General features: G+C 72.4%; 45 protein-coding genes and 1 tRNA gene (1 of these 46 cut by a window edge). 37 read left to right on the forward strand and 9 right to left on the reverse strand.

Annotated features, from left to right (window positions below; all coding sequences use genetic code 11):
- From ABD671_RS02525 to ABD671_RS02615, 19 genes are all read left to right on the forward strand, one after another.
- A protein-coding gene (locus tag ABD671_RS02525) for an NAD(P)H-hydrate epimerase (protein ID WP_344731633.1) crosses the window boundary here: on the forward strand, window positions 1–631 show its final stretch. The gene continues 779 nt to the left of window position 1, outside the view; 631 of the gene's 1,410 nt are visible here — the last part of the coding sequence; its start codon lies off the left edge, out of view; the stop codon is at window positions 629–631.
- Between the two features lie 151 nt (window positions 632–782).
- Window positions 783–1,964: an alanine racemase gene (gene alr / locus ABD671_RS02530; RefSeq protein ID WP_344731634.1), complete on the forward strand. Its 1,182-nt coding sequence runs from the start codon at window positions 783–785 to the stop codon at window positions 1,962–1,964.
- A complete protein-coding gene (locus ABD671_RS02535) occupies window positions 1,961–3,037 on the forward strand; it encodes an alpha/beta fold hydrolase (protein WP_344731635.1) in 1,077 nt (358 codons plus the stop codon). Before alr ends, ABD671_RS02535 begins: the two co-directional genes overlap by 4 nt.
- Window positions 3,034–4,032, forward strand: a complete 999-nt coding sequence (gene tsaE, locus ABD671_RS02540; RefSeq protein ID WP_344731636.1) for a tRNA (adenosine(37)-N6)-threonylcarbamoyltransferase complex ATPase subunit type 1 TsaE — start codon at window positions 3,034–3,036, stop codon at window positions 4,030–4,032. Before ABD671_RS02535 ends, tsaE begins: the two co-directional genes overlap by 4 nt.
- A 20-nt stretch (window positions 4,033–4,052) precedes the next feature.
- Window positions 4,053–5,336, forward strand: a complete 1,284-nt coding sequence (locus ABD671_RS02545) for a TetR/AcrR family transcriptional regulator (protein ID WP_344731637.1) — start codon at window positions 4,053–4,055, stop codon at window positions 5,334–5,336.
- Between the two features lie 414 nt (window positions 5,337–5,750).
- Window positions 5,751–9,320 (forward strand): transcription-repair coupling factor, encoded by a 3,570-nt coding sequence (gene mfd, locus ABD671_RS02550; protein ID WP_344731638.1) that lies wholly within the window; start codon window positions 5,751–5,753, stop codon window positions 9,318–9,320.
- A 73-nt stretch (window positions 9,321–9,393) separates the two neighbouring features.
- Complete coding sequence (locus tag ABD671_RS02555) at window positions 9,394–10,107, forward strand: hypothetical protein (protein ID WP_344731639.1); 714 nt, start codon at window positions 9,394–9,396, stop codon at window positions 10,105–10,107.
- 25 nt (window positions 10,108–10,132) lie between these two features.
- The gene (locus ABD671_RS02560) at window positions 10,133–10,534 is read left to right on the forward strand and encodes a MazG nucleotide pyrophosphohydrolase domain-containing protein (RefSeq protein ID WP_344731640.1); all 402 of its coding nucleotides are present in this window, start codon (window positions 10,133–10,135) and stop codon (window positions 10,532–10,534) included.
- Window positions 10,535–10,601: 67 nt separating this feature from the next.
- Window positions 10,602–11,162 carry a phage tail protein gene (locus ABD671_RS02565; RefSeq protein WP_344731641.1) on the forward strand — a complete coding sequence of 187 codons (561 nt, stop codon included), beginning with the start codon at window positions 10,602–10,604 and terminating at the stop codon, window positions 11,160–11,162.
- 119 nt (window positions 11,163–11,281) lie between these two features.
- Window positions 11,282–12,559: a phosphopyruvate hydratase gene (gene eno / locus ABD671_RS02570; RefSeq protein WP_344731642.1), complete on the forward strand. Its 1,278-nt coding sequence runs from the start codon at window positions 11,282–11,284 to the stop codon at window positions 12,557–12,559.
- Window positions 12,560–12,573: 14 nt separating this feature from the next.
- On the forward strand, window positions 12,574–13,212 hold the full coding sequence (locus ABD671_RS02575) for an FtsB family cell division protein (protein WP_344731644.1): 639 nt from the start codon (window positions 12,574–12,576) through the stop codon (window positions 13,210–13,212).
- Between the two features lie 7 nt (window positions 13,213–13,219).
- On the forward strand, window positions 13,220–13,705 hold the full coding sequence (locus ABD671_RS02580; protein ID WP_344731645.1) for a DUF501 domain-containing protein: 486 nt from the start codon (window positions 13,220–13,222) through the stop codon (window positions 13,703–13,705).
- Window positions 13,690–14,589 (forward strand): Ppx/GppA phosphatase family protein, encoded by a 900-nt coding sequence (locus ABD671_RS02585; protein WP_344731646.1) that lies wholly within the window; start codon window positions 13,690–13,692, stop codon window positions 14,587–14,589. Before ABD671_RS02580 ends, ABD671_RS02585 begins: the two co-directional genes overlap by 16 nt.
- A 141-nt stretch (window positions 14,590–14,730) precedes the next feature.
- Entirely contained in the window at window positions 14,731–15,249 is a 519-nt protein-coding gene (locus ABD671_RS02590; protein ID WP_344731647.1) for a glycine cleavage system transcriptional repressor, read from the forward strand.
- Window positions 15,246–15,824 carry a peptide deformylase gene (gene def / locus ABD671_RS02595; protein ID WP_344731648.1) on the forward strand — a complete coding sequence of 193 codons (579 nt, stop codon included), beginning with the start codon at window positions 15,246–15,248 and terminating at the stop codon, window positions 15,822–15,824. Before ABD671_RS02590 ends, def begins: the two co-directional genes overlap by 4 nt.
- Window positions 15,825–15,842: 18 nt before the next feature.
- A tRNA-Leu gene (locus tag ABD671_RS02600) sits at window positions 15,843–15,916 on the forward strand.
- Window positions 15,917–15,969: 53 nt separating this feature from the next.
- Entirely contained in the window at window positions 15,970–16,683 is a 714-nt protein-coding gene (locus ABD671_RS02605) for a hypothetical protein (protein WP_344731649.1), read from the forward strand.
- A gap of 287 nt (window positions 16,684–16,970) precedes the next feature.
- Window positions 16,971–17,630: a class I SAM-dependent methyltransferase gene (locus ABD671_RS02610; RefSeq protein ID WP_344731650.1), complete on the forward strand. Its 660-nt coding sequence runs from the start codon at window positions 16,971–16,973 to the stop codon at window positions 17,628–17,630.
- A 149-nt stretch (window positions 17,631–17,779) separates the two neighbouring features.
- Window positions 17,780–18,667 (forward strand): Bax inhibitor-1/YccA family protein, encoded by an 888-nt coding sequence (locus ABD671_RS02615; RefSeq protein WP_344731651.1) that lies wholly within the window; start codon window positions 17,780–17,782, stop codon window positions 18,665–18,667.
- A gap of 130 nt (window positions 18,668–18,797) precedes the next feature.
- Here the strand turns inward: ABD671_RS02615 and ABD671_RS02620 are convergent, their stop codons facing one another.
- Window positions 18,798–19,907: an SGNH/GDSL hydrolase family protein gene (locus ABD671_RS02620; protein ID WP_344731652.1), complete on the reverse strand. Its 1,110-nt coding sequence runs from the start codon at window positions 19,905–19,907 to the stop codon at window positions 18,798–18,800.
- A gap of 73 nt (window positions 19,908–19,980) precedes the next feature.
- Here ABD671_RS02620 and ABD671_RS02625 point away from each other — a divergent pair, with 73 nt between their 5' ends.
- The 3 genes from ABD671_RS02625 (at window position 19,981) to ABD671_RS02635 (ending at window position 23,239) form a co-directional block, all read left to right on the forward strand.
- Window positions 19,981–21,387 carry a cystathionine beta-synthase gene (locus ABD671_RS02625; protein WP_344731653.1) on the forward strand — a complete coding sequence of 469 codons (1,407 nt, stop codon included), beginning with the start codon at window positions 19,981–19,983 and terminating at the stop codon, window positions 21,385–21,387.
- Window positions 21,388–21,575: 188 nt separating this feature from the next.
- Complete coding sequence (locus tag ABD671_RS02630) at window positions 21,576–22,055, forward strand: Zn-ribbon domain-containing OB-fold protein (RefSeq protein ID WP_344731654.1); 480 nt, start codon at window positions 21,576–21,578, stop codon at window positions 22,053–22,055.
- Window positions 22,052–23,239 carry a lipid-transfer protein gene (locus tag ABD671_RS02635; protein WP_344731655.1) on the forward strand — a complete coding sequence of 396 codons (1,188 nt, stop codon included), beginning with the start codon at window positions 22,052–22,054 and terminating at the stop codon, window positions 23,237–23,239. The genes ABD671_RS02630 and ABD671_RS02635 overlap by 4 nt, the downstream gene beginning before the upstream one ends.
- Window positions 23,240–23,325: 86 nt before the next feature.
- Here ABD671_RS02635 and ABD671_RS02640 read toward each other — a convergent pair whose 3' ends face one another.
- A complete protein-coding gene (locus tag ABD671_RS02640) occupies window positions 23,326–24,189 on the reverse strand; it encodes an adenylate/guanylate cyclase domain-containing protein (RefSeq protein WP_344731656.1) in 864 nt (287 codons plus the stop codon).
- A gap of 108 nt (window positions 24,190–24,297) precedes the next feature.
- Between ABD671_RS02640 and ABD671_RS02645 the strand changes: the two genes are divergently transcribed.
- From ABD671_RS02645 to ABD671_RS02670, 6 genes are all read left to right on the forward strand, one after another.
- Window positions 24,298–25,287 carry a universal stress protein gene (locus ABD671_RS02645; protein WP_344731657.1) on the forward strand — a complete coding sequence of 330 codons (990 nt, stop codon included), beginning with the start codon at window positions 24,298–24,300 and terminating at the stop codon, window positions 25,285–25,287.
- A 69-nt stretch (window positions 25,288–25,356) separates the two neighbouring features.
- Window positions 25,357–26,775 carry a magnesium chelatase ATPase subunit I gene (locus tag ABD671_RS02650; protein WP_344731658.1) on the forward strand — a complete coding sequence of 473 codons (1,419 nt, stop codon included), beginning with the start codon at window positions 25,357–25,359 and terminating at the stop codon, window positions 26,773–26,775.
- A gap of 4 nt (window positions 26,776–26,779) precedes the next feature.
- Entirely contained in the window at window positions 26,780–27,241 is a 462-nt protein-coding gene (locus tag ABD671_RS02655) for a GNAT family N-acetyltransferase (protein ID WP_344731659.1), read from the forward strand.
- On the forward strand, window positions 27,241–29,304 hold the full coding sequence (locus ABD671_RS02660; protein WP_344731660.1) for a VWA domain-containing protein: 2,064 nt from the start codon (window positions 27,241–27,243) through the stop codon (window positions 29,302–29,304). The genes ABD671_RS02655 and ABD671_RS02660 overlap by 1 nt, the downstream gene beginning before the upstream one ends.
- A 209-nt stretch (window positions 29,305–29,513) precedes the next feature.
- Window positions 29,514–29,822: a hypothetical protein gene (locus ABD671_RS02665; RefSeq protein WP_344731661.1), complete on the forward strand. Its 309-nt coding sequence runs from the start codon at window positions 29,514–29,516 to the stop codon at window positions 29,820–29,822.
- The gene (locus tag ABD671_RS02670; RefSeq protein ID WP_344731662.1) at window positions 29,819–31,126 is read left to right on the forward strand and encodes a WD40 repeat domain-containing protein; all 1,308 of its coding nucleotides are present in this window, start codon (window positions 29,819–29,821) and stop codon (window positions 31,124–31,126) included. Before ABD671_RS02665 ends, ABD671_RS02670 begins: the two co-directional genes overlap by 4 nt.
- On the opposite strand, the gene ABD671_RS02675 is transcribed toward ABD671_RS02670, so the two are convergent.
- On the reverse strand, window positions 31,105–31,983 hold the full coding sequence (locus ABD671_RS02675; protein WP_344731663.1) for a cobalamin-binding protein: 879 nt from the start codon (window positions 31,981–31,983) through the stop codon (window positions 31,105–31,107). The two genes, ABD671_RS02670 and ABD671_RS02675, sit on opposite strands and share 22 nt — an antisense overlap.
- Before the next feature lie 37 nt (window positions 31,984–32,020).
- Here ABD671_RS02675 and ABD671_RS02680 point away from each other — a divergent pair, with 37 nt between their 5' ends.
- The 6 genes from ABD671_RS02680 (at window position 32,021) to ABD671_RS02705 (ending at window position 35,626) form a co-directional block, all read left to right on the forward strand.
- Window positions 32,021–32,800 (forward strand): sulfite exporter TauE/SafE family protein, encoded by a 780-nt coding sequence (locus ABD671_RS02680; RefSeq protein WP_344731664.1) that lies wholly within the window; start codon window positions 32,021–32,023, stop codon window positions 32,798–32,800.
- A complete protein-coding gene (locus tag ABD671_RS02685; protein WP_344731665.1) occupies window positions 32,797–33,423 on the forward strand; it encodes a YigZ family protein in 627 nt (208 codons plus the stop codon). Before ABD671_RS02680 ends, ABD671_RS02685 begins: the two co-directional genes overlap by 4 nt.
- A gap of 55 nt (window positions 33,424–33,478) precedes the next feature.
- Window positions 33,479–34,231 (forward strand): VOC family protein, encoded by a 753-nt coding sequence (locus ABD671_RS02690; protein ID WP_344731666.1) that lies wholly within the window; start codon window positions 33,479–33,481, stop codon window positions 34,229–34,231.
- Entirely contained in the window at window positions 34,228–34,740 is a 513-nt protein-coding gene (locus ABD671_RS02695) for a DinB family protein (protein ID WP_344731667.1), read from the forward strand. The genes ABD671_RS02690 and ABD671_RS02695 overlap by 4 nt, the downstream gene beginning before the upstream one ends.
- Window positions 34,737–35,228 (forward strand): GNAT family N-acetyltransferase, encoded by a 492-nt coding sequence (locus ABD671_RS02700; RefSeq protein ID WP_344731668.1) that lies wholly within the window; start codon window positions 34,737–34,739, stop codon window positions 35,226–35,228. The genes ABD671_RS02695 and ABD671_RS02700 overlap by 4 nt, the downstream gene beginning before the upstream one ends.
- Window positions 35,229–35,365: 137 nt before the next feature.
- Entirely contained in the window at window positions 35,366–35,626 is a 261-nt protein-coding gene (locus ABD671_RS02705) for a hypothetical protein (protein ID WP_344731669.1), read from the forward strand.
- A 9-nt stretch (window positions 35,627–35,635) separates the two neighbouring features.
- Here the strand turns inward: ABD671_RS02705 and ABD671_RS02710 are convergent, their stop codons facing one another.
- From ABD671_RS02710 to ABD671_RS02730, 5 genes are all read right to left on the reverse strand, one after another.
- The gene (locus ABD671_RS02710) at window positions 35,636–36,973 is read right to left on the reverse strand and encodes an ABC1 kinase family protein (RefSeq protein WP_344731671.1); all 1,338 of its coding nucleotides are present in this window, start codon (window positions 36,971–36,973) and stop codon (window positions 35,636–35,638) included.
- Between the two features lie 86 nt (window positions 36,974–37,059).
- Window positions 37,060–37,662, reverse strand: a complete 603-nt coding sequence (locus ABD671_RS02715) for a hypothetical protein (protein WP_344731672.1) — start codon at window positions 37,660–37,662, stop codon at window positions 37,060–37,062.
- A gap of 83 nt (window positions 37,663–37,745) precedes the next feature.
- Complete coding sequence (locus tag ABD671_RS02720) at window positions 37,746–38,819, reverse strand: ABC transporter permease (RefSeq protein ID WP_344731673.1); 1,074 nt, start codon at window positions 38,817–38,819, stop codon at window positions 37,746–37,748.
- Window positions 38,816–39,727, reverse strand: a complete 912-nt coding sequence (locus ABD671_RS02725; protein ID WP_344731674.1) for an ABC transporter ATP-binding protein — start codon at window positions 39,725–39,727, stop codon at window positions 38,816–38,818. Before ABD671_RS02725 ends, ABD671_RS02720 begins: the two co-directional genes overlap by 4 nt.
- Before the next feature lie 29 nt (window positions 39,728–39,756).
- Window positions 39,757–40,842, reverse strand: a complete 1,086-nt coding sequence (locus tag ABD671_RS02730; protein WP_344731675.1) for an RDD family protein — start codon at window positions 40,840–40,842, stop codon at window positions 39,757–39,759.
- Window positions 40,843–40,876: 34 nt separating this feature from the next.
- Between ABD671_RS02730 and ABD671_RS02735 the strand changes: the two genes are divergently transcribed.
- A complete protein-coding gene (locus ABD671_RS02735; RefSeq protein WP_344731676.1) occupies window positions 40,877–42,232 on the forward strand; it encodes a lipase family protein in 1,356 nt (451 codons plus the stop codon).
- Between the two features lie 3 nt (window positions 42,233–42,235).
- On the opposite strand, the gene ABD671_RS02740 is transcribed toward ABD671_RS02735, so the two are convergent.
- A complete protein-coding gene (locus ABD671_RS02740; protein WP_344731677.1) occupies window positions 42,236–42,601 on the reverse strand; it encodes a DUF1330 domain-containing protein in 366 nt (121 codons plus the stop codon).
- 110 nt (window positions 42,602–42,711) lie between these two features.
- On the opposite strand from ABD671_RS02740, the gene ABD671_RS02745 reads away from it, so the two are divergent.
- Window positions 42,712–43,437, forward strand: a complete 726-nt coding sequence (locus ABD671_RS02745) for a hypothetical protein (RefSeq protein ID WP_344731678.1) — start codon at window positions 42,712–42,714, stop codon at window positions 43,435–43,437.
- 526 nt (window positions 43,438–43,963) lie between these two features.
- On the forward strand, window positions 43,964–51,410 hold a 7,447-nt coding region (locus ABD671_RS02750), incomplete at its 3' end, for an InlB B-repeat-containing protein (RefSeq protein WP_344731679.1).

The raw sequence follows: 51,410 nt of genomic DNA on the forward strand, positions 1-51,410 counted from the left end.
CCTGGCCGGCATGGTGCGCTACGTCGGCGACTCCGCCGTCGCCGACCGCGTGCGCGAGGCGCACCCCGAGATCGTCGGCGCCGGACGCGTGCAGGCCTGGGTGGTCGGCTCCGGGGGCGGCGACACCGCGGCCGACGAGCTGGCGGCGGCTCGGGCCGACGGCGTCCCGCTCGTGGTCGACGCCGATGCCCTTGCCCACGTGAGCGGCGCCCTCGGCGTCCCGGCGGTGCTGACGCCACATGCCGGCGAGCTCGCCGCGATGACCGGCGCCGATCGCACCGACATCGAGGCCCGCATGCTCCACCACGCTCGGGCCGCCGCCGAGCGGTACGACGCCGTCGTGCTGCTCAAGGGACGGCACACGCTCATCGCCGCCCCCGACGGCCGCGTGCGTGTCACCACCACCGGCACCCCGTGGCTGGCCACGGCCGGTGCCGGCGACGTGCTCGGCGGGGTCATCGGAGCCCTGCTCGCCGCCGGACTCGACCCGTTCGACGCCGCCGGCGTCGGCTCCTGGGTGCACGGGGCCGCCGCCACCCGGGCCGCCGCCGGCGGACCCATCGTCGCTGGGGACGTCGCCCGCGCGCTGCCGGTCGTGCTGCGCGAGCTGCTGGGCGAGAGCGCGGCATGAGGGGGCGTGGCATGAGGGGGCGTGGGGTGGCGTCGGCGGGTACGTCGCCGGGTCTCGCGGCTCGGCGCCAGGGCGCCTCGCACCTCGACCACCGGGCGGCGCCGCATCTCGACCACCGGATGGCGCTGCATCTCGACCGCCGGAGGATCGCATGAGCGTCGAGCGCGCCGAGATCCTGGTCGACCTCGCAGCGGTGCGGCACAACGTGCGGCGCCTCGCCGAGGTCACCGCCACCCCGGTGATGGTGGTCGTCAAGGCCGACGCCTACGGCCACGGCATGGTGGCCTGCGCCCGCGCCGCCCGCGAGGCCGGGGCCGCCTGGTTGGGCGTCTCCAGCCTGCGCGAGGCCGAGCAGCTGCGCGCGGCCGGCGACACCGGGCGGATCCTCGCCTGGCTCACCGTGCCCGGCGAGGACTGGACGCCGGCCGTGGCCGCCGGCGTCGACGTCACTGCCTACACCCGTGCCGACCTGGACGCCGTGGGCGCGGCCGTCGCCGCGGCCGGCGTCCCCGCGCGGCTCCAGCTCAAGGTCGACACCGGTCTCTCGCGTGGGGGAGCAGCACTCGCCGACTGGCCCGACCTCGTGGCGGCGGCCCGCGCCGGCGAGGCCGACGGGCGGTGGCGCGTCACCGGCATCTGGTCGCACCTGGCCTGCGCCGACGAGCCCGAGCACCCGGCCAACGCCGCGCAGGAGGCGGCGTTCCGTCACGCGCTCGCGGTCGCCGAGGCGGCCGGGCTCGAGCCCGAGGTGCGCCACCTAGCGAACTCCGCCGGCGCCCTGCTGCGGCCCTCGGCCCGCTTCGACCTGGTGCGCTGCGGCCTGGCCAGCTACGGACTCGACCCGGCACCCGGCCACCTCGACCCTGCGCTCGGGCTGCGTCCCGCGATGACGGTGCAGGCGCGGCTGGCGATGGTGAAGCCGCTCGGCGCCGGCGAGGCCGTCTCCTACGGCCACACGTGGCGGGCGTCGTCCGCCACGACCGTCGGGCTGGTGCCGGTCGGCTATGCGGAGGGCATCCCGCGTGCCGCGGGCAACCGCGCCGAGGTCGAGGTCGGCGGCGTCCGGGCCCCGATCCGCGGCGTGGTGTGCATGGACCAGTTCGTCGTCGACCTCGGCGCGGCCGGTGCCGGCAGCGCGACCGCCCCGGGCGACCGGGTCGTGCTGATCGGCCCCGCGCCCGCGCCGTCGGCCCAGGAGTGGGCCGAGGCCTGCGGCACCATCAGCTACGAGATCGTCACCCGGCTCGGCGGTCGCTTCGCCCGTCACCACATCGATGAGCCCGACGAGCCCGATGAGCTCGACGAGCCCGATGGGGAGGAGACGACCGCATGAGCAGAGTGCGTACCGCGCTCGTCCGCGCAGCGGGTGCCGCGGCCGGTCTGGCCGTGGCCGGGACGGCGGTCGGCGTCGCCCGCCGCCATCGGGTCATCCACCGCCGCGGGGCCGGCGACCTCACGCCGTTCGGCTCGTTGCGGACGCCGCCGCTCACCGTGGTCGCCGACGACGGCGTCCCGCTGCACGTGGAGATCGAGGAGTACGCCGCTCCGCCCGACCAGCCGCGCCGGCCCGCCCCGCCGCTCTCGATCGTCTTCGTGCACGGGTACGCCCTCAACCTCGACTGCTGGCACTTCCAGCGCGCCGGCTACCGGGGCCTGGTGCGCTCGGTGTTCTACGACCAGCGCTCCCATGGCCGGTCGGGTCGCTCCGATCGCCACCACGCGACGATCGACCAGCTCGGCGCCGACCTCGCCCGGGTGCTCGAGGAGACCGTGCCCGAGGGACCGGTCGTGGTCGTCGGCCACTCGATGGGCGGCATGACGATCGTGGCGCTGGCCGAGCAGCGGCCCGAGCTGTTCGGCGAGCGCATCGTCGGCGTCGGCCTGATCTCCACGACCGCGGGTGGTCTCGACCCCAGTCGCATCCTGCTGCCGATGGTGCCCTCGCGGCTGGGCGGCCGCGGCCTGCACACCGGCGTACGCGCCCTCGCGCACGGGCACCGCTCGGTCGACCGCCTGCGCCGCGTCGGGCGCGCCGTCGCGACGGTGGCCACCGACCGGTTCGCCTTCGGCGACGAGGTGCCGCGCAGCTACCTCGACTTCGTCGACGAGATGCTGGCCGCGACCCCGTTCGAGGTGGTCGCAGAGTTCTTCCCGAACTTCCGGCGCCTGGACAAGTTCGACGCCGTCGAGGTGCTGGGCCAGGTGCCGACGTCGGTCATATGCGGCACCGCCGACAAGCTCACCGCGGTCGGCCACAGCCGCAAGCTGCACAGCCGCATCGCCGGCTCGCGACTCCTGGAGTGCGAGGGCGCGGGCCACATGGTCATCATGGAGCGGCACGAACAGGTCAACGCCGAGCTCGATCAGCTGATCGCCGCGGCGACGGAGAGGGTGGGACGACGGTGAGTCAGGAGCAGGTCGAGGTCGAGCAGCCGAGCCCGGTCGGCAGCCCGGTCGGCGGCCCGGTCGGCGGCCCGGTGATCAGCCGGGTCGGTGCGGAGGCCGCGGCAGCGGTGCTCGGCGTCGTCCGTGCGGCCTTCGAGGCGCGAGCGCCGATGGACCCGCCCGCCGACGCGCTGGCCGAGACCGAGGAGTCGATCGCGGCCAAGCTCGCCGCCGGCGGCGGGCTGCTGGCCACCCTCGACGGCGTGCCGGTCGGCACGCTCCTGTTCGACCGCGTCGGCGCCACGGTCTACCTGCGCCGCTTCGGGGTGCTGCCCGGGCATCAGGGCCACGGCCTCGCCGGCGCCCTCGTCGACGCCGCCGTCGCGGCCGTCCTCGAGGCCGAGGACGGCGCCGAGGACCTCACCGTCGTCGCCCGCGAGGAGCTGCCCCGCACGATCCGGTTCTGGGAGCGGCAGGGTTTCCGCGAGATCGCACGGCGCACCCCGCTGGTGGAGATGCGCCGTCCGCTGCGCACCGCCGTCGTCGCGGCGCCGACGGCCGAGTCGATGCGCGAGATCGGCCGCTCGCTGGCCGGCCAGCTCACCCGCGGCGACCTCGTCGTGCTCACCGGCGACCTCGGCGCCGGCAAGACCACCTTCACCCAGGGGCTCGGCGCCGGTCTCGGGGTGCGCGGCGGGGTCACCTCGCCGACCTTCGTCATCGCCCGGGTGCACCCCTCCGAGGTCGGCGGCCCGGCGCTGGTGCACGTCGACGCCTACCGGCTCGGCGGCTTCGCCGAACTCGACGACCTCGACCTCGACGCCTCCCTCGACGACGCCGTCACGGTCGTCGAATGGGGCGAGGGGCTGGCCGAGGGCCTGGCGGACTCGCGGCTGGAGGTGCGCATCGTGCGCGAGGCCGACACCCCCGACGACGCCGAGGTCGACCCCCGCCGGGTCGAGATCACCCCGGTCGGTCCCCGCTGGCACGCGCTCGACTTCCGCGCGCTGGGCTGAGGCGTGAGGAGGCGGCCTCGGTGACCAGCGACCCGGCGACGCCGCAGCACGAGCCGCTGCGCGAGCGCATCCTGGCGGCCACCCTCGCAGCGCTGCTCGACCTCGACACGCCCGCGCTGGTGAGCGCCGTCGGCCTCCGCGAGATCGCCCGGCGCGCCGGTGCCAGCCCGGCCAGCGTCGTCTACCACTTCGGCTCGGTGGAGGGGCTCGCCGAGGCCGTCCTCGACCACGTGTTCGGCGGCGTCGAGGCCCGTGCGGAGGAGGTCGCGGCCGGCATCCTGTCCGTCGTCCGGTCCCAGCTGCCGGTCCAGGCCGCCCTCTCCCTGCACACCGCGGAGTTCCAGCGCATCACCGGCGACCCGGAGCTGTCGTTGCGCATGGGGCTGTGGGCCTTCGGTGGGCAGCAGGGGGCCGATCGCTACCACGCCTACCTGCGCGGGGTCGACGACCAGGCGCGCCTCGTGCTCGAGGCGTTGGTCGAGCACTGGGGCCGGGAGGTGCGGCCGCCCTTCGACGTCGACACCGTCCTCGCCGCCCACACCGCGCTGGTCAACGGGCACTGCATCCGGGCCGGGATGGCGCCCGACCTCATCGACGCCCGCAGGCACGCGCTGGCGGCGACGGCGCTGAGCATGACCATCCTGCGCGTGCGCGGCGACTCGCGCGACATGGACGACCGCCTCGCCGAGGTGAACTACTACCCGCTGGAGAACGCGCGCACGGGCGCGCCGGTCACCGGTCGCGCCGAGACCACGCGGGCGCGGCTGCTGGCAGCGGCGGCGGAGCTCTTCGCCGTCCGCGGCTTCGACGACACCTCGATCGCGCAGATCGCGCGGGTGGCCGGGGTCGGCACCTCGACCCTGCATCAGCACTTCGCCACCAAGCAGCGCCTCGCGATCGCTCTCTTCCGCAAGCAGGCCGAGGACGCCCTGCTGCGCGCCCGCCGCACGGACGCCGCGCCGAGCGACCCGCTGCGTGCCCACCTGGGCGCCATCGTCGACTTCGCCCGCACCCACCTCGACATCACCGAGCCCTACCTGGCCGATCTGGCCTGCCACGGGCCGGTCGCGCCGGGGGAGGACCTCGTCCGCGAACGGCTGGCCGACCTGGTGGCGACCGCGGGCCCCTCCGCGGCGGCGGCCGCGGACGGCGTCCCCTCGCTCGATCGGGCCCATCTCGCGCTCGTCGTCCTGCTCACCCAGCTGCTGGGGGCGCCCGCGACGCCGACGGAGGCGATCGTGGAGCAGGTGTGGTCGGCATTCTTCGCCGACCGTCCCGCCGGCACGGGGCAGGTATCGGTCTAGACCTGACGCTCCTCGATCTGAACGATCGTTCAGGCGTGGGCCCGGATCCACGCGGGGTGGAGCGTCGCGAAGATCCGGACTTCCTCCGGAAAGTGTGTTTCTCCGCGGTTACGGCTCCTCCGGGGCGCCGGGCGCGGCCACACTCGTGATGTCCGACGAGCCCCCCGGGTCGGACACCGCCGGATGCGATGCCACCGCCCCCCTCCAGGTGCCGTCGCAGACCGGCACGTCGTCGCGGGCGGCGGAACGGATCATGGGGTCGTTCCGCCGCCGTCGCGGCGCCTGCGCGCGCCCCTGCCCGCGCCTCCGCCCGCGCCTCCGAGGTTGTCGGCGGTGCCGTCTAGGCTGGGAGCACACCCCCTCTCCGTTTCGTGAGCGGGGGCTTTCGTGCTGCTCGTCCCGGAGGTTCCCCACGTGTCCACGACCGGTCTCGCGCCGTCGTCCGGCTTCACCGCGGCCGTGTTGGCGCAGCCCTCCCTCGCCGGTGTGCTCGCCGACGCCGCCGAGGGTCGCCTCACCTCCCTCGACCTCACCGGCCCCGAGGCGCTGCGCCCGTTCCTGGCCGCCGGGCTCGTCGGCGCCGGCCGCGTCGTCCTGGTCGTCACCGCCACCAGCCGAGAGGCCGAAGACCTTGTCGCCGCGCTGGCCGACCCCGCCTTCGCCGGGCTCGTCGACCCCGCCGCCGTCGCCCTCTACCCGAGTTGGGAGACGCTGCCGCACGAACGGCTGAGCCCGCGCAGCGACACCGTCGGCCGTCGCCTCGCGGTGCTGCGCCGGCTCCAGAACCCCGGCCCGGACGCCGGCACCGGACCGCTCCAGGTCGTCGTCGCTCCCGTCCGCTCGGTGCTCCAGCCGCAGGTGAAGGGGCTGGGCGACCTCGAGCCGGTCGAGCTCCATGTCGGCGACAGCGTCGACATCGACGACGTCGTCCGCTCGCTCGCCGACGCCGCCTACGCCCGCGTCGACCTCGTCGAGAAGCGCGGCGAGTTCGCGGTGCGCGGCGGCATCGTCGACGTCTTCCCGCCCACCGAGGAGCACCCGCTGCGCGTGGAGTTCTTCGGCGACGACGTCGAGGAGATCCGCAGCTTCTCCGTCGCCGACCAGCGCACCCTGGAGAAGACCGACCGGCTCTGGGCGCCGCCGTGCCGCGAACTGCTGCTCACCGACGAGGTGCGGGCCCGTGCCGCCGCGCTCGGCCAGGCCCACCCGCAGCTGGTCGAGCTCACCGACAAGATCGCCGCCGGCATCGCCGTGGAGGGCATGGAGTCCCTCGCCCCCGTGCTCGTCGACGAGCTCGAGCTGCTGCTCGACGTCATGCCGGGCGGCACCCACGTCGTCGTCCTCGACCCCGAGCGGGTGCGTCGTCGCGCCCACGACCTCGTGGCCACCTCCGAGGAGTTCCTCGGGGCCAGCTGGGCGGCCGCCGCCTCGGGCGGCAGCGCGCCGATCGACCTCGGGGCGGCGTCCTACCGCACCCTCGCCGAGGTGCGCGAGCACGCGATCGCGCTCGGGCAGCCCTGGTGGACCATGAGCCCCTTCGGCATCGAGGTCGACGAGGCGCTCCTCGACGCCGCCGACGTCGGCGTCCCCACCCGCACCCTCTCCGCGCAGCCGGCCGAGGCCTATCGCGGCGAGATCGACCGCGCGGTCGCCGATATCGCACGCTGGCGCGAGGCCGGCTACCGGGTGCTCGTGGTGCAGCCCGCCCACGGCCCGGCCAACCGCACCCTCGAGGTGCTCGGCGAGGCGGGGGTGCCGGCCCGCCTCGACGAGACCGCCGGTGCCGACCCGGCCGTGGTCACCGTCAGCTGCGGCAGCCTCACCCACGGCTTCGTCGACGACGACGCCCGGCTCGCGCTGCTCACCGGCGAGGACATCACCGGCCAGAAGTCCTCGACCCGCGACATGCGGCGCATGCCCGCCCGGCGCAAGCGGCAGATCGATCCGCTCGAGTTGAAGACCGGCGACTACGTCGTCCACGAGCAGCACGGCGTGGGCCGGTTCGTGGAGATGAAGCAGCGTGAGGTGCAGGGCGCGGTGCGCGAGTACCTCGTGCTCGAGTACGGCGCCAGCAAGCGCGGCGCCCCGCCCGACCGGCTCTACGTGCCCGCCGACGCCCTCGACCAGGTCACCCGCTACGTCGGCGGCGAGCAGCCCAGCCTCGACCGGCTCGGCGGCGCCGACTGGGCCAAGCGCAAGAGCCGCGCCCGCAAGGCCGTGCGCGAGATCGCGGCCGAGCTCATCAAGCTCTACGCCGCGCGGCAGGCCACGAAGGGCCACGCCTTCGGCGCCGACAGCCCCTGGCAGCGCGAGCTCGAGGACGCCTTCCCCTTCACCGAGACCGTCGACCAGCTGGTCACGGTCGACGAGGTGAAGCGCGACATGGAGCGCACCATGCCGATGGACCGCCTCATCTGCGGCGACGTCGGCTACGGCAAGACCGAGATCGCCGTCCGGGCGGCGTTCAAGGCCGTGCAGGACGGCAAGCAGGTCGCCGTCCTGGTGCCCACCACGCTGCTGGTCACCCAGCATCTCTCGACCTTCACCGAGCGCATGAGCGGCTTCCCGGTGGTGCTCAAGGCGCTCTCGCGCTTCCAGTCCGACAAGGAGGCCGCCGAGGTGATGGCAGGGCTCGCCGACGGCACCGTCGACGTCGTCGTGGGCACCCACCGGCTGCTCAACCCCGACATCCGCTTCAAGGACCTCGGCCTGATCATCGTCGACGAGGAGCAGCGCTTCGGCGTGGAGCACAAGGAGCAGATGAAGCGGCTGCGCACCAGCGTCGACGTCCTCTCCATGAGCGCCACCCCGATCCCGCGCACCCTGGAGATGGCGATCACCGGCATCCGTGAGATGTCGACCATCACCACCCCGCCTGAGGAGCGGCACCCGGTGCTCACCTACGTCGGCGCCTACGAGGACCGCCAGGTGATCGCCGCTATCCGCCGCGAGCTGCTGCGCGACGGACAGGTGTTCTACATCCACAACCGGGTCAACTCGATCGAGAAGGCCGCAGCCCGGCTCGGCGAGCTGGTGCCCGAGGCGAGAGTCGCCACCGCGCACGGCCAGATGAACGAGCGCCAGCTCGAGCAGGTGATGCTCGACTTCTGGGAGAAGCGCTTCGACGTGCTCGTGTGCACCACCCTGGTGGAGTCCGGCCTCGACGTCTCCAACGCCAACACGATGATCATCGAGCGCGCCGACACCCTCGGCCTCTCCCAGCTGCACCAGCTGCGCGGCCGCGTCGGTCGCTCCCGCGAGCGCGCCTACGCCTACTTCCTCTACCCGGGGGAGAAGCCGCTCACCGAGACCGCGCACGAGCGCCTGGCCACCCTCGCCCAGCACTCCGATCTGGGCGGTGGCATGGCGATCGCGATGAAGGACCTCGAGATCCGCGGCGCCGGCAACCTGCTCGGCGGCGAGCAGTCGGGCCACATCGCCGACGTCGGCTTCGACCTCTACGTGCGTCTGGTCGGCGAGGCGGTGCAGGACTTCAAGGGCGAGGGCGAGCAGGAGCTCGCCGAGGTGCGCATCGAGCTCCCCGTCGAGGCCCACCTGCCGCACGACTACATCCCCTCCGAGCGGCTGCGCCTGGAGATGTACAAGCGACTGGCCGAGGTGCGCTCCGACGACGACGTCGACGCCATCAACGAGGAGCTCCTCGACCGGTACGGCGAGCCGCCCATCCCGGTCATCAGCCTCCTGCTGGTGGCCCGGTTCCGCGCCCGTGCCCGCGCGGCGGGCATCGGCGAGGTCACCATCGCCGGGCGCAACGTGCGCTTCGCGCCGGTCTCGCTGCCCGAGTCGCGCGTCGTCCGGCTCCAGCGGCTCTACCCGAAGTCGCTGGTCAAGCCGGCGGTCGACACGATCCTGGTGCCGCGGCCCCAGACCGCCGTCATCGGGGGCCGTCCGCTCGACGGCATCGCCCTGCTGGAGTGGGCCCGCGGCGTCATCGACGCCGTCATCGACCCTCCCGCGTCGTGAGCCGTGCCGGGTGCTTGAATGGTGTGCGTCACATCAATCGGGTGCCCGGCACCCGTCCGGTGAAGGAGCCGTCGTGCGACTGCGTCCCGTTCTCGCCCTGGCCTCGGCCGCTGTGTCCCTCTCCGTGCTCGTCTCGGGCTGCGGCGTCTCCGACGCCACCTTCGAGCCCGGCGTGGCCGCGAAGATCGGCGACCGCACGATCTCGGTGCAGCGCGTGGACGACGCCGTCACCCCCACCTGCGAGGCGCTCCAGGCGAACCCGCAGCTGATCGGCCAGGGCTTCAGCGGCGCCCAGCTGCGCAACATCGTGCTCGCCCAGCTCGCGCTCAAGGACATCGCCGACGCGCTCGCGACCGAGAACGGTCTCGACGCCGAGCAGATCTACACCCGCAACGAGGAGACGGCGCGCGGCTCGATCACCGGCGTCAGCGACGCCACCGCGGCCAAGGCGCTGCCGGTGTTCGCCGCGAGCGCCTACCTCAACGACGTCCTCGACCAGGTCATCACCGCCAAGCTCGGCGCCACCACCGACAACCAGGTGCGCCAGGCCGCCGCCAACCAGCTCATCGCCGACTACCAGCAGAAGGCGGGCATCGAGACCAACCCGCTCTTCGACCCGCTCGACTTCACCGCCACCGGCGACGAGGGCACCCCGCAGAGCCTCTCGGTGGCGCTGAGCGCCACCGCCAAGGCCGCCGACGCCGCCACGCCCGCCCCCGCCGCCGTGGGCGCGCTGCCGGCGAACCAGCGCTGCCTGCCGGTCGCGGGCGCCGCGCCGGCGTCCTGATCCCCACCCCGACGCCCGGCCACGCATGAGCGACGAACCCCTCCTGGAGTTCCGGGAGATGATGCGCCGGCTGCGTGCCGAGTGCGCCTGGAAGCGCGAGCAGACCCACCTCTCGCTGCTGCCCTACCTGCGCGAGGAGGCCGAGGAGGTCGCCGAGGCGATCCTCGAAGGCGACTCCGAGCACCTGCGCGAGGAGCTCGGCGACCTGCTCCTCCAGGTCTACTTCCACGCCGCCATCGCCGAGGAGGAGGGCCGGTTCACCCTCGACGACGTCGTGGCCGGGCTCGCCGACAAGATGCGCCGCCGCAACCCGCACGTCTTCGGGACGCCGGAGCAGCGCGCGGCCGCCGCGGGGCTCAGCGCCGACGAGGTCACCGCACGGTGGGAGGAGATCAAGGCGGGGGAGAGGGCCGACCAGGATCGGTGAGGCCGTTCGGCGTCCCGCGGTCGGCACCCGACGCTAGCGTCGGCGCCACCCGACCTCAGGAGGCCCCGTGTCCGACCACCCCGCCCCCGGTTCCGCCGTCCCGTCCGGCTCCTCCGGTTCCTCGCATCGCGCCGGTCTGCGCACCGCGACCATCGCCTTCCTCGCGGCCGCGGCCGGTGCCGCTCTCGCCGTGCCGCTGACGGCCGTGGCCGGCGTCGGGGGAAGCGCCGAGCGTGGCACGGTCACGACCCCCGCCGTCCTGTGCGTGGCCCGCGACGGTGCGGTCCGGGTGCTGCCCGCCACCGGCTCCTGCAAGGCCAAGGAGAAGGCGGTCGTCGTCCCGGCGGCGGGCCCGTTCGGGAACGACACCTCGGTGGCGTTCGCGGGCAACGGGTCGGAGTGCACGGTCGCTGAGATCCGCCTGACCGCGGGCAGCATCGGCAACGGACTGCCGGCGGCGGGTCAGGAACTGCGGATCGCCGACTACCAGGCGCTCTACAGCCTCATCGGCAACCGGTTCGGCGGCGACGGGCAGACGACGTTCCGGCTCCCCGATCTGCGGTCGGCCGCGCCCGACGGCACGACGTACACGATCTGCGACCTCGGCGTGTACCCGGGGCAGCGCTGATCGGTCCGACCGGACCGCAGGCCCTGAGACGCCCGCGCCGGGCGGTGCCCTGAGTGCCACTAGGCTGCTGCGCGGCCGATCGGCCCACCGTCACCCGTAGCGACCCAGGAGCACCCACCGTGGCATCCATCGAAGCAGTCGGCGCCCGCGAGATCCTCGACTCCCGCGGCAACCCCACCGTCGAGGTCGAGGTCGTCCTCGACGACGGCACCTTCGCGCGCGCCGCCGTGCCGAGCGGTGCCTCCACCGGCGCCTTCGAGGCCGTCGAGCTGCGCGACGGCGGCGAGCGCTACCTCGGCAAGGGCGTGCAGAAGGCCGTCGACGCCGTCAACCTCGCCATCGGCCCTGCGGTCGAGGGCCTCGACGCCGACGACCAGCGCGTGCTCGACCAGACGATGCTCGACCTCGACGGCACCCCGAACAAGGCGCAGCTCGGCGCCAACGCGATCCTCGGCGTCTCGCTGGCCGTCGCCCGCGCCGCCGCCGACTCCGCCGGCCTCCCGCTCTTCCGCTACGTCGGCGGGCCCAACGCGCACGTGCTGCCCGTGCCGATGATGAACATCCTCAACGGCGGCGCCCACGCCGACACCAACGTCGACATCCAGGAGTTCATGATCGCTCCGGTCGGCGCCCCCACCTTCAAAGAGGCCCTGCGCAGCGGCGCCGAGGTCTACCACGCCCTGAAGTCGGTGCTGAAGAGCCGCGGTCTGGCCACCGGCGTCGGCGACGAGGGCGGCTTCGCCCCCGACCTGCCGAGCAACCGCGCCGCGCTCGACCTCATCGCCGAGGCGATCGAGAAGACCGGCCAGAAGCTGGGCACCGACGTCGTCCTCGCCCTCGACGTCGCCGCCACCGAGTTCTGCTCCGAGGGCCGCTACACCTTCGAGGGTGCGCAGAAGAGCGCCGACGAGATGACCGCGTACTACGCCGAGCTCGTCGCCTCCTACCCGATCGTCTCCATCGAGGACCCCCTCGACGAGGACGACTGGGAGGGCTGGAAGGCCATCACCGACCAGCTCGGCTCGAAGACCCAGCTCGTCGGCGACGACCTGTTCGTCACCAACGTCGAGCGCCTCGCCCGCGGCATCGCCGGCGGCCAGGCCAACGCGCTGCTGGTGAAGGTCAACCAGATCGGCTCGCTCACCGAGACCCTCGACTCCGTCGACCTGGCCCACCGCAACGGCTACCGCTGCATGATGAGCCACCGGTCCGGCGAGACCGAGGACACCACCATCGCCGACCTCGCCGTGGCCACCAACTGCGGCCAGATCAAGACCGGCGCCCCCGCACGCTCCGAGCGGGTCGCGAAGTACAACCAGCTGCTGCGCATCGAGGACCTTCTCGGGGATGCCGCGCGCTACGCCGGTGTGTCGGCGTTCCCGCGCTACACCTCCTGAGTCACGCTAGGGCGGTGAGTCCCGACCCTCGACGCAAGCCGCGGGGTTCGGGTCCCCGCGGACGCACCGGACCCGGCCGCTCGGGGGCTCGTTCCCCCGAGCGACCGGAGCGGCCCGCCGATCGGCCGGCCGCCCCCGGTGCCGCGCGCGCGGCTCGGGAGCGGGCGGCGTCCCCGGTCGCGACGGCGAAGCGACCGCGGCCCCGGCTCACCGGCCGGGCCGCGATCCTGGTGGTCGTGCTGGCGGTGCTCGCCGTCAGCTACGCCTCCTCGGCCAAGGCCTACCTCCAGCAGCGCAGCGAGCTCGACGACCTGCACAGCGAGATCGCCCGTCGCCAGGCGGCGATCGACGACCTCGAGCGGGAGAAGCGGCGCTGGGAGGACCCCGAGTACGTCAAGCAGGTGGCTCGCGAGCGGTTCGGCTACGTCGGCCGCGGTGAGACCTCCTACGTCGTCCTCGGCGAGGACGGCGAGCCGCTGCAGAGCGAGTCCGAGCTCGGCGACCCGAGCAGCGTCGGTGAACCGACCAGCCCGAAGCCGTGGTGGGATGACGCCTGGGCCTCGGTGCAGACCGCCGGCGACCCGCCCAAGAACCCCGGAACCCCGCCCCTGACCGAGATCGACGGCTCGGGGGAGAAGCAGGAAGGACAGTGATCGACCCGTGATCGACCCCGTGGACGAAGCGGCCATCGGAGCCCAGCTCGGTCGGACGCCCCGCGGGATCCACGAGGTCGGCCACCGCTGCCCCTGCGGCAACCCCGACGTCGTCACCACCGAGCCGCGCCTGCCCGACGGCACGCCGTTCCCGACGACCTACTACCTCACCTGCCCGCGCGCGGCCTCGCGCATCGGCTCCCTCGAGGGCGGCGGGCTGATGAAGGAGATGGAGGCCCGGCTCGGGGAGGACGCCGACCTGGCCGCCGCCTACGCCGCCGCCCACGAGCGCTACCTGGCCGCCCGGGCCGAGCTCGGCGAGGTCGAGGAGATCGCCGGCATCTCGGCCGGCGGCATGCCGACCCGCGTGAAGTGCCTGCACGTGCTGGCCGGCCAGTCCCTGGCCCAGGGCCGCGGGGTGAACCCGCTGGGCGACGAGGTGCTCGACCTGCTCGGCGCCTGGTGGGAGGAGGGCCGGTGCGTGGACCGGTAGCCGCCATCGACTGCGGCACCAACACCATCAAGCTCCTCATCGGCCGCCTCCCCGAGGTCTCCGTGCGCACCTCGCGGATGATCCGGCTCGGCCAGGGCGTCGACGCCACCGGGCGGCTCGCCGACGAGGCGCTCGACCGGGCCTTCGCGGCCGTGGAGGAGTACGCGGTGCTCATCGAGCAGCACGGCGTCGCGCGCGAGGACATCCGCTTCTGCGCCACCTCCGCCACCCGCGACGCCAGCAACGCCGCCGTGTTCAGCGACGGCGTCCTCGCCCGGCTCGGGGTGCGGCCCGAGGTGCTCTCGGGGGAGGAGGAGGCCTCGCTGGCCTTCGCCGGCGCCGTCCGCGGCCTTCCCGATGCGCCGCGACCGGTGCTCGTGGTCGACGTCGGCGGCGGATCGACCGAGCTGATCCTCGGCGACACCGCACCGACGGCCTCGCACTCGATGGACATCGGCTCGGTGCGCCTCACCGAACGCCACCTGCACTCCGACCCGCCGACCGCCGCCGAGATCGCCGCCTGCGTGGCCGACATCGACGCCCAGCTCGACGCCTGCCCCGTCGACGCCGCGCTCGGCGCCACGGTCGTCGGCGTCGCCGGCACCTTCACCAGCGTCGCCGCGGGCGTGCTGCACCTGCCGTCCTTCGATCCCGACGCCGTCGATCACGCGCGGCTGCCGATGCCGGCCGTGCATGCGCTGTGCGACGAGCTGGTCGCCATGACCGTGGCCGAACGCCTCGCCCTCGGCTGGATGCACCCCGGGCGCGCCGACGTCATCGCCGCCGGCGCCCTCATCGTCAGCCGGGTGCTCGCGCGGACCTCGGCGGAGCACCTCGTCGTCGCCGAGGCGGACATCCTCGATGGGATCGCGTGGAGTATCTGAGGGCTGCAGGTTTCGCCCGTCAGGTGGTGCTGGTGGGACGACGGCGCGGGCGAATCCGTCCGCGGGGAGGTCTCCTGGTCCTCGTCCCACGCTGGCGGTGCTCGGTCCGGAGGTCGGTCCTGCGCCTGCCAGAATGCCCCGGTGACCGTCCACGCCATCACCGTCCTGGGCCAGGACCGTCCCGGCATCATCGCCGAGACCACCGGCCGCCTCGCCGAGCTGGGCCTCAACCTCGAGGACTCCACGATGACCCTGCTGCGCGGCCACTTCGCGATGATGCTGGTCTGCGCCGGCGACGCCGAGGCGTCGGCGATCGAGGCGGCGCTCGCGCCGATCACCGAGGACGGCAGCCTGGCCATCGAGGTCCGCGAGGTCACCACCGCCGCGGACGCCGCCCCGGCCGCGAGCGGCTGGGTGCTCACCGTGCACGGCGGCGACCGGCCCGGCATCGTGTCCTCCATCGTGGCCGAGGTGGCCGCTGTCGGTGGCAACATCACCGACCTCACCACCCGCCTCGCCGGCGACCTCTACCTGCTGATCGCCGAGATCGACCTGCCGGCGGGCGCGGACGCCGACGCGGTGGCCACCGCCATCGGCCAGGCCGCCGCGGCCCTCGGGGTGGGTGCGACCCTGCGTCCGGCGGAGGCCGACGAACTGTGAGCGATCCGTCGAGCGGCAGCGGGGTCAATCCCCGGGTGCTCGCCTGGACCGAGGCCGAGCTCGGCGTCGAGGGCCGGGTCCGAGACGTCGTGCGCGCGCCCGCCGTCGTCCTGTCCACCGTCGGCGGGGTCGTCGACCCCACGTCGGCCGAGGCGATCCAGTTGGCCGCCGACCTGGTCGCCACGATGCGGGTGAGCCCGGGATGCGTCGGCCTGGCCGCGCCGCAGGTCGGCGTGAGCGCCCAGATGTTCAGCGTCGACGTCTCCGAGCACCCCAAGACCCGCGACCACCACGGCACCTACGTGCTGTGCAACGCGGTCGTCGTGGAGTCCAGCCGCAACGAGAAGGCCCGCGAGGGCTGCATGAGCGTGCCCGACCTCACCGGCGACGTGAAGCGCGCCTCGCGGCTCGTCGTCCGGGGGCAACTGCCGGGCACCGGCGAGGAGGTCGAGATCACCGCCAACGCCTTCGAGGCCCGCGCGCTCCAGCACGAGATCGACCACTGCCAGGGCCTGCTGTTCCTCGACCGCGTCGCCGGCGCCCACGCGATCTACCAGCGCAAGACCTACCTCTGAGGCCTCCGCGCCTCGGACGCCCCCATATCCCAACCGGCAGAGGAAGCCGCCTTAAAAGCGGCACAGTCTGGGTTCGAATCCCAGTGGGGGCACCGGCGCTTCGAGGATCCGGCGCGCAGCGGCGTCGTCCTGCCAGACTCGCCCCATGCTGCTGCGTGCGATCCGGGTGCGCCCGGGTGACGACGACCGCAGGTGGCCCTTCACGGTGCCCGCGATCGCCGCGGTGGCGCGCGAGGGGCTGCGACTGACGTCGTCGTTCACGGTGCTCCTGGGCGCCAACGGCAGCGGCAAGTCGACGCTGGTGGAGGCGATCGCGGAGGCCTACGGGCTCGACGTCCGGGGCGGGCACGGAGCGCGTCGGTACGCGGTCGAGCAGGCGGGCACGCCCCTGGGCGGCGCGCTCGACCTGGAGATCGCCACGGGCGGCCATGCCGTCGCGGGCCGCAGCGCCGGGTTCTTCCTGCGGGCCGAGACGGCGCTCGGCGTGCTGAGCTTCATGAGCGGCCAGCAGGTGCCCGGGTACGGCCCGCCGCCCGACGAGGTCAGCCACGGGGAGTCCTATCTCGCCGCGATCGAGGGCCGCTTCCGCGAACCTGGCCTCTACCTCCTCGACGAGGCGGAGGGTCCGCTCTCCTTCGGCAACACGCTGCTGCTCCTCGATCGGCTGCGGTGGCTGGCCGACCAGCCGGGCACGCACGTCGTCTACGCGACGCACTCGCCGATGGTGGCCGCCGTCCCGGAGGCGCAGATCTTCGAGCTCGACGACCGCGGCATCCACGAACGCTCCTTCACCGACCTGGAGATGGTCGCCCAGTGGCGGGCCTTCCTCGACCGTCCCGACCTTTTCTTCGCCGACTGAGTTCGCCGCCGGCCGCCGCCGGCCGCCGCAGTGCCGCCGCAGTGCCGCCGGCCCCCGGAGATGCCAGGTGGCCCCCGCCCCAGAGCCGGGGGAGACCACCTGTCCCGGTCGGCAGGGAGGCCGGAGCCGGGAGTCACCTCCTGGGAGAGGGAACGCCTGCGACCGTAGGCAGCCCCCGGGATGGGGCGCCTGGTCCGTTGGGGTGGGGTGGGCGGCCGCCGTCCATGGTGTCGATCACGTGCTGTCACCACGGCGGGGCGGGCGGGGCCACCTGGCAGGATCAGGGCGTGAGCCACCGGCACGAGCACGAGCACGAGCAGACCGAGCAGCCGTTCGCCCCGCACACCCGGGAGTTCTGGGACCACCGCTACGGCGAGTCCCAGCGGGTCTGGAGCGGCAACCCCAACCAGCGCCTGGTCGAGCAGGTCGCGGGTCTGACCCCCGGGACGGCGCTCGACGTCGGCTGCGGCGAGGGCGCGGACGCCGTGTGGCTGGCCTCCCAGGGCTGGACCACGACCGGCGTCGACGTCTCGGTGGTCGCCCTCGAGCGCACTGCCGCGCACGCCGCCGAGGCCGGGGTGCAGGTCGCGACCGCGCCCTACGACGTCCTGGCGGGGGAGCCGTTGCCCGGCGGCCCGTACGACCTGGTGACCTCCCACTTCCTGCACCTGCCCGCCGAGCTGCGGCACGCCGCCTACGCCCACATGGCCGATGCGGTCGCGCCCGGAGGTCGACTGCTGATCGTCGGTCATCACCCCGCCGACCACGAGAGCGGCGTGCGGCGTCCGCACGGCGAGGGCCTCATGTTCACCGCTGAGGAGGTCGTGGGCTGTTTCGCCACAGACGACTGGGAGACCGAGGTCGCCGCCGAGCCCCGACGCGTGCAGCAGACGCCCGACGGGCCGCTCGAGGTGACCGACACGGTGGTGCGGCTGCGGCGTCGCTGATCGCCGCCCCACGAGAGTCTGTGACTTCGCTGAGCCGGGAACCCTTCGGCGCTCGCGTGCGTTGAGCTGGGTAGACGCCACTAGGGTGGCGTGCATGGCGAGTCGTCACGGTGACGGCCGCCCGGCCTCCAGGGAGGAGACCAGCGATCATGCAGAGCAACAACCCGGTGTTCCGCCGCTCGGAGGAGTTCAACCGCCCCGGCGCGAACGCCTACGGCAACCAGGGCTACTACGGCTCCGACCCCTCCTCGTGGGGCGTCGGCGCGCCGGGTGACACCGGAGTCGGCTACGCGCCGACCCCGCAGCCGGTGCGCTCGGGCCCCATGACCATCGACACGGTGGTGCAGAAGACCGGCCTGACCCTCGGCGTCGTGATCGTCGCCGCGATGGCCACCTGGATCCTCACCCCGAGCATCGAGACCACCACCGACGCCTTCGGCAACACCAGCGTCGACACCAGCGGCCTCGGCGCCCTCTTCGCCGCCGCCACCATCGGCAGCCTCGGCGCGTTCGCCCTCTCGATGGTCAACAGCTTCAAGCGGGTCATCAGCCCCGCCCTCGTGCTGGCCTTCGCGGTCTTCGAGGGCATCGCGCTCGGCGGCCTCTCGAAGGTCTTCAACATCGCCTACCCCGACGGCAATGTCGTCCAGGGCGCGGTGATCGGCACCTTCGCCGCCTTCGCGGGCACGCTGACCGCCTACAAGGTCCTCGACATCAAGGTCACCGCGAAGTTCCAGAAGTTCGTCATCGCCGCCGTGTTCGGCATGATCGGGCTCTCGCTCATGGAGCTGGTGCTGGGCCTCTTCGGCGCCCAGATCGGCCTCTTCGGCGTCTCGGGCCTCGGCATGATCACCGCCGTCGCCGGCCTCGTGCTCGGTGTGTTCATGCTGATCATGGACTTCGACTTCGTCGAGCAGGGCATCCGCAACGGCCTGCCCGAGCGGGAGTCGTGGCGCGCCGCGTTCGCCATGACCATCAGCCTGGTCTGGATCTACACCAACCTGCTGCGCATCCTGGCCTACTTCCAGCAGGACTGATCTCACGCAGATCGTCCGCCGGTAGGCGAGAGCCCCTCCGAGCACTGCTCGGAGGGGCTCTCGTCGTTCCGGGTCGTGGTGCGGGTGCGGCGGTGATGCGGTGGCTGGGGCGGCGCCGGTGCGGCCGGGGTCAGGGCACCGGGATCGCGAGTGGGGCGGCGTCGCCGTCCGCGTCGCCGATGCCCTCCGGTGTCGGGGGGACGACGGGGGTGGGCTCGGCCGAACTCTCGGTGCCGTGCTCGGCGTCCTCGGGCGTCTGCGCCTCGCCGGAGCTGCGACGACGACGGTGCCGCAGCTCGACCCACAGCCCGCGGACGCCGAGGCGGGTGCCGCCGACCTGGGTGCCGTCGAGCTCGGTGCCCGGGTGGGCGACGGCCTCGAGCGCGGCCTCGGTGACGGGCAGCACCCGTTCGCCGCGCAGGCTCTGGAGCTCCTTCTCGTCGTCCTCGGTCAGCCCGACCGCGGCCAGCGTGCTGGGCAGCAGCACCGAGGCCAGGCGTCGGTAGCCCTCGGCCGAGGGATGGAACTGGTCGGGGCCGAAGAGCAGGGCCGGGGTGGCGGCGAACTCAGGCCCGAGGATCGAGCCGAGGGAGACGGTGCGACCGCCCTCCTCGAGCACCGCGATGGTCTGCCCCGCGGCCAGGCGGCGCGACCAGGCGCGCGCGACCTGCTTCAGCGGCGGAGCGATCGGCTTGATGGTGCCCAGGTCGGGGCAGGTGCCCACGACTACCGCGACGCCGGCCTCGCGCAGCCGCCGCACCGCCTCGGCGAGGTGGCGCACGGAGACGGCCGGCGGGACGACGTGGGTGACGTCGTTGGCGCCGATGAGGATCACCGCGACGTCGGGGGTGCTGGGCAGCACGCGGTCGATCTGCTCGGCGAGGTCGGAGGTGCGGGCGCCGACGACGGCGACGTCGCGCAGGTAGACCCGGCGGTCGGCGTACTCGGCGACGCCGCTGGCGAGCAGGGCGCCGGGCGTCTCCTCGACCCGGACGACTCCGTAGCCGGCCGCGCTGGAGTCGCCGAGCACCGCGACCTTGATGGCCGGGCCGGGGCGGCCGCGGCCGTACCAGCCGGTGGAGTCCGGGGGCGGAGCGGAGGCGATCGGGCCGATGGCGTTGCGGGCGAGCTTGGCCTCCAACGTCAGGACGCCGTACAGGCCGGCGCCGACGACGGAGAGCCCGCCGCCCCCGAACGCTGCGGCGGAGGCCAGACGGCGCGCGGCGGAGGCTCGGCTCATGCGGTCGAGTCTAGGGACGCGCCCCTGAGGGCGGCGGCGTCCTACGCCCAAGGGTGAGGCCTAGGGTGGGAGCGTGGAATACGTCGACTCCCTGCTGGACCTCATCGGCAACACCCCGCTGCTGAGGCTCTCGCGCACTCTGGACCTGCCTTCCGCCGAGGACACCGACCCGACCGGTCCGCTCGTCCTGGCGAAGGTCGAATACCTCAACCCCGGTGGCTCGGTGAAGGACCGCATCGCCACGCGCATGATCGAGGCCGCCGAGGCCTCCGGCGCGTTGCAGCCCGGCGGCACGATCGTCGAGCCCACCTCGGGCAACACCGGCGTCGGGCTGGCGATGGTCGCCCAGGCCAAGGGCTACAAGTGCGTCTTCGTCTGCCCCGACAAGGTCAGCGAGGACAAGCGCAACGTGCTGCGCGCCTACGGCGCCGAGGTCGTGGTGTGCCCGACCGCGGTCGCGCCCGAGCATCCCGACTCCTACTACAACGTCTCCGACCGGCTCGCCGCACAGCCGGGCGCCTGGAAGCCCGACCAGTACTCCAACCCCCACAACCCGCTGTCTCACTACGAGACCACCGGACCCGAGATCTGGCGCCAGACCGAGGGCCGCATCACCCACTTCGTCGCCGGTGTCGGCACCGGCGGCACCATCTCCGGCGTCGGCAAGTACCTCAAGGAGCAGAACCCGGCGGTGCGCATCATCGGCGCCGACCCGGCCGGCTCGGTCTACTCCGGCGGCACCGGCCGCCCCTACCTCGTCGAGGGCGTCGGCGAGGACTTCTGGCCCGACACCTACGACCGCACCCTCGCCGACCGCATCATCGAGGTCTCCGACGCCGACTCCTTCGCCTACACCCGCCGTCTGGCCCGCGAGGAGGCGCTGCTGGTCGGCGGTTCGGCCGGCATGGCCGCCTTCGCGGCCCGCCAGCTCGCCCACGAGCTCGCCGGCACCCCCGAGGGCCGCGACGCCGTCATCGTCGTCCTGCTGCCCGACTCCGGCCGCGGCTACCTGACCAAGCTGTTCAACGACGACTGGCTGGCGCAGTACGGCTTCCCGACCGGCGACGCCGACGGCGTGCAGACCGTCGGGGAGGTGCTGCGGGCGAAGACCGGGCCGTTGCCCGACCTCGTGCACACCCACCCCTCGGAGACCATCGCCGAGGCCGTGCAGATCCTGCAGGAGTACAGCGTCTCGCAGATGCCGGTCTTGCGCGCCGAGCCGCCGATCGTGGCCGCCGAGGTGGCCGGCTCGGTCTCCGAGCGGGCGCTGCTCGACGCGCTCTTCGCCGGCCGGGCGAAGCTCACCGACCCGGTCGAGGACCACATGTCGCCGCCGCTGCCCACCATCGGCTCGACCTCTCCGGCCACCGACGCCGTCACGCTGCTGGAGTCGGCCGACGCCGTCCTGGTGCACGAGGACGGCAAGCCGGTCGGCGTCCTGACGCGGCAGGATCTGTTGGCGTTCCTCGCGCGGGGCTGAGGGGCTGGGGGAGCCGAAAGTTTCGGCGGGGGACCGCCGAAGTTTCGGCGGGTACCCGCTGAATCTTTCGGTTCCCTGCCGAAGCTTCGAACGGGAACCGAAAGCTTTGGCGGGTACCCGCTGAAACTTTCGCGCCGCGACCCGGCACCTGCCCTAGGATCAGAACACGTTCTAGTTCTGGAGGCAGGATGACGGCGACCCCCGCCATCGACGGCTGGTTCACCACCGAGCCCGAGCCGGCGCTCACCGCCGACCGGTGCACCAGTTGCGGCACGGTGTTCTTCCCCCCGACGGCGGCCGCGGCCGGCTTCTGCCGCAACCCCGCGTGCGAGGGGGAGACCTTCGAGCAGACGGCGTTGGCGCGCCGGGGTCGCATCTGGTCCTACACCGACGCGCAGTACCGCCCGCCCGCGCCCTACATCCCGGCCACCGACCCCTACGAGCCGTTCGCGCTCGCCGCGGTCGAGCTGCCCGAGGGCCTCGTGGTGCTCGGGCAGGTCGCGGCCGGCTACGGCGTGGCCGACCTGCGGGTCGGCGCCGAGGCCGAGCTCGTCGTCGAGCCGCTCTACACCGAGCAGGGCGAGGACGGCGAGGTGCAGCGCACGATCTGGCGGTGGCGGCCGGTCGCCGTCCAGGCTGCCGCGGCAGGAGCGGGGGAGCAGGCATGAGCAACGACATCGTCGTCCTGGGTGCGGGCATGCACCCGTGGGGCAAGTGGGGACGCAACTTCGTCCAATACGGCGTCCACGCGGCCCGCGCCGCACTGAAGGACGCCGGCGTCCCGTGGACCGACGTCGACCTCGTCGTCGGCGGCGAGACGGTGCGCAACGGCTACGCCGGGTACGTCGCCGGATCGACCTTCGCCTCGGCGCTGGGCTGGAACGGGGCGCGCATCGCGACGTCCTACGCGGCGTGCGCCACCGGAGCCCAGGCCATCGACACCGCCCGGGCCCGCATCCTGGCGGGCATGAGCGAGGTGGCGCTGGTCGTCGGCGCCGACACCACGCCGAAGGGGTTCCTGGCCCCCAACGCCGGCGAGCGCTGGGACGACCCCGACTGGCTGCGCTTCCGCCTGCTCGGCATGACGAACCCGGCCTACTTCGCGCTCTACGCGCGCCGCCGCATGGACCTCTACGGCGCCACCGCCGAGGACTTCGCCCAGGTGAAGGTGAAGAACTCCCGGCACGGCCTGACCAACCCCTACGCGCGCTACCGCAAGGAGGTCGCCGCGCAGGAGGTGCTCGACTCCGCGGTCGTCAGCGACCCGCTGCACCTGCTCGACATCTGCGCCACCTCCGACGGCGCCGCCGCGGTCGTGCTGTGCAGCACGGCGTACGCCGCCCGGCTCGGCGTCACCGACCCGGTGCGGGTGAAGGCGGTGGCCACCGTGACACCGTCCTTCCCGAACACCGTCATCGACATGCCGCTGCTCTCCACCGACGCCAGCGGCGGCATCGACCCTGAGCACACCTTCAAGGAGTCGATCGGCATCGCCGCCTACGAGGAGGCCGGCATCGACCCCTCCGACGTCGACGTCGCCGAGGTCTACGACCTGTCCACCGCGCTCGAGCTGGACTGGATGGAGGACCTCCAGCTGTGCAAGCGCGGCGAGGCCGAGGCCCTGCTGCGCGCGGGCGACACCACCCTCGGCGGCCGCATCCCGGTCAACCCGTCGGGCGGGTTGGCCTGCTTCGGCGAGGCCGTGCCTGCGCAGGCGATCGCGCAGGTCTGCGAGCTCACCTGGCAGCTGCGTGGCCAGGCCGAGGGACGCCAGGTCGAGGGCGCCCGGGTCGGCATCACCGCCAACCAGGGGCTCTTCGGGCACGGGTCGAGTGTGATCCTGGCGCGGTGACGGGGTGTCACCGGACGTCTGAGTCACCGGGCGCCCGGTGACTCCTGCCATTGGTCAGGCAAGACTTGCGTCGCAACCCGACAGACTCAGCTGACCAATCCTGGGGGTTCGGCGGGTCTGCCGGAGCGCGCGTCCCAGAGCAACCGCCAGACCAGGTGCTCACCGGCGAGTCCCTTGAGCGGGACGGCGCCGACCGCCTCGAGCATCACCTTCGGGCGGCCGATCACGGCCTGCGCCACCGCGTCGGAGATCAGCACCTCCCCGCCGTCCGCGAGCGCCGCGACCCGGGCGGCCAGCGCGACGTTGGTGCCGAAGTAGTCGCCGTCGCGGGAGATCACCCGGCCGGTGTGGATGCCGATGCGCACCCGCACGGGGGTCAGCCGCAGCCGCGGATCGAGGGTGCGGGCGAGGGTGCGCTGGATCGAGCGGGCCGCACGCACGGCCGACACCGGGTCGCGGAAGGCCACCATGAAGGAGTCGCCGGCCGTCTTCACGACCTGCCCGTGCCGCTTCTCCACCGCCGAGCGGACGACGGCGTCGTGCGCCTCCAGCACCTTCACCCATGCTCGGTCGCCGAGCCGGTGGTTGAGCGCGGTGGAGTCCTCGATGTCGGAGAAGAACAGGGTGACCGTGCCGTCCGGGGCGGCCACCTCGAGGATGTCGGGGCGCTTCTCCAACGCCCACGCGGTCAGGTCGTCCAGCGACATCGCCAGCAGCCCGGTGACGCCGTGGCGCCGCACCAGGGCGGCGGTGCCGACGACGGCCCGGACGGCGCGCTCGGCCGCGGTCGCCGGCGGCGGGGGACGCAGCGCGACGTCCAGATCGGCCTCCAGGCGCGCCACGAGCGCCCGTGAGGCCGCCAGCTCGGCGCGCACCCGCGACAGCGCGGTGGCCAGGGCGATGACGAGCGCGGTGAGGACGACGCACAGCACCGCCAGCAACGTCGTCACGGACCGAAGGCTACTGACCCCCGGCCCGGGGCTCCCGGGACGTCGGACCCTCCGGCTCCGGGTTCGCTGCCCCTGGGGGGCGGGTCGGGATCGGAGAACGCTGGAGCCATGGGCACCAGCGACACCACCTCCCCGCAGTCAGCGTCCGCCGATCACACCGGCCCTGACCACACCGGCCCTGATCACGCCGGCTCTGATCACACCGACTCCGCCGACATCGTCGGCGCCGTCGTCGTCGGCGTCGACGGATCCACCGAGTCGCGCCGCGCGGTCGAATGGGCCGCCGACCACGCCGCGCTCGAGCGCCGTCCGCTCGTGCTGCTGCACGCCGCGCCCGTGACGGGTCCGGTCAGCGGCCTGTGGCTCGACCAGGCCGGCATCGACCACGTGCAGCTGCGCGAGGCGATCCGGGTCGAGGCCCGCGCCCACCTGCTCGCCGCCGAGATCCGCGTGCAGGAGCGGCACCCCGACCTGCCGGTGCACACCCGGCTCGTGGACGGCGATCCGCGCTCGGTGCTGCACTCCGTCGGCGCGACCGCCGCGCTGCTGGTCGTCGGTTCACGTGGCCGCGGCCCGGTGGCGAGCCTGCTGCTCGGCTCGGTGAGCGCCGCCGTCGCCCGGCATGCGCCGTGCCCGGTGGTCGTCGTCCGGGACGCCGTCGTTGCCCGCCCCGGCGGTGTGGTGGTCGGCGTGGATGCGACGCCCGCCTCGCGGGCCGCGGTGGAGTTCGCCTTCCGCGAGGCCTCGCTGACCGGACGCCGTCTGATCGCCGTCCACTGCCTCTTCGACATCGAGCACGCCGAGATGGGCCACGCCTTCTTCGAGCCGCGGGTCGGCGACATCGAGGAGGCCCGCCTGCTCGTCAGCGAGACCATGGCCGGCATCGTCGAGAAGTTCCCCGACGTCGAGGTGGAGTGCCGCTACGCCCGCGGCCCGGCCGACGAGATGCTCGTGCGGGCCGCGGCCGGCATGGACCTCGTCGTCGTCGGCGCGGAACGCCGCGGACCCATCGGCACCGCCCTGTTCGGCTCGGTGGCCGGCTCGGTGCTCGAGCACGCGCACGGCAGCGTGGCCGTCGTCCCGCTCGGACGCCGCTGACCCGTCCCGCCCGCGCGTGGTCGCACGCGACCCCGGGCCCGGCGTGGACCCGGGCGCTAGCGTGATGGGGTGAGCACCGCGACGTCCTCCTCCCCGTCCTCCACCTCCGCCCCGGCCATCACCACGGTCGGCGAGCTGCGGGCCGCCGGCTACGAGCACAAGCCGCTGCGCGTCGAGATCCGCGACAACCTCCTCGCCGCCCTGCGCGAGGGCCGCGACCCGTGGCCGGGCCTGCACGGTCTGGAGAACACCGTCATCCCGCAGCTCGAGCGCGCCCTGCTCGCCGGCCACGACGTCGTCCTGCTGGGCGAGCGCGGTCAGGGCAAGACCCGCCTGCTGCGCACGATGATCGGCCTGCTCGACGAGTGGACGCCGGTCATCGACGGCTCCGAGCTCGGCGAGCACCCCTTCGACCCCATCACCGTCGAGAGCCGTCGCCGGGCCGCCGAGCTCGGCGATGAGCTGCCGGTCGCCTGGCGCCACCGCGACGAGCGCTACTCCGAGAAGCTCGCCACCCCCGACACCTCGGTGGCCGATCTCATCGGCGACGTCGACCCGATGAAGGTGGCCGAGGGACGCAGCCTCGGCGACCCCGAGACCATCCACTTCGGGCTCATCCCGCGCAGCCACCGCGGCATCGTGGCCATCAACGAGCTGCCCGACCTCGCCGAGCGCATCCAGGTGGCGATGCTCAACGTGATGGAGGAGCGCGACATCCAGATCCGCGGCTACGTGCTGCGGCTGCCCCTCGACGTCCTGGTGGTGGCCAGCGCCAACCCCGAGGACTACACCAACCGCGGCCGCATCATCACCCCGCTCAAGGACCGCTTCGGCGCCGAGATCCGCACCCACTACCCGGTCGAGCTGGACGCCGAGGTCGCGGTCATCCGCCAGGAGGCCGAGCTGGTCGCCGAGGTGCCCGACGCGATCATCGAGATCCTGGCCCGCTTCACCCGCAACCTGCGCGAGTCCTCCGCCGTCGACCAGCGCTCGGGCGTCAGCGCCCGCTTCGCGATCGCGGGCGCGGAGACCATCGCGGCAGCGGCCCTGCACCGCGCGACCGTGCAGGGCGAGGACGCCGCCGTGGCCCGCGTCGTCGACCTCGAGACCGCCGTCGACGTGCTCGGCGGCAAGATCGAGTTCGAGTCGGGCGAGGAGGGTCGCGAGACCGAGATCCTCACCCATCTGCTGCGCACCGCGACCGCGGAGACGGTGCGCGCGCACTTCCGCGGCATCGACTTCGCGCTGCTGGTGGAGGCGATCGAGAACGGCCAGATGGTCACGACGGGTGAGCAGGTCACCGCCCGCGACTTCCTGGCCGGCCTGCCGCGGCTGGGCGAATCCGACCTCTACGACCAGATCTGCGACCGGTTCGCGGCGAAGAGCGACGGCGAGTCGGCCGCTGCGATCGAGCTGGCGCTGGAGGGCCTCTACCTGGCCCGCAAGATCGGCAAGGACTCCGACGGCGCGGAGACCGTCTATGGCTGATCGGGTGCTGATCAGGCGTGGCAGCCCCGACGACGCCCCCGCACTGCGCGTGCTGGCCGAGGCCGTCGTCCCGGCGACCTACGATCCGATCGACCCGGATTTCGCCGTCCACACCCTCGAGACCTGGTGGGACGTCGACCGCATGCGCGTCTCACTGGCGCAGCTGTGGCACGGCGTGGCCGAGCTGGACGACCGGATCGTCGGTGTGGCCAACCTCGGCCGGTCGGACGACCGGTGGGTGATGTGGAAGCTCTACGTGCACCCCGATGCCCAGGGCCGCAGCATCGGACGCCGTCTGCTCGAGGCCGCCCTCGAGCAGGTGCCGGCCGGTGAGGCGCTGTGGCTCGAGCACGTCGACGGCAACGACCGCGCCCACGCCTTCTACAAGGCGCTCGGCTTCGAGACGAGCCACCGCGAGCCGCAGGAGCGGTTTCCCGACCTGATCTGGATGAAGAGGGACCACTGATGGCGAACCGGCATACGTCCAAGCAGACCCGCTCGCGCTATGCCCGCTACTCCGGCGGCGACCCGCTCGCCCCGCCGGTCGACCTCGCCGAGGCCCTGGAGGCCATCGGCGAGGACGTCATGGCCGGGTATAGCCCCGAGCGGGCGATGCGGGAGTTCCTGCGCCGCGGCGGGCGCGACCAGCGCGGCCTCGACGACCTCGCCCGGCAGATCGCGGAGAAGCGCCGCGAACTGCTCCAGAAGCACAACCTCGACGGCACCCTCCAGGAGGTGCGCGAGCTGCTGGAGAAGGCGGTGCTCGAGGAGCGCAAGCAGTTGGCCCGCGACGCGATGATGGACGACGCCGACCGCGCCTTCCGCGAGATGCGGCTGGAGAACCTGCCGTCCTCGCCGGCGGCGGCGGTCAGCGAGCTGTCGTCCTACGACTGGCAGAGCCGCGAGGCCCGCGAGGCCTACGAGCAGATCAAGGACCTCCTCGGCCGCGAGATGCTCGACCAGCGGTTCCAGGGCATGAAGCAGGCGCTGGAGAACGCCACCGATGAGGATCGCGCCGCGATCAACGAGATGCTCTCTGACCTCAATGAGCTCTTGGAGAAGCACCGCCGCGGCGAGGACACGCCCGAGGACTTCGAGCAGTTCATGGACAAGCACGGCGGGTTCTTCCCCGAGAACCCCCGCAACGTCGACGAGCTCATCGACGCCCTCGCCCAGCGGTCGGCCGCTGCCCAGCGGATGATGAACTCGATGACCGCCGAGCAGCGGGCCGAGCTCATGGCGCTCTCCCAGCAGGCGTTCGGCTCCCCGCAGCTGATGGAGTCGCTGGCCCAGCTCGACGCCAATCTCCAGTCGCTGCGGCCCGGTGAGGACTGGACCGGCTCCCAGCGCTTCGACGGCGAGGAGGGCCTCGGTCTCGGCGACGGCACCGGCGTCCTGCAGGACCTCGCCGAGCTCGACCAGCTCTCCGAGCAGCTCTCGCAGAGCTACGGCGGGGCGCGCATGGACGACCTCGACCTCGACAAGCTCGCCCGGCAGCTCGGCGAGGACGCCGCCGTCGACGCCCGCACGCTCCAGGAGCTGGAGAAGGCGCTGCGCGAGAGCGGCACCCTCAAGCGCGGCACCGACGGGCAGCTGCGGCTCACGCCGAAGGCGATGCGCCAGCTCGGCAAGGCGCTGCTGCGCGACGTCGCCGAGCGCATGTCGGGCCGCCAGGGCAACCGCGACATGAACAAGGCCGGCGCGGCCGGCGAGCGCTCGGGCGCCACCCGACCGTGGGCGTTCGGCGACACCGAGCCGTGGGACGTCACCCGCACCGTCACGAACGCGGTGCTGCGGACGGCGTCCGAGGGGCGCTCGACCACCGGCGGCGTCCGCCTGACGATCGACGACGTCGAGGTGCAGGAGACCGAGGCGCGCACCCAGGCCGCGGTGGCGCTGCTGGTCGACACCTCGTTCTCGATGGCGATGGACGGGCGCTGGGTGCCGATGAAGCGCACGGCGCTGGCGCTGCACACGCTCATCCGCTCCCGCTTCCGCGGCGACCACCTCCAGCTCATCGGCTTCGGCCGGCACGCCGAGGTGATGGACATCGAGCAGCTCACCGCGCTGGATGCCCGCTGGGACAAGGGCACCAACCTGCATCACGGCCTGCTGCTGGCCAACCGGCACTTCCGCAAGCACCCCAACGCTCAGCCGGTGCTGCTGATCGTCACCGACGGCGAGCCGACCTCGCACCTGGAGTCCAGCGGCGAGGTGTACTTCAGCTACCCGCCGCACCCGCTGACCATCGCCTACGCCGTGCGCGAGCTCGACAACGCGATGCGCCTGGGCGCCCAGACCACGTTCTTCCGGCTGGGTGAGGACCCGGGTCTCGCCCGGTTCATCGACTCCATGGCCCGTCGCGTCGACGGCCGCGTGGTCGCCCCCGAGCTCGACGACCTCGGTGCCGCCGTCGTCGGCTCCTACCTCGGCTCGCGCGGCCCCGGCGGGGGTGGCGGTTACGGCGGCGGGGGCTTCGGCGGGTTCGGCGACCTGTTCGGTGGTGGGCGTGGTTTCTGGGTCGGCTGAGGTCGGCCCCGCGTTGCTGTAACGCGGAGTTAGGGCGACTTCCCACCCCTCCTGAGGGCCTCCCAGTTCCCGTAACCGCGCGTTACAGCAGGGCGGTGCGGTCCAGCCCGGTGCGCTCCCGACATGCGCATGTGACATCGGATCCTTAAGCTCCGAGGGCTCTGGATGTCGGATGTGAAGGATCTCGGATGCGTCGTCGCCTGGCCTGCGTGGCCGCTGCCCTGCTCTCGCTCGCGGTCGTGCCCGGCGTCGCCACCGGGCCTGCCGAAGGTCGGGAGATCGTCTCCGACCAGCCGCTCGCGGGCTACCAGGATGCCGTATGGGATGAGGCTGCAGGTCGGCTGTTCGTCGCGCAGGGGCCCGCTGGTGTCGTGGTCTACGACCGTGACGGACGACGCGTCGCGCTGATCGACAGCGCGGCCAACCGCCTCACGCTCTCGCCCGACGGTGCCACTGTCTGGGGGTACGCCAATGCGACCGCGACCTTGGTGCGCATCGACGCCGCCAGCCTCCGATGACGACGGTGCCGGTCACCGGCGTCGAATGTACGGGGGAGGAGGATTTCGGAGTTGCTCAAGTGCTCGTCCAATCCGTGATCTGGCTCCGTCAGGCATGTAGCGCCGGCACCCGGCTCTACAGGGTCATGGCCGACGGAACCGCCGCTGAAGTCGGGATGGCACAGACCGAGGAACCCGGATACGTGGACTTCTCCGATGCACTCTTCGACTGGGTCCCGGTGCCCGATCACGAGGGCACCTTCGCCTTTGTCGACACCCGGCGCTACCGCTTCGTCATCGGTCAGGTCCGCAACACGTCGAGCGTTCCGACACTGGTGGAGCTGACGAGTACAGATGTCGGCGCGAGCGACGGGCAGCGCTCGTGGGCGCTGGTGGCGACGCCCGATGGCGATCAGGCGATCTCTGCCGGCGGATACCGTTACGACCTGACGTCCGGAAGTCTGATCGGGTCCGTCGACGCCCGCCATGATGGCGGCGTGGTCGCGATAGCGCCGTCGGGAGGCAGGGCCTTCCTGGGCTACGGCGCCCTCCGGCTCTACCGACCGGCTGGCACGAAGCCATGGTTGACGATTCGGCATCGGCCGTTCACCGTGGCGGACCTCGCGATCAGTGACGACCGGATCTTCCAGATCCTCAAGGCAGGCGACGACCCGGTCACGTATCGACTGCGGGTCATCGAGCCGAAGCTCGCCACCGACCTTACGGCCAAGGTCGGCCCGAAGCGGGTCGGATACCGCTCGCCGATCACCGTGTCGGTCGACCTCGGAGGGGTCGGCGCCGGCGCCCCGGTCCGGATCTTCGCCATGATGGACGGCCGCCAGGTCCAGGTCGGCGGCGCGACGACCGATGACGACGGTCATGCCGTCGTCGATGTGAGGCTGACGCGATCGACGGAGCTGACGGCGTCCTATGCCGGCGATGCGACCCACGATGCTGCTGTCACCAAGCCCGTGGAGGTCATGGTGGGGGCCAAGCTCACCGCCCGCTACCGCGGCGCACGTTCCACCGACGGGGCCTATGCGGTCTATCGATCGACCGACGACTACCACCTGGTGGTGCGGGCGACGCCGGACCACACCGGGGACTGCCTCACGCTCGTCACCGAGATCTTCGCGTCCGGTCGATGGACCGGAACCCAGTACTCGCGGTGCATCCGCCTGGGGCGAGGGAGCGCCATCGATCTGGTCGGGCGCGGCGAGCCGTCGCTCGCCGGTGAGCGCTTCCGCCAGAAGGTGATCCTCAAGCGCGATGCGGACAATGACACGACCCCATCGGAGTGGAACTACCTGCGCTTCATCGGCTGACCGGCGAGCACCTCGGCCAGCTCCTCCAACCCCTCCATCAACCGCGGCCCGGGCCGTGCCCAGTGGGCGTCGGCGTCGACGGCGTGGACGACGACGCCGGGCGGCAGCAGTCCGGCTGTCTGCAGGGCGTCGGCCTGGGCCTGGGCACCCGCTCGGTCGTAGCCGCAGGGGGCGACGACGATCAGGTCGGGGTCGGCTGCGTGCAGCTGCTCCCAGGTGATGCGCACCGACTTCTGCCCGGCCGTGCCGAGCACGCACTCGCCGCCGGCGAGCTCGACGATCTCGGGGATCCAGTGGCCCGGCGCGTACGGCGGGTCGGTCCACTCCAGCACGGCGACCCGCGGACGCCGTCCGCTTGCGGCCAGGCGCGCGGCCGTCGCCGAGCGGACGGCGTCGACCCGGCGCTCGAGGTCGGCGACGAGGGCGCGGGCGGCGGCGTCACGGCCGGTGGCGGCGCCGATCGCGAGGATCGAGCCCCACACCTCGGCGAGCGTATGCGGGTCGACGGTCAGCACCTCGGCGCGGCAGCCGAGGTGGGTCAGGGCGTCCTCGACGGTGGCGACGTCGAGCGCGCAGACGGCGCAGAGGTCCTGGGTGACGACGAGGTCGGCGTCCAGATCGGCCAGCGCGCCGGCGTCGAGCCGGTAGAGGTCCTCGCCGGCGGCGACGGCTGCGCTGACGAAGGCGTCGATGCCGGCCGGGTCGAGACCCTCGGGCAGCGCGGTCGAGGAGACGATGCGGCGCTCGCGCGCCTCGGCAGGGGTGTCGCACTCGAAGGTGACCCCGACGACGTCGTCCCCGGCGCCGAGGGCGAAGAGGATCTCGGTGGTGGAGGGGAGCAGGGAGACGATCCGCACGATCGCCAGCGTAGGCGGGCCCCTAGGGTGGCACCCGATGGACGACCCGAGTCTCACCGTGCTCGCCCTGCTGGCGCTCGCCGCGCTGACGGCGGGGTTCGTCGACTCGGTGGTCGGCGGCGGGGGGCTCATCCAGCTGCCGGCGCTGCTGCTGGCCCTGCCCGGCGCGAGCCCGGCGCAGCTGCTGGCCACCAACAAGCTCGGCTCGGTGTGCGGCACCAGCGTCAGCTCGCTCACCTACTTCCGGCGGGTGCGGCCCGATCCACGCGCGTTCGTGCCGCTGATGATCGCGGCCTTCGCCGGTTCGGCACTGGGTGCGCTGGTGGCCTCGCACATCCCCCGCTCGGCCTTCGACCCGGTGGTGCTGGTGGCGCTCGTGGTGGTCGGCGGCGTCGTCCTGTTCCGTCCGCAGCTGGGGGAGCGGACGGCGCTGCGCTTCGCCCCGGCACGCCACCGGACGGTCGCGGCCCTGCTCGGTGCGGTGATCGGGTTCTACGACGGCGCGCTCGGCCCCGGCACCGGCAGCTTCCTGGTGATCGGTCTGGTGGGCGTGCTCGGCTACGGCTTCCTCGAGGGCTCGGCCCAGGCCCGCCTGGCGAACTGGGCCACCAACCTCGCGGCGTTCCTGGTCTTCCTGCCACAGGGCGTCGTGCTGTGGCAGACCGGGCTGGTGCTCGGCGCGGCCAACCTCACCGGCTCCTACCTCGGCGCGCGGACGGCGGTGGCGCGCGGTTCCTCGTTCGTGCGCGCGTTCTTCGTCGTGGTCGTCGTCGGCTTCGTCGTGCGTATCGGCGGGGGACTGGTGGGGCTGTGGTGAGCTCCTACCTGGTGCCCGCCCGCGATGCCGAGGCCGAGATCGAGGTGAAGCGCTCGCGCTTCCTCGCCACCCTCGTGCGGGCCGCCGACGAGGGCGCCGCGCGGGCGCTCGTCGAGCAGAAGCGCCGCGAGCACTGGGATGCCCGCCACCACTGCTCGGCCTTCGTGCTCGGCCCGCCGCCGCACGCCGTCGAACGCTCCAGCGACGACGGCGAGCCGGCCGGCACCGCGGGGGCGCCGATGCTGGAGGTGCTGCGCGGGCACGACCTCTCCGACATCGCGGTGGTGGTCACCCGCTGGTTCGGAGGCACCCTGCTCGGTGCGGGCGGACTCGTGCGCGCCTACGGGGACGCCGTCCGCGCGGCCGTCGAGGCAGCCGGCACCCGGCGCCGCGAGCTGCTCGCGCACTGGGCCGTCGACCTCGACCACACCGAGGCGGGCCGCATCGAGAGCGAGCTCCGAAACCGGGATGCCGAGGTGCTCGACGTCGCCTACGGTGCCCGGGTGAGGTTGCTCTTCGGCTGCGCCCCCGACGACGGCGAGCGGTGGGCCGCCGTCCTGGCGGAGCTCACCGCTGGGCGCGCCGTCCCGGTCGTGGTCGGTGAGGGGTGGGTGGATCGGTGAGCGAGCGAGCGCATGGGTGCGTCGCCGGCGCCACCGCGTCAGCGGGGGCGACCCGGTGACGGAGGCTCGCAAACCCTTCTGGATCTCTGCGTTCCTCGACCAGGCGCCCGGGGAGGGCGAGGCGTCCGAGGCGTTCTGGGCCGCGGTCACCGGCACCTCCCTGTCGACCCGTCGCGGGGACGACGGCGAGTTCGCCACCCTCGTGCCGGCCGACGGCGACGACCACCTGCGGGTGCAGCGTCTGGCCGACGGGCCGCGCGGGGTGCATCTCGACCTGCACGTCGACGATGTGCGGGCAGGCGCCGACCGGCTGGCCGGGCTCGGTGCGGTGGAGGTGGCCGACCTCGGCCACATCATCATGCGCTCGCCGGGCGGCATGACCTTCTGCCTGGTCACCCATCCGTGCCGCGTGCGCACCTCGCCGGTCGTGTGGCCGGACGGGCATCGCAGTCTGGTCGACCAGGTCTGCCTCGACGTCCCCTCGGTGCTGTTGGACGCCGAGACCGCCTTCTGGTCGCGGGCTCTCGAGCTCGACGTGGTGGCCTCGGCGACGGCGTCGACGTTCCGTCCGCTGCGGCGTGATCCCGCTCTGCCGCTGCGGATCCTGCTGCAGGACATCGGGTCGGGCGACGTCGTCCGCGCCCACCTCGACCTCGCCACCGACGACCGTGCGGCTGAGGTCGCGCGGCACGGGTCGCTCGGCGCGCAGGTGGTCGCCGAGCACGCCCGCTGGACCGTACTGGCCGATCCGGTCGGCCGCGCATACTGCGTCACCGACCGCGATCCGTCGACAGGGCTGCTGCCGTGATCCCGCCGTCCGGTGACGAGATCACCCTGCTGCGGGCCTTCCTCGACGAGCAGCGGGCGACCGTGCGCCGCCAGTGCGCCGACCTGGACGCCGTCCACCTGGCCACGGCGCTGCCGCCGTCCTCGATCACGCTGGGTGGGCTCCTGAGCCACCTGGCGTTCGTGGAGGACCACTGGTTCTCCCACGTGCTGCTGGGGCGCCCTTACGCGCCGATGTGGGCGGAGATCGACTGGCGGGCCGACCCCGACCGCGACTGGGAGCTGGCGGCGGGCCGCGGGCCAGCCGAGTTGCTCGCGCTCCACGACGGAGCGATCGCGGCGTCGGAGGCGATCCTCGACGACGTGCTGGCCGCGACCGGCGGCGACCTGGACCGCCCGGCCGAGCGCTCCCGACACGGCCGCACTGTGAGTCTGCGCTGGATCCTGCTGCACCTCATCGAGGAGTACGCGCGGCACGCTGGTCATGCCGACCTCGTGCGCGAATCGATCGACGGAAGGACCGACCTGTGATCCGAGAGGCCACCCGCGACGACTGGCCCCGCATCTGGCCCTTCTTCTCCGCCATCGTGGCGGCGGGGGAGACCTACGCCTACCCCGAGGACATCACCTCCGAGCAGGCGGCCGCCCTGTGGCTGGAGGCGCCGCCCGCGCGCACCGTGGTGCTCGAGGAGGACGGCGTCGTGCTCGGCTCGGCCAAGATGGGACCCAACCGTCCCGGCCGCGGCGACCACGTCGGGACGGCGTCCTTCATGGTCTCCGACCAGGCGCGGGGTCGCGGCGTCGGACGACGGTTGGCCGAGCACGTGATCGCCTGGCACCGCGAGCAGGGCTACGCCGGGATCCAGTTCAACGCCGTCGTGGAGACCAACACGACCGCCGTGGCGCTGTGGCGCTCGTTGGGCTTCGAGATCATCGGCACGGTGCCCGGCGCCTACCGCTCGCGCGCGCATGGCCGGGTCGGGCTGCACGTGATGTACCTGGAGCTCGGCGAGGGGTGAGCTGAGCGCGGCAGCTCGTCACCGGCGTAAGTCTCGGCGGCCACCCGCCCGACCCCAGCGGCCCAGACCAGCGTGCCGCGGATCGTCGGCCGCACTAGCCTCGACGCAGCCGCCCAGCCGATCTCGAGGAGCCCGCCATGGCCGACACCCGCGCACCGCGCGCCACCGAGGTGCACGACGGCATCACGCTCCTGCTGGGACTCGTGGTGCTGATGCTGCTCTACCCGACGATGCTGCTGGCGGTCACGATGGGCTCCGCGGTCAGCGCGACGGCGGGCGCCGCCCTGCTGGTGGTCGCGCGCATCCCGATCGACCGGGTCTCGCGGGTGGTCAACCTGCTGGTCGCGCTCTGCGGTCTTGCTCTGCTGGCCGTGGGGCTGCGGGGCTTCTTCCTCTGACCTCAGGCCTCAGTCGGCGAATCCCGGCAGGTGCTCGGCGAGCATCGCGCGGAACGGCGCCTTGGTCTCCAGCTGGCTGAGCATGCCCAGGCCGCCGAGCCAGGTGCGGTGGATGAGCAGGTAGGACGGCGGCAGGTTCAGCTTGAGCGCGACGGTGTAGGCGGGGTCGCGGGGGTTGTTGATCTTGGCGAACGTGGCGCGCATCCACTCGCGGGAGAACTGGAACTCCTCGGTGCGCGCGGGCTCGACGAAGGGCGCCAGGTAGTCGAGCACGAGGTCGGCGTCGACGGTGGTGCGGTCCTTGATGAAGCCCTCGGCGCGCAGGGTGGCGACCAGGCCCTCGGCGTCCTGGTCGGCGGCCTTGCGCAGCAGCCGGCCCAGTGCCTGCGGCCACCCGCCGTCGAGCCGGGCGACGGCACCGTAGTCGAGCACCCCGAGGCGGCCCAGGCCGCCGTCGGGGCCGGGAATGATGCGGAAGTTGCCGGGGTGCGGGTCGGAGTGGAGCATCCCGGTGATCGCGGGGCCGGTGAAGAGGAAGCGGGCGAACAGCGCGCCGTAGTGGTCGCGTTCGGCCTCGGTGCCCTCGGCGATCACCTTGGCCAAGGAGGAGGTGCTCTCCAGCCACTCGGTGATCAGCACCTTCTCGCCGCCGTCGACCACGTGCGGCACCACGATGCCGGGGTCGCCCTCGTAGGCGGTGGCGAAGCCGCGCTGCGCGTCGGCCTCGAGGCGGTAGTCGAGCTCCTCGACGGCGCGGGTCTGCAGCTCCTCGATGAGCGGCTTGACGTCGATGCCCGGGATGAGCGGCGCGATGGTCTTGCCGAGCCGGCCGAGCTGCTTGAGATCGGCCTGCAGGGCGTCGGCCGCGCCGGGGTACTGCACCTTGACCGCGACCTCACGGCCGTCGTACCAGGTGCCCTTGTGCACCTGCCCGATGGACGCCGCGGCGGTCGGGCCGCCGTCGAGCCAGGTGAGCCGCTGCGCCCAGTCGGCGCCGAGTTCGGCGGCCAGCTGATCGCGGACGACGGCCGTGGGCATCGGCGGCGCGGAGTCCTGGAGCTTGGTGAGCTGCTCGCGGTACGGGGCGGCCATCTCCTCGGGCAGCGCCGCCTCGAGCACCGAGAGCGCCTGGCCGAACTTCATCGCCCCGCCCTTGAGCTCGCCCAGGGTGCGGAAGACCTGCTCGGCGGTGCGCTGCTGGATCTCCGACATCACGGCCTCGGCGGGCTTGCCGCCCAGCCGTTTGCCCAGACCGATCGCGTTGCGCCCGGCGAACGCCACGGGCAGCGCGGCGAGCTTGGCGGTGCGACGCGCGGCGTTGCGGGGCATCTCGGTCACAACCGCCATTGTGCCGGGGCCCGGCAAGCGGGCCCCGGCACGAACGGGATGAGATGGGACGGCGCTACGGCTGAGCGGGCGGCTCAGCCGGCAGCTCAGCCGGCGGCGTAGTCGCCGATCGCCCAGCCGCGCAGGATGCAGGTGGTGCCGTCGAGGCTGTCCTCCGCGGTGAGGTCGGCGGTGATGGTGACGCCGTCCGCGCTGCTGTAGCGCAGCTGGGCGACCTGGTCGCCGGGGTCGCCGAAGAACAGCTTCCGCTCGCCGGTGCCGGCGGTGAAGGTGTCGTAGAAGTTCGAGGTGTTCTGCGGGTTGCCGTCGGCGTCCTGGGCGATCCAGGTCAGCTCGGCGTCGTCGCTGACGGTGGTCGCGGTGAGGGTGATGATGTTGTCGGCGCCGCACTGCGCACGCAGGTTGAGGCCGTCGAAGTCGAGCACGGTGCTGCCGCCGGCCGGGTTGATCGGGGGCTTCTGGTAGCTGATCTTCACGATGGTGGCGCCGTTGAGGTTGCCGACCTGGAGGCTGTTCTCGTCGACCTCGACGCCGGTGACGGTGTTCTTCTTGAGGTCCTTGCCGAGCAGGGAGCGGTCCTTCACCTCCTTCGTCGTCACCACCATCGCGGCGTACGCGGTGCCGCTGGTGGCGACGAGCAGTGCCATGAGGGCGATCCAGAAGGCGGGGGTGCGTAGGGACTTCGACACGGGTGTTCCTCTCGGAGGGGTGGGAGTGGGCGAGCACACCCTCCCGGGCCGTGTTTGAGATTTCCTTGCGACGCAGGGCTCGATCAGGCGGTGTCCCACCGGAAGAGCCGGGCCGCGACCAGGGTGAGGACGACGGTGAACCCGAGCAGGATCAGCGCCGGGACGACGACCGCCGACGGCCCGTCTCCGCGCACCAGCACGTCGAGCATCCCCTCGTTGAGATGGCGCAGCGGCAGGCACTGTGAGACGACGTCGAGCCAGCGCGGAGCGCCGTCCAGGGGAAAGAAGGAGCCGCTGAGCATCGACATCGGCAGCACGAGGAAGTTCGCCATGTTGACCGCCCCCTCGGTGGTCTTGGCCACCGCACCCGAGAGCAGGCCCATCGCCATGAAGGACAGGGTGCCGACCAGCAGCAGCGGGACGCTGGACCACCAGGCGCCGTCCAGGCGCAGGCCGAAGAACGCCATCGCGACGCCGAGGAAGATCGCCATCTGCACCAACGAGATCACCAGCGTCACGAGCACCCGCGCCGCGACGACGGTGCGGGTGGAGACCGGGGCGAGTTGCAGGCGGCGCAGCAGCTTGGACTGTCGCCAGCCCTGCAGCGTGGCGGCGGCGCCGATCGCGGCACTGGTCGCCACGCCCCAGCCGAGCAGGCCCGGGGTGTAGTACTGGATGGAGGAGAGCGAGTCGTCCTCCACCGCGTCGACCTGGAGCTGGAAGCGGGACGGCGCTCCGCTGGCCGCCAGGTTCGCGGCATCCACGAAGGAGCGCAGCGTGCCCTGGGCGACCCCGGCGGTCACGGCGTCGACGTTGCTGTAGTGCAGCACGAGGGTGTCGCCGCGCATCTCCAGGGCGATGTCGGCCTTGCCTTCGCGCACCTGCTTCAGCGCGGCCGCGAGGTCGTCGGAGCGGGTGATCTCGAAGGACTGATCGAGCGACTCCCGCAGCTGCGGGCCCGCGTCGTCGATCGGCGGCACCGCGCCGACCTGGACGGCGTCCAGCTTGGGGGTGTCGCGGTCGCCCAACAGACCACCGAAGAGCACCAGGAACATCAGCGGGAAGACGATCGCGAAGAACACCGAGGTGCGGTCGCGGGAGAAGCCCCTCAGGATCGCCCGGGAGAGCGCCAGCAGCGGCGAGGTCGTGGTGCTCATGCGCGGTAGGCCCGACCGGTGCGGGCGAGGAAGACGTCCTCGAGAGTGCCGGTATGGACGCGGACGCCGTCGAGGCGGTCGACCGCGGCGAGGCGGGCCACCACGGTCGCGGGGTCGCGGGTGACGACGACGGTGGCGTCGTGCTCGTGCTCGATGGCGTCGACCCCCGGCCACTCGTGCGCCGGGAGATGGTCATGGGGCACGTCGCTGCCCGCCACGACGATCCGGGTGGGGGCGTCGAGCTCGCGCACCAGCGCGGCGGGGGTGTCGGCGACCAGTACGCGGCCGGCGTCCATGATCGCCACCCGCTGGCACAGCGTCTCCGCCTCCTCCATGGAGTGCGTCGTCAGCACCACGGTGCGGCCTTCGGTGTGGATGCCGCGCAGGAGGTCCCACAGGTTGCGCCGCGCCTGCGGATCGAGGGCGGAGGTGGGCTCGTCGAGGAACACCAGCTCGGGTTCGTGCACGAGGGCGCAGGCGATGGAGAGCCGCTGCGCCTGGCCGCCGGAGAGGTCCTCGACACGGCTGCCCGCCTTCTCGATGAGACCGACCCGCTCGAGCCAGTCGTCGACCCGCGCTGTCGGGACGCCGTACAGGGCGGCGAAGACCCCCAGTTGCTCGCGCGCGGTGAGCCGCTCGAAGAAGGACGACGCCTGGAGCTGCACCCCGATGCGCGGCAGCAGCCGCGGATTGCGTGGCCACACCGGTTCGCCGAGCACCCGGACGCTGCCGGCGTCGGGACGCCTCAGCCCCTCGACGGTCTCCAGCAGCGTGGTCTTCCCGGCCCCGTTCGGGCCCAGGATGCCCATGAACTCGCCCTCGCCGACGGTGAGGTCGACGCCGTCGACGGCGCGCACCTCTCCGTAGGCGACTGCGAGGCCCTCCACCTCGATCGCGTGTCCTCCCATGGACGCCACCCTTCCCTGGGAGGCCGGGTCTAGGCCAGCGGCTTTCGCCCGGCGTCGAGCCGCGCCTCGCTGCGGGCGATGAAGTCGGAGAGGGGTCCGGGCAGCTGCACCGAGCGCTCGCCCCAGTCGTAGACGACGCTGGTGCGGGCGATGAGGTCGTGCAGGGCGCGGTTGTCGCGTTGCACGATCGCGATCGCGAATCCGGCTCCGAGGGTCAGCACGCTGAAGGGCAGGGCGAGGGTACGCACGGCCGCCTGGCCGACGCCGAGGGTGCGGCCGGTGCGGTCGGTGACGCGCAGCCCCACCACGGTCTTGCCGAGGGTGCGCCCGGCGATCGCGAGACTGCCGAAGACGTAGAAGAAGCCCCACAGCACCAGCACCGTGGCGGCGAAGGGCGCCGCGTAGTCGCCGCTGAGCTGGCGGTTGAGCAGGGCCTGGGTCAGCTTGTCGAGTCCGGCGTAGCCGATGGTGTAACTGGTGATGACCGCCGTGATGTCGAGGGCCACGGCCGCGGCTCGGCTCAACGTGCCGGCGTAGTGGCCCGTGACGTTGCGGCGCGGACCGTCGGTCTCGACCGGGCCGTCGACCTCCAGCAGCGGCGGCCCGTTGCGTCGCGGCATCGGCGGACGACGCAGCACGCGCGTGAAGATCTGGTCGACACCGCGGTCGACCACCTTGTCGACGAGCACGTCGAGCCCGACCAGTTGGCGCCGGGCGACGTCGAGGGCCGATCCGGCGACCCGTCCGGTGCTCTCCGCGACGATGTCGGGCACGCCGGAGCGCCGCACGATCGCCTCGAGGTCGACACCCGCGAGGAACGCCTCGACGTCGACGCGCGCCAGCAGCCGGTCGACGTCGACCTGGTCGAGCAGCCGGTCGACGTCCACGCGGTCGAGCAGGCGGGTGGTGTCGACGCGGTCGAGCACGCGGTTCACGTCGATGCGGTCGAGCAGCCGGTCGACGTCGATGCGCTCGAGGACGGCGTCGAGGTCGACGTTGTCGAGCACCACGTCGTCCACGGCGTCGACGAGCCGGCCGGTGACCGAGCCCGCCATCCGTCCCAGCAGGCTGCGCCCGCCCGGCTGCCCGGCGGTCTCATCAGGTGCATCGCTCACGGCCCGAGCGTAGGAGAGGCGCAGAATGCGTTCCATGCGCGTGCCCTCCCCGATCCGTCCGTCCGGCCGCTCCCGACGCGGTGGCGTCGTCGGCGTCCTCGCGGCGCTGGCCGCGGTGGCGGCGCTGCTCGCCGTCCCGGCGGCGCCGGTGCAGGCACGGGCCGGTGGGCTCGACGACCCCTTCTACGACTACACGGGCTCGACGCCGCTGGCCGACCTCGCGCCCGGCACGGTGCTGAACACCCGCACGGTGCCCTACTCGATCCAGGGGCTCCCGCTGCCGATCACCGCGACGCAGCTGCTCTACCGCACCGAGGACGCGCTCGGCCGCCCGGTCGTCAACGCGACCACGGTCGTGAAGCCGCTGGTGCCGCTGGGCGAGCCGAAGGTGCTCTCCTACCAGTCGTTCTACGACTCGTTGAACCCCGCCGACCAGCCCTCGACCGTCATCGCCGGCGGGCAGGGACTCGGCGCCGGCAACGTGAACGTCGAGACCCTCATCTTCGCCCCGGCCCTGCTGGCCGGCTTCACGATCAACATCCCCGACACCCAGGGCCAGCAGGCCGACTTCGCCGCCGGACCCGAGTACGGCGTCACCACCATCGACTCGCTGCGCGCCATCTCGCGCAGCGACGCCACCGGCGTCGGCACCTCGGCGAAGATCGGGCTGCTCGGCTACTCCGGCGGTGCGATCGCCAGCGAGTGGGCGGCCGAGCTGGTCGCCGAGCGGGCACCGGCCATCGCCCGGCGCATCGTCGGGACGGCGATCGGCGGCGTCCTGGTGAAGCCCTCGACCAACCTGCACTACATCAGCGGCTCGCAGGTGTGGGCCGGGGTCGCGCCGATGGCGCTGGTCGGCATCGCGCGCGCCTACGACCTCGACCTGTCGCCGTACGTCAACGCACGCGGCCGGGCGATCATGAAGAAGCTGCAGAACGCCCCGATCTCGCAGGTGCTCGGCTTCTACCCCGGACTCACCTGGACCGACATCGCCAAGAAGCGGTACCCGACGCCGGAGTCGGTGCCGGTGTACGTGCGCATCGCCAACCAGCTGATCATGAGCACCGGCGGCACCCCGACGTCCCCGATGTTCATCGGCCAGGGCACCGGCGGGGAGCTCGAAGGCACCGCCGCGGGCGGCCCCGGCATCGGCAAGGGCGACGGCGTCATGGTCGCCGGCGATGTGCGCAGCCTCGCGCGGCGTTACTGCGACCGCGGCGTGACGCTCCAGTACCGGCAGTACCCGCTCTCGCACTTCACCACGGTGGCGCTCTGGCTGCCCGAGGCGTACGGCTGGCTGCTCCAGCGGTTCGCCGGCGTCGCGGCGCCGTCGAGCTGCGGGTCGATCGCCGCGGGCAACTCGCTGGCGCCGATCAGCGTGGAGCGCTGAGGCTCACGCCCACGCGGTCGTCGGCTGGAGCACGGCCTCGGCCAGCGCCTCGGTGCGCAGCGCCGAGATCTCGTGGTACTCGGGGTCGGCCACCATGCGGCTGAACGCGGCCCGCGAGGGGTAGCGCACCAGCAGGACGGCGTCCCACTGCTGGCCCTGCTCGGCCACCATCGCGGTGCCGCCGTCGCCCGCGTAGACGACCTCGGCGCCGTACCGCGGCAGGAAGGTCTCGACCATCGCCTCGGCGTAGCGCAGGTAGGTCTCGCGGCCGCCGGGGGCGAACCGCAGCAGGTTGAGCATCACGACCGGCCCGTCGTCGTCCTCGGAGAGGAAGCGCTTGAGGTCGGCACCGGTGGGATCGATCGCCATGGCGGCACCCTCCCACAGGCTTCCTACAGGCTTCTCGATTCGGGGCATCTGTCCCGTTCGGTGGCCCCACACTGGCGGCGTCCATGTTCACCCTGGGGAGGGAGACCCACATGAACAGCATCCTCACGCGCCTCGGCGTCACCGCCGCGGCCGCCTGCCTCGTGACGGCAGGAGCGACCGGGGCCGCCTCGGCCCACGGCGGCCACGGCGGGCCCGGTGGCCACGGCGGCGGCCACGGACCGGGCGGCGGCGCCGCCATCGGTTGCGGTATCAAGGGCGGCCATGCGGTCGTCGACGGTCGCGATGGCGGTCGCGGCGGCGGCAAGGGCGGCCACGGCGGCTCGACCGCCGACCTCGCCACCCAGCAGGCCCGCCTCACCGCGGCGATCACCGCGCTCGGCACCTGCCTCGACGACCTGACGGACGCCGACGCGCTGGCCGACCTCGGTGCCGACGACGCCGCTGCCATCACCGCGAACGCCACCGCCGACCACGCGGTGCTCGACGGCCTCGCCGCCACCGTCGCGGCCGCCACGACCACCGACGACCTCGCCATCGTGAAGTCGACTCTGGCCGGCTTCCGGGTCGGCACCTACAAGCTCGCGGTCAAGGCCGTGGAGAAGGCCGACGAGCTCACCGCCACCATCGCCGACCTCGTCACCGCCAACGCCGGGGACGCCGATGCGCTCGCCGACCTCGCCACCGCCCAGACCTCGGTCGACGAGGCGAAGGCCGACGCCCTGGCCCTCACGGCGTCCAGCACCCGCGACGACGTCCGCGCCGTCTTCGAGGCGTTCAAGGCCGCGCACGACCTGATCGAGCCGCTGGAGGGCTGAGCCCGGTCGCGTCTCGGGTGCGGGTCCTCGCGGCTCCGCCCGCACCTCAGCCACCGGGTGGGAGAACCTCCCGGTGGCTGAGGTGCCCGAGCCCCGGGGCGAGGGCCTCGAAGCCCGGTGAGACGGACGCCGTCCGGTACCGGAGGGCGTTCGGGTGCCGGGGCTTCGAGGCTCCGCCCACACCTCAGCCACCGAGCCCATCCGGTGGCTGAGGTGCCCGAGCCCCTGGGCGAGGGCCTCGAAGCCCGGCGAGACGGACGCCGACCGCCACCACAGCGGTCGGCAGCGCAACGGGGGCGCAATCTGGACCGGTTTCCGGTATAGACCGGGGCTGATCGCGCCCCGGTGGCCGGAGAACGCGTGTTTCACTGCGCTGCTGGCTCAGGATCGGTGGTCCTGGGTCGCCCCGCCCTCCCCGGTTGCCCAGCAGTGAAGGACCCGTCCCATGCGGTCTGCCCCCCGTTCGAACCGACCCTCCGTGCGTGCCGGTAGAGCGTCGCGGTGGCGTCGTCCGCTGATGGGTGGCTTGGTCCTGGCCGTTGCGTGGGGTGTCTCGCCGACGCAGCCGGTGGTGGCGGCGACGGTCCCTGCTACGACCTTCGCGAGCCTGCAGCAGACGACCTCGACGTGCACGGGTGCGACGACGGTGGTGCTGTCGAACGATGTGTCGGGATCAGGCACGTTGAGCATCAACTGCGACCTGACCCTGGATCTGAGCGGCCACAACCTCGGCGCCGACCTGATCACGGTCGGTACGGGTCTGTCGTTCACCCTGACCGATGCGACGACCTCGGGCGCGGCCGGGACGGCGACGCTCGCGCGGGGTATCCGTGCCGATGGTGCCTCGATCACGCTCACAGGACGGTCCCATGTCAAGGCGACCGGTACGGATGGCTATCCCGCGATCGGTGCGCTCTCGACGACCCCGGCGGTGGCCATCACGGTGGAGGGCGATGCGGTCGTCGACGCCGACGGCACGCAGAACGGTCAGGGTATCGGTGGGGGTCCGATCACGATCCAGGGCCATTCCGTGGTCGACGCCACGAGCGCCGGCAGCGGTGCGGCGATCGGCGCCGCCAGGGCTGCCTTCTCGCCGGCGATCACGATCGGTGGGGACGCCACCGTGACCGCCACTGGCGGCCTCCTCGCGGCAGGCATCGGGAGCGGCTGGAACCCCAGCCTCTGGACCGGTCCCGTGGTGATCAAGGACCGTGCCGTGGTGACCGCTGTCGGCGGAGTGGGAGCGGCCGGGATCGGCACTGGTCGCTCGGGGTTCTTCGGCGGCACGATCGTCATCGGGGCCGGCACGACCGTGACGGCCACGGCAGGCTCATCCTCGAGTGGCGACTTCCCCGCGGCCATCGGCGGCGGTGCGAACACGTCCTACTCCACCAACGGGTCCACCACGATCGCCGGCACGGTGACGGCCATCAGCGAGTACTCGGCCGTCGGGATGGGAACGTTCAGCGGCGATCCTCAGCTCGGATCGGGCGCGATCACCATCAAGACGGGTGGGGTGTTGCGGGTCCCGGCCGCGAACATCGTGTTCCCGAACGGCTACGGGAGTCAGCTGGTCGTCGAGAAGGGTGGGCTGATCACCGGGTCGGGCGGCCCCTCGCCGACCTACGGGGGCATCGTCGGGAATGGAGTGGTCCAGAACGACGGCGTCATCGATCTGCCGACGGCGAAGGTGCTGGCGCCGGTCGCGGGGCACGACTACCGACTCGACCTGAACGCGAACGGCGGGTCGGTGTCGCCGTCCTCGGTGACGGTGTTCGCCGACACCCTGGCCAACGGCAACCGGACGCTGCCAACGCCGACGCGTCCCGGCTACGCGCTCACCGGCTGGAACACCCAGGCCGACGGGTCCGGGACGACGGTCGACCGCTCGACCGATCTGACCCAACTGCTCCCGGACTCGACCGGCGCGCCGACGTCCCGGACGCTGTACGCCCAGTGGTCCCTGATGACCAGCGTGACGACCTTCGACGATCTGGCGGTCGTCGCGGACTCGTGCACCTCGCCGACCACGGTGCGCCTCGATGCTTCCTTCAACGCCACCGGGCGTCTCTTCGTTGATTGCGACCTCACGATCGACATCGCCGGCCGCAGCGTGCTGCTCGGCGGCATCACCGTCCGCTCGGGAACACTCACCATCACCGACACCACGCCGAACGGCCAGCAGAACGGCTTGCTCAATCTCGGAGGGGTCGCCCTCCCCGGGACTGATCTCGTGATCACCGGTCGGGCTCATGTGATCTCGGACGCTCCGTTCGGTCAGAACGGCGCGGGCCTCGGCAACATCGCCAACGAGCCGGGCGCGTCCATCACGATCGACGGCGCCGCCACCGTAGCGGCGACGAGCCGGGGCACCGGCCCGGCGATCGGCGGTGCCTCCGTGACCATCCGGGGGAGCGCCGTCGTGAACGCCACCTCCACCGGGACGGGTGCGGCCATCGGCGGCGGTGACGGCCAGGCGACGGCTCCCATCACGATCGGTGGTACGGCCCGGGTCACCGCGATGGGCAGCTTCGGGGGGACAGGCGGTGCTGCCATCGGTACCGGACGCGACGGTACGTGGGCCGGAGACGTCACCATCTCCGACAACGCCAACGTCGACGCGACCGGGGGGACCGGGGCAGCGGCGATCGGGGGCGGGAAGAACGTCGGCGGTGGCGTCGTCCGCATCGGTACGGGCACGACGGTCTACGCAGTCGGCCTCGGACCGGTGGCGGGGAGCAGGTCGACCGGCGCGACGATCGGAGCGGGTGCCGACGCCGACGGCGGCACCGTCACGATCGCCGGCACCGTGACCCTTCAGAGCTTCTACACCGCGCTCGGTGTCGGTCTGGGCCCCGACGGGGTCGCCTCTCGTCGATTCGGGACGGTGACGATCGCGACGGGCGGACGCGTCAACGGGCCCGCCCCTCTCTTCGTGACGGAGTCCGATCCGAACGGGCCCGAGCTGATCATCGAGAAGGGTGGGTTCGTGGCGGTCACCAGGTCGATCCTCGGAGGAACGACGACCGGCCAGATCCTGAACGATGGTGCGATCTCGCTGGGTTCGGCCTCGGTGAGTGTGCCCGTCCAACATCGGAACTACCGGTTCTCGCTGGTGCTGGACGCCGGTCAGGCTCCGTTCCTGACCACCCTCGTCCTCGCCGACACCGTGTCGGCTGCGAGTGCCTTCCTCCCGGAGCCGTTCGCACGGGCCGGCTTCGCCTTCGGAGGATGGAACACCAAGGCTGACGGTTCGGGAGCCACGATCTCCAAGACGACCGACCTCACCACGATCCTCCCAGACGCCCCCGGGGCCCCGACCGAGCAGACGCTCTACGCCATCTGGTTGCCGCTGACGTCGGTCAGCACCGCCGCCGACCTCGCGGGAGTGTTGAGAGGATGTTCCGACACCGAACCCCCGCTCAGGATCACCGTTGCGGCACCGATCACGGCAAAGTCCTCCGAGATGGTGGTGAACTGCAACGTGGTGCTCGATCTGCACGGGAACGACGTAGCGGTCCGCAACGTGGTGATCGGAGCGGGGAAGACCTTCGAGGTCACCGACTCGACGCCGGTATCGAGCCAGGTTGTCGCGGGGACCTTCACGGCGGATGGGAGCAACTCGAGCACTTTCTTTGCCGGGATCCGGACAACAGGCGCGACGTTCCGGGTCTCCGGAACCGCGAAGGTCGTCGCACGCGGCACTGATGGTTCGGGTTTCAGAGGCGCAGGCATCGGCGGGGACTTCCAGGGCGCAGGTGGTTCGGTCGTCATCAGCGACTATTCCGTCGTGAGTGCCTTCGGTGGCCGTGGAGCCGCCGGTATCGGTGCCGGCTCATACGCACGGTCGGGGGGCGAGGTGACGATCCAGGGACATGCGGTCGTCGATGCTCACGGACTGGGCGGGGCCGCCGGTATCGGAGGTGGCTTCGCTGACGTGGGTGTGGATGCCCCTTCCGTGACGCTTACCGTACGAGGCGACTCCCGCGTGACTGCTGTCGGCGATGGGGGAGCCGGGATCGGCGCCGGCTACTTCGGCAGCGGCGGGACCGTCACGATCGGTGATCGGGCCGTAGCGGTCGCCACGGGTGTGGTCGGGGTCGGTGGGGTGTCGTTGGGTGCTGAGTCGGGAGGGTCTGTCACGGTGGCTGGCACGCTCGTCGCCTCGGGTACGTTCTCGGCTCTGGGGACGCATTCCGGCGAGCTGTTCGGCTCGGTCGTGGTGAAGAGCGGCGGCGTGCTGCGGCTGCCGTCGGGTCCGTTGGTGATCCCGGATTCGAACTCCTCGGGTCCGGAGATCACGGTGGAGCCCGGTGGTCTGATCACGGGTTCGGATGCCCCGTTGCCGACGTACGCGACGATCTCGGGTGCGGGGCAGATCCAGAACGGTGGTCGGATCCTGATGCCCGCGTTGAACGTGGGCGTGCCGGTGACGAAGCGGAACTACGCCATCTCCTTCGACCTCGACGGTGCGGCGGGCTCGCAGCCGTCCTCGACGACGGTGTTCGCGGACACGGTCACCAACGGTGGTCGGGACTTCCCGGCCGATCCGGTGCGGCCGGGGTTCACGTTCGCCGGCTGGAACACGAAGGCCAACGGAACCGGCACGACGGTGACCGGTGCGACCGACCTGACGGCGGTGCTGGCGGATGCTGCGGGTGCGGCGACGTCCCAGACGCTGTACGCGCAGTGGCGGGTTCTGTCATCGGTCGGCACGTTCGACGATCTCGCGGGTGTGCTGGGTGGTTGCTCGGCCACGGATCCGCCGTTGACGGTGACGGTGACAGCGCCCATCTCGGCGGCGTCGTCGGAGTTGTCGGTGAACTGCAACGCGGTGCTCGACCTGCACGGGAACGACGTGAAGGTCCGCAACGTCGTGATCGGGGCGGGGAAGACCTTCGAGATCACCGACTCGACGCCGGTGTCGAGCCAGGGCGTCGCGGGGACGTTCACGGCGGATGCCTCCATCGTCACGAACCTTGCAGCAGCAGCCATCCAAACCACCGCGGCGACATTCCGCGCTTCCGGCACGGCGTCCGTGGTCGCCCGTGGCGCACTCGGGCCCAACGACACCGGTGCAGGGATCGGTGGCGGCTTTCGGGGTGCCGGCGGCACGGTCGTGATCGGTGACCATGCGGTCGTGAGTGCCTTCGGCGGCAACGGTGCTGCAGGAATCGGAGCTGGTGGTTCAGCAAGGTCAGGTGGGACGGTGACGATCGAGGGCGACGCCGTCGTTGACGCCCGTGGTGCTCGCCTGGGCGCTGGCATCGGAGGCGGATCCGCGGATAGCGGGTTCCTTGTACCTTCGGTGACCCTTGTCGTCCGCGATCGAGCACGTCTGACGGCAATCGGGGCCTCCGCAGCTGGCATCGGAGCTGGCGTCTACGGCAATGGCGGCAGTGTCGTGATCGCCGATCAAGCCGTCGTCGCGGCCTCGGGGCTGGTCGGCGTCGGCGGGATCGATGTGAATGACATTCCGGACACCTCGGGTGGCTCCCTCACGGTCTCAGGAACCCTCGTCGCATCAGGAACGGCCTCGGCTCTGGGCACAAACCGACAGAGCGGCGTCTTGTTCGGTTCGGTCGTCGTGAAGTCGGGTGGTGTGCTGCGGTTGCCGTCGGGTCCGTTGGTGATCCCGGATTCGAACTCCTCGGGTCCGGAGATCACGGTGGAGTCGGGCGGCCTGATCACGGGTTCAGATGCCCCGTTGCCGACGTACGCGACGATCTCGGGTGCGGGTCAGATCCAGAACAGTGGTCGGATCCTGATGCCCGCGGTGAACGTGGGCGTGCCGGTGACCAAGCGGAACTACGCAATCTCCTTCGACCTCAACGGTGCGGCGGGTTCGCCGCCGTCCTCGACGACGGTGTTCGCGGACACCGTGGTCAACGGTGGTCGGGACTTCCCGGCCGACCCGGTGCGGCCGGGGTTCACGTTCGCCGGCTGGAACACGAAGGCCAACGGAACCGGCACGACGGTGACCGGTGCGACGGATCTGACGACCGTGCTGGCGGATGCTGCGGGCGCGGCGACGTCTCAGACGTTGTACGCGAAGTGGCAGATCAAGTCCTCGGCCACCACGGTCGAGGATCTGATCGGCATCGCGGGTGGGTGCACCTCGGCGACAACGTTGACGTTGCCGGTGGACATGACGACGACTGCGCGTCTGTTCGTGTCGTGTGATCTGACGATCGATCTGGCTGGCCACAGCCTGAGCGTGGGGGCGGTCACGGTGCCGACGAACGCGAGGTTGCGGATCACCGACAGCACGGTCGACAAGGCTGCTGCTGGTCTGTTCACGGTCGCACATGGCCTTCAGGTCGCCGGTGGTTCGGTGACGATCGACGGCACGGCGCGGGTGAGGGCGACCGGGGACGGGTCGTTGCCGGCGATCGGTCCGGGGCCGGGGTCGAACGGCTCGGTGCTGATCGGCGGTGACGCGACGGTGGTCGCGACCGGCGATGGCACGGCGGGCAACAGCAATGCCGGTATCGGTGGTGCGGTGACGATCAAGGACCGCGCCGAGGTGACGGCCACGGGCAGTGTCGGGGCAGCCGGTATCGGAAGCCGCAAGGAGACCAACCAGACGCAGGCGATCCTGATCCAGGGCAGTGCGGTGGTGACGGCGACCGGTGGTGCTGGTGCCGCGGGAATCGGGTCCGGTGAGGCGGGCAATGCCGGCACGATCACGATCGGTGCGGGCACCACGGTGACGGCGACCGGCACCGGGGTGCAGTTCCCGGGGCCGGCGGGCATCGGTGGGGGCGCCTACGGTGCCGGTGGTGTGGTGACGATCTCCGGCACGGTGACGGCGTCCGCGCCGTTCAGCGCGGTCGGTGGGGGATCCTCCGACAACGGTGTGGCCGCCACGGGGTTCGGTCTGGTGACCATCAGGTCTGGTGGTGTGCTGCGGGTGCCGTCCGGTGAGGTGCGCATCCCGGACACCTTCTCCGGCGCGTCTGAGTTCGTGGTCGACGCTGGTGGCCTGGTGGCGGGTTCGGTGCCGGACACGAACGGTGCGTCCACCTACGCGACGATCCGCGGGGGTTCTGCCACGACGGGTCAGATCAGCAACAGCGGCGTGATCACGCTGCCGTCGGCGAACGTGCTGGTGCCGGTGACGAGGCGGAACTACGCGTTGTCGTTCGACCTGAACGGTGCGGCCGGCACGGCGCCGGGGTCGGTGACGGTGTTCGCGGACACAGTCACCAACGGGGGCCGGGTGTTCCCGACGTCGCCGTCGCGACCCGGGTTCACGTTCGCAGGGTGGAACACGAAGGCGGACGGCACCGGCTCGACGGTGACGGCGTCGACGGACCTCACGCAGCTGCTGGCGAACGCGCCGGGTACCGCCACCGCGCAGACCCTCTACGCACAGTGGACGCCGTTGAGCTCGGTGAGCACGGTTGCCGATCTCGTGGGTCTGCTGGCCGGGTGCACGGCGGTCGACCCGCCGCTGCCGGTCACGGTCACGGCCGATCTGGACCTGTCCTCGAGCGAGTTGGTGAGCAACTGCAACATCGTGCTCGATCTGAACGGTCACTCGGTGTCGGTGCGTGATGTGGTGCTGAAGCCGGGGACGACGTTGGAGGTCACGGATTCCTCGACCGCTCCGACGCCGCCGGGTGTGCTCACGGTTGATGCGTCGGGGACGTCGGGTCTGCCCGGCATCACGAACGGTGGTGCGGATCTGGTCGTGTCGGGTCGGGCGACGGTCTCGGTCGTCGGTGGTGCTGGTGCATCGGCGATTGGGGACCCGACCAACGGCTTGGGCACGGTGACGGTGAAGGACGGCGCGACGCTGCGGTTGCCGTCGGGTCAGCTGGTGGTGCCGGACTCCAACAGCGGCTCGAAGCCGGAGATCGTGGTCGAGAAGGGCGGTGTGATCTCGGGGTCGGGTGGTGCCTCGCCGACGTACGCCTCGATCGTGGGTCCGGGTGGCGGTGCGCCGTCCGGGTCGATCTCGAACGCCG

The organism is Nocardioides fonticola (assembly GCF_039536805.1).
GTDB classification, from domain to species: Bacteria; Actinomycetota; Actinomycetes; order Propionibacteriales; family Nocardioidaceae; genus Nocardioides; species Nocardioides fonticola.

Bases quoted from the DNA above. Each gene is read 5' to 3' on its own strand.
- alr (WP_344731634.1), top strand. From the start codon at position 783: ATGAGCGTCGAGCGCGCCGAGATCCTGGTCGACCTCGCAGCGGTGCGG.
- ABD671_RS02535 (WP_344731635.1), top strand. From the start codon at position 1,961: ATGAGCAGAGTGCGTACCGCGCTCGTCCGCGCAGCGGGTGCCGCGGCC.
- ABD671_RS02560 (WP_344731640.1), top strand. From the start codon at position 10,133: ATGAGCGACGAACCCCTCCTGGAGTTCCGGGAGATGATGCGCCGGCTG.
- ABD671_RS02605 (WP_344731649.1), top strand. From the start codon at position 15,970: ATGCTGCTGCGTGCGATCCGGGTGCGCCCGGGTGACGACGACCGCAGG.
- ABD671_RS02615 (WP_344731651.1), top strand. From the start codon at position 17,780: ATGCAGAGCAACAACCCGGTGTTCCGCCGCTCGGAGGAGTTCAACCGC.
- ABD671_RS02620 (WP_344731652.1), bottom strand. From the start codon at position 19,907: ATGAGCCGAGCCTCCGCCGCGCGCCGTCTGGCCTCCGCCGCAGCGTTC.
- ABD671_RS02630 (WP_344731654.1), top strand. From the start codon at position 21,576: ATGACGGCGACCCCCGCCATCGACGGCTGGTTCACCACCGAGCCCGAG.
- ABD671_RS02635 (WP_344731655.1), top strand. From the start codon at position 22,052: ATGAGCAACGACATCGTCGTCCTGGGTGCGGGCATGCACCCGTGGGGC.
- ABD671_RS02645 (WP_344731657.1), top strand. From the start codon at position 24,298: ATGGGCACCAGCGACACCACCTCCCCGCAGTCAGCGTCCGCCGATCAC.
- ABD671_RS02660 (WP_344731660.1), top strand. From the start codon at position 27,241: ATGGCGAACCGGCATACGTCCAAGCAGACCCGCTCGCGCTATGCCCGC.
- ABD671_RS02670 (WP_344731662.1), top strand. From the start codon at position 29,819: ATGACGACGGTGCCGGTCACCGGCGTCGAATGTACGGGGGAGGAGGAT.
- ABD671_RS02680 (WP_344731664.1), top strand. From the start codon at position 32,021: ATGGACGACCCGAGTCTCACCGTGCTCGCCCTGCTGGCGCTCGCCGCG.
- ABD671_RS02705 (WP_344731669.1), top strand. From the start codon at position 35,366: ATGGCCGACACCCGCGCACCGCGCGCCACCGAGGTGCACGACGGCATC.
- ABD671_RS02710 (WP_344731671.1), bottom strand. From the start codon at position 36,973: ATGGCGGTTGTGACCGAGATGCCCCGCAACGCCGCGCGTCGCACCGCC.
- ABD671_RS02720 (WP_344731673.1), bottom strand. From the start codon at position 38,819: ATGAGCACCACGACCTCGCCGCTGCTGGCGCTCTCCCGGGCGATCCTG.
- ABD671_RS02725 (WP_344731674.1), bottom strand. From the start codon at position 39,727: ATGGGAGGACACGCGATCGAGGTGGAGGGCCTCGCAGTCGCCTACGGA.
- ABD671_RS02735 (WP_344731676.1), top strand. From the start codon at position 40,877: ATGCGCGTGCCCTCCCCGATCCGTCCGTCCGGCCGCTCCCGACGCGGT.
- ABD671_RS02740 (WP_344731677.1), bottom strand. From the start codon at position 42,601: ATGGCGATCGATCCCACCGGTGCCGACCTCAAGCGCTTCCTCTCCGAG.
- ABD671_RS02745 (WP_344731678.1), top strand. From the start codon at position 42,712: ATGAACAGCATCCTCACGCGCCTCGGCGTCACCGCCGCGGCCGCCTGC.